The organism is Kordia sp., assembly GCF_022447245.1.
Taxonomy (GTDB): domain Bacteria; phylum Bacteroidota; class Bacteroidia; order Flavobacteriales; family Flavobacteriaceae; genus Kordia.
The window spans coordinates 1-57,671 of sequence record NZ_JAKVBC010000023.1; the positions used below are offsets into that span (position 1 = coordinate 1).

At 37.1% G+C, this 57,671-nt stretch carries 17 protein-coding genes (1 of these 17 running past the window's edge); all 17 read left to right on the top strand.

Annotation, left to right across the window (positions count from 1 at the left end):
• The coding region (locus tag MK119_RS15440; RefSeq protein WP_290680412.1) for a non-ribosomal peptide synthetase at positions 1-699 on the top strand (699 nt) is incomplete at its 5' end.
• A gap of 44 nt (positions 700-743) precedes the next feature.
• Positions 744-4,058: an amino acid adenylation domain-containing protein gene (locus MK119_RS15445; RefSeq protein WP_290680414.1), complete on the top strand. Its 3,315-nt coding sequence runs from the start codon at positions 744-746 to the stop codon at positions 4,056-4,058.
• Between the two features lie 135 nt (positions 4,059-4,193).
• The gene (locus tag MK119_RS15450) at positions 4,194-5,792 is read left to right on the top strand and encodes an MBL fold metallo-hydrolase (RefSeq protein ID WP_290680416.1); all 1,599 of its coding nucleotides are present in this window, start codon (positions 4,194-4,196) and stop codon (positions 5,790-5,792) included.
• 25 nt (positions 5,793-5,817) lie between these two features.
• Entirely contained in the window at positions 5,818-12,381 is a 6,564-nt protein-coding gene (locus MK119_RS15455; protein ID WP_290680418.1) for a non-ribosomal peptide synthetase, read from the top strand.
• 95 nt (positions 12,382-12,476) lie between these two features.
• The gene (locus MK119_RS15460) at positions 12,477-16,499 is read left to right on the top strand and encodes a type I polyketide synthase (RefSeq protein ID WP_290680420.1); all 4,023 of its coding nucleotides are present in this window, start codon (positions 12,477-12,479) and stop codon (positions 16,497-16,499) included.
• 4 nt (positions 16,500-16,503) lie between these two features.
• On the top strand, positions 16,504-24,393 hold the full coding sequence (locus MK119_RS15465) for a non-ribosomal peptide synthetase (protein WP_290680422.1): 7,890 nt from the start codon (positions 16,504-16,506) through the stop codon (positions 24,391-24,393).
• A complete protein-coding gene (locus tag MK119_RS15470; RefSeq protein ID WP_290680424.1) occupies positions 24,390-29,123 on the top strand; it encodes a non-ribosomal peptide synthetase in 4,734 nt (1,577 codons plus the stop codon). Before MK119_RS15465 ends, MK119_RS15470 begins: the two co-directional genes overlap by 4 nt.
• Positions 29,124-29,226: 103 nt before the next feature.
• Positions 29,227-30,585: an aspartate aminotransferase family protein gene (locus MK119_RS15475; protein WP_290680426.1), complete on the top strand. Its 1,359-nt coding sequence runs from the start codon at positions 29,227-29,229 to the stop codon at positions 30,583-30,585.
• 1 nt (position 30,586) lies between these two features.
• A complete protein-coding gene (locus MK119_RS15480; protein WP_290680428.1) occupies positions 30,587-34,546 on the top strand; it encodes an amino acid adenylation domain-containing protein in 3,960 nt (1,319 codons plus the stop codon).
• Entirely contained in the window at positions 34,543-35,535 is a 993-nt protein-coding gene (locus tag MK119_RS15485; protein ID WP_290680430.1) for a TauD/TfdA family dioxygenase, read from the top strand. The genes MK119_RS15480 and MK119_RS15485 overlap by 4 nt, the downstream gene beginning before the upstream one ends.
• Positions 35,483-38,674 (top strand): non-ribosomal peptide synthetase, encoded by a 3,192-nt coding sequence (locus MK119_RS15490; RefSeq protein WP_290680431.1) that lies wholly within the window; start codon positions 35,483-35,485, stop codon positions 38,672-38,674. The genes MK119_RS15485 and MK119_RS15490 overlap by 53 nt, the downstream gene beginning before the upstream one ends.
• A 16-nt stretch (positions 38,675-38,690) precedes the next feature.
• On the top strand, positions 38,691-44,789 hold the full coding sequence (locus MK119_RS15495) for a non-ribosomal peptide synthetase (RefSeq protein ID WP_290680432.1): 6,099 nt from the start codon (positions 38,691-38,693) through the stop codon (positions 44,787-44,789).
• Positions 44,782-49,785, top strand: coding sequence for a non-ribosomal peptide synthetase (locus MK119_RS15500; protein WP_290680499.1), 5,004 nt, complete (start codon positions 44,782-44,784; stop codon positions 49,783-49,785). Before MK119_RS15495 ends, MK119_RS15500 begins: the two co-directional genes overlap by 8 nt.
• Positions 49,786-49,834: 49 nt before the next feature.
• Positions 49,835-53,152, top strand: a complete 3,318-nt coding sequence (locus tag MK119_RS15505; protein ID WP_290680433.1) for an amino acid adenylation domain-containing protein — start codon at positions 49,835-49,837, stop codon at positions 53,150-53,152.
• Positions 53,153-53,156: 4 nt separating this feature from the next.
• Positions 53,157-54,440, top strand: a complete 1,284-nt coding sequence (locus tag MK119_RS15510; protein ID WP_290680435.1) for a condensation domain-containing protein — start codon at positions 53,157-53,159, stop codon at positions 54,438-54,440.
• Between the two features lie 74 nt (positions 54,441-54,514).
• Entirely contained in the window at positions 54,515-56,908 is a 2,394-nt protein-coding gene (locus tag MK119_RS15515) for a TonB-dependent receptor (protein WP_290680437.1), read from the top strand.
• Between the two features lie 24 nt (positions 56,909-56,932).
• Positions 56,933-57,671, top strand: the 5' portion of a protein-coding gene (locus MK119_RS15520; protein ID WP_290680439.1) for an alpha/beta fold hydrolase. It continues 5 nt past the right edge of the window; only the first 739 of its 744 coding nucleotides appear in the window; its start codon is at positions 56,933-56,935; its stop codon lies off the right edge, out of view.

Here is a 57,671-nt window from a genome sequence, read left to right on the forward strand (position 1 = left end):
GACACAGACGGAAAGCGCATGTATCGTTCAGGAGATATTGGACGCATGTTGCCAAACGGAGAAATAGAATTCTTAGAAAGAAAAGATACACAAGTAAAATTAAACGGATTACGAATTGAATTGGCAGAAATTGAATTCCAACTAGATAGAATTCCAACCATTGCAAAATCAGTTGTAGTATTAAAAGAACTTAATGGAAGTTTACACATTGCAGCATACATTCAGAAGGAAGCAGAAATTTCTAATGACGAAATCTACCAAATTCTAAAAGAGCACTTACCAGCATACATGATGCCATCAGTGTTTGTAAGTATGGACGAATTTCCGCGAACACGTACAGGAAAAATTGATAGAAAATCATTGCCAGCTTTAACTTCCATAGATGTGAAGAAAACAGAATATGTAGCACCAACAAGCGAAGTAGAAAAGCAATTGGTAGCATTCTGGTCAGAAACACTAAATATTGCAGCGAGCAGTATTGGTGTACAAGATAACTTCTTAGAACTCGGAGGAAACAGTCTGCAAGCAGTGATCTTAGTAAACAAAGTGAACAAATTCTTTGAGACATTCTTAACTATAGAATACTTATATGACACCTTGACAATAAGTGCTTTAGCTGAACTCATTGAATTCTCAATACAGCAAAAACACATTGACTTGATCAACGAAGATGTAGACCAAGACGAATTCATCCTGTAAAAGGAGAGCGAGGAAAATCTATAACTCATTAAAATTTTTAAGCCTTGGAAAAAACACTCTTACATACCTTGAATTTTCATAATGTTAAATTAAATGTGGTTAACGGTCAGTTAAAAGTCAATGCGCCAAAAGGTGCATTGAGCACTGACCTACTTAACAAGATTAAAAGTAACAAAGAATACTTAATCAAGTTACTCACATCTAATTCGAGCATTCCAAAAACAGTCGTACAAGAAAGCTATCCAGTAACACCAGCACAGCAGCGTTTATGGATTATGAGTAACTTTGATGGAGGAAATCAAGCTTACAATTTAACCAATGAATTGGAGCTTACAGGAGATTTCAATACAGAATTCTTCTCAAAAGCATTCCAGGCATTAGTTGCAAAATATGAAAGCTTGCGTACCTACTTCAAGCAAACAGAAGCTGGTGAATTACGACAATATATAGCTTCAATAGAAGAAATAAACATTTCTGTTGAAGTTCATGATGTTAGCGCGCAACCAGATCGCAAAGATGCATTGGTTGCTGCACACTATCAACATAGATTCGATTTATCAAAAGCACCATTATTCAAACTCCAAATTGTAAAAACAGGAGCAGAGAACTTTTTGGTACTATTCAACCTACATCACATTATTGGTGATGGTTGGTCTTTAGAATTAATTTCGAAAGAATTGGTTGCCATGTATAACATGTTGGTAGAAGGAAAAACAATTAATACCAACAATACAGCTATACAATACAAGGACTATGCGGTTTGGCTTCAAGAAGAAAAACAGCAACAACAATTAGTAGCTTCTAAAAATTATTGGTTAAATCGCTTTGAAACAATTCCAACCTTGGAAATTCCAACAGTAAAAAAGCGTCCTAGCATCAAAACCTATAATGGAGCAGCAGTAAGTCATCAGTTTTCTGGAGATTTATACTCCAAGATGCAATCATACTGCAAAGAGCAAAGCATCAGTATGTTTATGGCGTTAATGGCGGGAATCAATGGTGTATTTTACAGATATACAAACACTACTGATATTGTTTTGGGAACTACAGTAGCAGGAAGAGAACATCCAGATGTAGAAAATCAAATAGGATTGTTTATCAATTCCTTACCAATACGAACAACATTCAACGGAGCAGAAGGATTCAAAGCCTTAGTCAACGTACAAAAAGAAACCTTGGTTGACGCTTACAAACATCAATCGTATCCTTTTGATGAATTGGTAGCAGAATTGGATGTACAAAGAGAATTATCAAGATCAGCATTGTTTGATGTCATGGTGATTCTTCAAAATCAAAAATCTGTCATCAGCAACAAAACAGCAATGGCAGGAAACATTGAGCTCACACCTTACAAAAAAGAAAAAAAATACAGTCAATTCGACATCACATTCTCATTCATAGAAACGAGTGAAAATTTACAATTAACAGTAGACTATAATACAGACATCTATGCGGAAGAATTTATACAGAATTTAATACAACATTTGGATCAGTTTATACAAAACGGAATAGCAGATGATAAGGTACCGCTTTATGCGATTGATTATCTCACATTTGACGAAAAGCAAGAACTGACGAAAGGATTCAACAATACTTATACTGCGTACGACCAAACACAAACGCTGGTTTCACTCTTTCAAAATATGGTTAAAAATGAATCAAGTGGAATAGCGCTAGTAGCTGGAGACGAACGCTATACGTATAAAGAATTGGATGAAATTTCCGATCGTATGGCAACTTTTCTGCTCAACGAATACAATGTTACAACTGGTAATCGCATAGGGATTCAGTTAGAAAGAGATGAATGGTTACCAATATCATTACTCGCTATTTTAAAGACGGGAGCATCGTATGTTCCCGTTGATCCAAATTTTCCAGAAGATCGAAAAACATACATCTTATCAAATAGCAATTGCAATTTGATGATCGATGAAGCATTCATACAATCATTTAAAAATTATAAAAACGAACAAACAGTACAATTACCAACAGTACAACCATCAGATACGTGTTATGTAATCTACACTTCAGGCTCTACTGGAAAACCAAAAGGAGTGATGTTATCGCATCAAAATGTAACTTCTTTCTTGGCAAATACGGAAACAACCTTAGGATTTGGTGGAAGCAATAGAGTAGCCGCAACCACCAATGTAGTATTTGACATATCGGTATTAGAAATTTTTGGAGCGCTTTGTAGCGGAAGAACGCTCGTTCTCTTCTCTTATGACGAATTAATGTCTTCGGAATTGTTCGTAGAAAAAATAAAAACAGAAGCAATTGAAGTGTTGCAATTAACGCCTTCACGCTTTAGTTTAGTCGCTGATCAAATCAGTAAAAGAAACTTTCCAACGTTAAAAACTATTTTAATTGGAGGCGAGCCGTTCTCTAAAAGTATATTTGAAAATAAAAAGAAATACAAAGGAATTCAAGTCTTAAATGTATACGGACCTACAGAAACTACAATTTGGAGCACAGTAGCATCAATTCATGAAGCGGACTCATTGCACGTAGGGAAACCATTGGCAAATGAAGAAGTATTCATACTATCGGATCATTTAGCTTTACAACCAAAGTGGTTAACAGGTGAACTTTGCATTAGTGGAGATGGCGTAGCGCAAGGGTACTTAAATAGAGAAGAATTAACAGCAGAAAAATTCATTCCGCATCCATTTAAAGAAAATGAACGCTTATACAAAACAGGCGATGTTGCCCGTTGGATTGACAATGGAAATATTGAATTGTTAGGTAGAAAAGACGATCAAATTAAATGGAATGGTTACCGAATTGAATTAGGAGAAATTGAAAGCGCAATTCGTCGTTATACTTCTGTAGAACATGTAGCTGTATTATTAAATATAACAGGAACGCAGAAACAATTAATCGCGTATGTTGTTGCAACAGAAACAGTAATCGCTAGTGAGTTGAGAGACTTTTTACGCACAATATTACCACAATACATGTTGCCATCGCATTATGTACAATTGGAAACATTACCTCTCAATGCTAGTGGTAAAATAGATCGTAACGCTTTAAAACAAATTCAACCAGAAGAAGCTGCTGAAGAAACACCATACGAAGCACCAAGAAACGAATTGGAGCAAACACTTGCTAACATTTGGGAAGCTGCTTTCGAAAGAGATGGCATTGGAGTGTATCACAATTTCTTCGATTTAGGCGGACACAGCTTACTAGCAATTAAAATCATCTCAGAAATACAAAAACAACTCAATGTCCAAGTTGAGTTAACAGACTTATTCTTAGAGCCAACCATTGAAAAATTGGCAGAAGAAATAGAAGATAAATCTTGGCAGCGACAAGCCATACAAGAAGAATTGGTTTCGGACAGAATAACCATTTAGTACAACACCTCTAGCGCAGTAGCCATGCAAGTTACTGCGCACACCATACACTATTCACAAATCAAATTTTACAAAACAAACAATCGATGGTACATGCCATCGATTTATCATTAATTCTCATAAAGACGAAATCTTATGGAACAACAAAATTATTATTTAAAGTTAAATGTTGCTTTAGAAGCACTTATCGACAGATGGTACGCATGGTCTCACTTGGTTTCACCTGCAACGGCAGCGATGAATATTAAAGAACGCCATTTGAAAATTATGCAATCATATATCAAAAGTCCAAAAACACATGCTGCGGCTGTAAAAAGACCAGAAATGTTAGGAGGACCTTTTATTGATTACAATGGCGGAAGAGTAGAAGAAATCAAAGAATTATACGAAGACACACTCGATAAACGTCAGAATATGTTGGAATTATACGATTCCATTCACGAGCTTAACTCAATGCTTCAAAAGAATGCAATTGGGTATTCGTTGGATCCACTATATCGTGAAGTTCCAGAATCATTGCAAGGAATGGTTGAGTTGTATTACGACCTAAACAACCGACCAAATTTCCGCTTTTTTGAATCATTGTTATACAACAGTAAGTTTCACGACGATTCTAGACAATCCGTATCATTGCAACTAGTGGATGCAGATGATGCACGTTCGTTTGTACTAAGCACACCGCGTTTGGATGATGAAAACTTAAATCATTTAGACTTGCGTTTCAAAGATCAATTGATTGACGAATTGTTCAAAATGAAGCGAATTCCTGGAAGCTATGTGGACATGATGAAGAAACTCAACATCAAGCCAGAACAGGAAGAATTATTCAAATCATTCTTTACGACAGAAGCACCAAAGAAATACGAAAAATACACTGGCGAAGGTGTACGTACACGCTATTTCGGTCATGCATGCGTATTGGTTGAAACAAGCGAAACGTCTATTTTGGTAGATCCTGTAATTAGTTATGACGGATATGAAACAGATGTAAATCGTTACACAATCAACGACTTACCAGAAGAAATAGATTATGTATTAATCACACACAATCACCAAGATCACGTATTGCTTGAAACTTTAATGCAATTGCGTCACAGCATCAAAAACATTGTAGTGCCTTCTTCAGGAAAAGGAGACATTCAAGATCCATCATTAAAATTAATGTTTAACTCGATCGGTTTTGACAATGTAATCGAATTAGACGATATGGAAACGATCACTTTAGATCGTTGTACGATTACTGGATTGCCTTTTATCGGAGAGCATTCAGACATTGACATTCGTTCAAAACTATGCTATCACGTAGCACTTCACAACGAGTTCAAAGTATTATTTGCAGCAGATTCTTGCAACGTAGAACCAAAAGTATACCAGCGAATTCACCAAATGGTAGGAGACATTGATATTCTGTTTTTAGGAATGGAATGTGACGGTGCGCCACTCAGCTGGTTGTACGGACCATTAATGTTTGAAAAACTACCTAGAGAAATGGATCAGTCCAGAAGATTGGCGGGTTGTGATTACAAACAAGGAGAAGCTTTGGTAGACATTTTCAGCCCGAAAAATGTATTTGTATACGCGATGGGATTAGAGCCATGGCTTGTATTTATCAGTTCATTGAAATATACAGATGAATCAAAACCAATTGTAGAATCTAACAAATTGGTAGACCAATGTCGCGATCGCGGAATCGACGCAGAACGATTATTTGGAGAGAAAACAATCGAATATTAAAAAATACCACGCATCAGTAAACATCATGGAAAAAATAAAAGAAATCATACGAACGCTTAAAAAAGAGCAAGTAAAATTGGTGCTCAACGGAGACAATATTGAAGTTGTATCATACAACAACAAGTTAACTCCTGAGCAAATCAATCTAATAAAGACTAACAAGGAAGACATCATTTCGTACTTAAAAGGCATGGATACCAACGATGAGGTTGAACAAATTCCTGCTCTGGAAGAAGCGAACAACTATCGTTTATCTGATGCGCAAAAACGAATGTGGATTATCTGTCAGTTGGAATCATCGTCAGTGGCATACAACATGCCACTGCAAATGCCTTTAGATGGTGAATACGACATCGACACATTCAAAAGAGCTATTGATGCTACGATTGATCGTCACGAAATATTACGCACCGTTTTCAAAGAAGACGAAAATGGAGAAGTACGTCAGTGGATTCTAGATCGCGAAACTTTAGGATTTGAAGTAAATCAGTTCGAATTACAAAATGAAAGCAATCCAGAAGCTGTTGCAAAACAATTGATAGAAGACGATACGTATCAACCATTCGATTTATCGAACGGACCGTTACTTCGTGCAAGCATCTTTCAAATAGCAGCCAACAAATACATTTTTTACTACAACATGCATCACATTATCAGTGATGGTTGGTCGTTAAATGTATTGGCAAACGACGTAATGCACTATTACACAAGCTTTATGTCGAACTCAACACCAACCTTGCCTGAGCTTCGAGTACACTACAAAGATTACAGTGCTTGGCGAGCTTCAACACAAGAAAATGGCGGAGATGCAAAAGACAAAGCCTACTGGACAGAAAAGTTAGGTGGCGAATTAACCTTATTAGATTTACCAAGACAAAGTCAACGTCCGAAGTATAAAACCAACAACGGAAATAGTTTACAAACCTATCTTTCGGCTGACATTGCAGCAAAACTCAACGCTTACAATCAACAAGCGCAAGGAAGTCTTTTCATTGGAATTTTGTCTACCTTAAACGTATTATTACAAAAATATACCAACAAAAAAGACATCATCATTGGTTCGCCAATTGTGGGAAGAGATCATCCAGACTTACAAAACCAAATTGGGTTTTATGTAAACAGTTTGGTGTTGCGCAACCAGGTAGATACGGAAAAAACATTCACAAACTTCTACAATGAAGTACGTGAAAATGTGTTTGAAAGCTTCAAATACAAATCCTATCCGTTTGATCGTTTAGTAGAAGATTTAAACGTTCCGTACGACATGAGCAGAACGCCAATCTTTGATATCTCATTGACCTTACACGAAACTATTCGCGGATTGGATACCAATACCTGTTTGGATGAAATTACTGAAAGAACGGGAACGGTAAGTAAAAACGATATCGAATTCCACTTCCAGCAAATAGAAGATGTCATCCTATTCAAAATCAATTACAATTCAGATTTATATGATAGCAAAACGCTTCAATTGTTCATGAAACACTTCAAGCAGTTGATCACAAATATCTTAGAAAATCCGAACACACCAATTGATGAATTGCATTATCTAAATCAAGAAGAGCAACAACAACTCATCTACGATTTCAATGCGATTACTTTAGATTATGACCGCAATGCAACCTTATTAACGGAGTTTGATAAGCAAGTTGAAAGCAAACCAGACGTACCAGCGTTGGTATTCAATAACACGACGCTTACCTATAAAGAATTGGATGCATTGTCTAATAAATTAGCGCGTTGTTTGATAAAAGAATACGAGGTTAAAAAAGGTGATTTTGTGGGAATTCATCTAGATAGAAGCGAGATGGTACTCGTGTCTATGATGGCAATTCTAAAAGCAGGCGCGGCGTATGTGCCGATTGATCCTGCATATCCAGAAGACCGCAAGGAATACATGACAACCGATTCAAACATTTCATTGCTAATCAGCAGTACGAATTATATGTTTGATTTGGATTTCTTTGAAGGAATCGTGTTCTCAATTGACGTAGAATTTGAAGCAGATGAATTCAGCGCAGCAGCTTTAGATATTAATGTACAACCAACAGATGGCGCGTACATCATTTATACCTCAGGATCAACAGGAAAACCAAAAGGCGTATTAGTGCCGCACAAAGGAATTGTAAATACAGCATTAGCATGTATCAATACAATGTACTATGGCGAATGTAAAAAGAGCTTACAATTTGCTTCGTTCTCGTTTGATGCCTCTGCGTTTGAAACATTCAATGCGCTATTGGCAGGTTCAAGCTTATACATAGCAGATGAAAGAGAGCGTAAAACACCTGAGTTTTTAACAGCATTCATAGAAGAAAATGCGATAGAATCGGCTACGTTGCCACCGTCGTATTTCAAATTCATGGATACAGACAGACTAAATAGTTTGAAAGTACTCATCACGGCAGGAGAGCCGCCAGTACTAGAGCAAGTAAAAAAGTTCTTGGCAAACGGAGGCATCTTTTTTAACGCTTACGGACCAACTGAAACCAGTGTTTGTAGTTCCGCTTTCAAGATGACCTCTGAAAGTAATACAGACACAAACATTCCTATCGGATTTCCAATTCCGAATGCACAAATGTATGTATTGGACGAAAACAACAATCTCGTTGCGCCAGGTATCATCGGAGAAATCTGTATCGGTGGATTGGGCTTGGCAGATGGTTATCTAAACAGAGAACAATTAACAGCAGAAAAATTCATCAACAATCCTTTTAGAACAGGTGAGAGACTATATAAAACGGGCGATTTAGGAATTTTATTGCCAAATGGAACCATAGAGTTCCAAGGTCGTAAAGACGATCAAGTAAAAATTAGAGGACATCGTATAGAATTGGGCGAAATCAGCGCAAGACTAGAAGCAAAAGAAGATATAGAAGAAGTAGTATTATTAGTAAATGAAGAAGAAGATGAAAAATTATTGGCAGCTTACATCGTCGCGTCCAAAACGCAAAAAATCACAGAATTACGTCAGTACTTACTCCAAACCTTACCAGAATACATGGTGCCAAACCACTTCATCCAAGTCGGTGCGATTCCATTAACGGTAAACGGAAAAGTAGATAAGAAAACACTATTACGACTAGGAAGTAACAAAGTAACCGACGAAAAAGAATACGTTGCACCACGCAATGACATTGAAAAACGCATTTCTGAAATTTGGGCGAAAAGTCTAAATGTTGAGAAGGTAAGCGTGGAAGACGACTTCTTCTTGTTGGGAGGACAAAGTTTAAAAGCAACCGCTTTAATCAGCACCTACGAACGTGAATTCCAAGTGCGTATCAGCTTGAAGCAATTGTTTGAAAATACAACTTTAGAAGCACATTCAAAACTGATTGAAGACGGAAGAAAAGAAACATTTACCAACATTCCAACTGTATCGGAAGCAGAAAGTTACGCTATCTCAGACGCACAGCGTAGATTATGGGTGTTGAGTCGATTTGACGGCGCTTCAGTAGCGTACAACATTCCATTCTCAATGCGATTGAACATTGAAGATGTAGCTAGTTTCAGAAAAGCGATCTTTACAGCAATTGAGCGTCACGAGATGCTGAGAACTATCTTCAAAAAAGATGCTTCGGGAGAAGTAAGACAATGGGTTGTGCCAACGAACGAGTTGAACTTTACCATTCAAGAAGAAGATTTCAGATCACAAGACAATTCTGCGGAAGCGGTACAAAACTATATCACACAAGACGCATACAAACCATTCGATTTAGAAAACGGACCATTACTACGCGCAAGTCTTTTACAAGTAGCCGAAGCGGAATATGTATTCTACTGCAATATGCATCACATTATCAGCGATGGTTGGTCTATGGATGTATTGATGAAAGATGTAAATACCTATTACGAGACGTTACGCAACGGCGAAGAAGTAACGCAAGAAGCATTAAGCATTCAATACAAAGACTATGCAGCATGGCATTTAGATCAAATTGAAGGGGAAGCGTATGCAAAAGAAAGAAAATATTGGGCGAACAAATTACGCGGAACAATTCCAGCAATCAATTTACCGTCTCAAAGACAACGTCCACAAATCAAAACCTATAACGGTAGAACCTTAAAAACTAATATCAACGCGGAGACTACGGAAGCAATTAGAGACTTTATCGCTGAAAATGGCGGAAGTTTATTCACCTTTGCTTTGGCAGGATTCAACGCGATGATTCACAGATATACAGGCGAAAAAGATATCACGATTGGAACGCCAGTTGCAGGAAGAAATCATGCAGACTTGCAAAACCAAATCGGATTCTATGTAAATACGTTAGCACTCAGAAATTCGGTAACTTCAGAAGAAGATTTCGAAACATTCTACAACAGAGTGAAAGTAGATACAATCGCAGATTTAGACAACCAAATGTATCCGTTTGATCGTTTGGTAGAAGACTTAGAAAGTACAATTGATACTTCGAGAAACGCCATTTTTGACATCATGTTGATTGTTCAAAACATTGGCGACATCAAGCAAGAAGTTGAATCGGTTTCTACAGCAGCAATTCAGGATTTAGGTGTGACACGTGCAAAATTTGATTTGTCACTTACTTTAGAAGAACGCGTAGATACGATTGAAATGCACATTACATTCAATACGGATGTGTATGAGCAAAGCTTAGTAGAGCAATTTGTAATGCACTTTACAGAAATGCTTTCTGTAGTAACTACGGCTCCAAGCTTACCAATTGGAACATTTGACTTTTTACGTGAAGAAGATACTTTGCAATTAGCAGCATTCAATGAAACTGAAGTTGCATATTCAGAAGCAAACACTATTGTAGAATTATTTGCAGCGCAAGTACAAGCAACTCCAGATAAAACAGCATTAGTATTTGAAGGAGAATCGCTTACATACAGAGAATTGGATGAAAAATCGAATCAACTGGCAAATTACATCAGAACCTTGTCATTGGACAACAATCTGATTCCAATTTGTGTAGATCGTTCGTTGGAAATGTTGATCGGGATTTGGGCAGTTTTAAAATCAGGAAACGCGTATGTACCAATTGATCCAGCCTATCCACAAAGCAGAATCGATTACATTTTAAATGATATACAAGCAAACTACATCTTAACAAATGCAGCAAGCAATAACGTAACGCTTGAAAATGTAGAAAGAGTAGAACTAGACAACTTTACATACAATGTATACAGCAAAGATGCAGTAAACGTTAACATAGACGAAAATACCTTAGCATATTGTATTTACACATCAGGAACCACAGGAAATCCAAAAGGTGTATTAAATGCACACGCAGGATTGCGAAACCGTATTCTTTGGATGCGTGATGAACTCGCTGTCGATGACAACGCTGTACTTTTACAAAAAACACCGTATGTATTTGATGTATCTGTATGGGAATTAACCATGCCATTTATTACAGGAGCTACTTTAGTTGTAGCACTTCCTGGCGGACATATGGATCCAGAATATTTACAAAATACTATTCAGGAACAAAATGTTTCTTTAGTACATTTTGTACCATCAATGTTAAACATTTTTATAGATGTCGCAAAAGCAGAAAAATTAGCCAATCTCAATTACATTGTGTGTAGTGGAGAAGCATTATCATCCACAACCGTAGAAAAAACAAAAGCGTTGCTTCCAAACGTTCAGTTGTACAATTATTACGGACCAACGGAAGCTGCCATTGACGTTACATCTATCAACTTAACAGATATAAATACTGCTGAAGAAGGTGTAAGCATCGGAAGACCAGTAGCAAATACACAACTATACATTGTCAATGACATGATGAATTTACAACCTGTTGGTGTTGTGGGCGAATTGCTCATTGGAGGAATTCAAGTGGCGAAAGGCTATATGAACAAGACATTGCTTACGGCAGAAAAATTCATCGAAAATCCATTTGAGGCAGAAGGAAACGTATACAAAACGGGCGATTTAGTTCGCTGGTTGCCAAATGGAACGATTGAATTTATCGGAAGAAAAGACAATCAAGTTAAAATTAGAGGAAACCGCATAGAATTGGGTGCAGTTGAAAATCAATTGTTACGAAAAGACAGCATTCAAGAAGCAGTGGTTAATGTATACACTGATGCCAAAGAAGAAAAACAATTGGTCGCGTATGTTGTATCTACTATTGAAGAAAACATTACAGATGTACGAACACATTTAGCGGCAAGTCTTCCACTGTACATGTTGCCAGAAGCTTTTGTTCAATTGGATGCGATGCCATTAACGGTAAATGGAAAAGTAGACAGAAAAGCATTGCCAGATCCAGTTGGAAACAGCTTGCAAGTAACTACGGTTTACGAAGCACCAACCAACGAAATGCAATCCACTTTAGTCAGCTTAATTGCAAATGAACTAGGCAGAGAAGAAGATGCAATTGGAGTTGCGGACAACTTCTTTGATTTGGGAATCAACTCTATGAAACTCTTAAGAATCTTAGAATTCTTTAATACAAAATACAGTCTATCTGTAGCACCAGTGGCGATGTTTCAATATCCAAACATCAAAAGCTTTGTGAGCAGTTTAGACAATTCAAACGAAGCAACAAAAGTTGTTGCAAAAGAAGAAGAAAACTTATCGGAAGCAGTAGACGAATTGATCGATTTACTATAAGATCACACTACGCAAGTTACCTAAACAAAACTAAAACAATCCCAGTCATATTGATTGCAATATGATTGGGATTGTATTAAATCGTATGAACTCTTATGAAAAAAGAAATTAGAAAGAAAGATATCGCTATCGTAGGATTCGCAGGTAGATTTCACGGCTCTAAAGATGTTCGTGAATTCTGGGAAAACCTATTGCAAGGCAAGGAATTAGTTCAGTTTTTTGATGAAGACGAATTGCTAGCAAAAGGAGTTGATGCTACTACAATACAGCACCCAGACTATGTACCAGTTGAATCTATTGTGGACAAAGCAGAAAGTTTTGATTATGCATTCTTTGGATACACAAAAGAAGAAGCCAATGAAATGGATCCGCAAATAAGAATGATGCACGAACTTTCTTGGGCTGCCTTAGAAGATGCAGGTTGTAATCCAGACACATATTCAGGGAAAGTCGGTGCTTTTTTAGCTGCATCAGAGCATATGAATTGGTTGGCACATACTGCGTTGAAGAAATCGGAAATCATAAATCCTTTTTACCAATCTAGATTAAGAAACAAAGACTTTGTAAGCACTTTAGTATCGTATAGCTTAAACTTAAAAGGACCAAGTTACCATACTTCTACAGCATGCTCAAGCTCGTTAGTTTCCACACATATTGCGTGTAGAAGTTTGCTATTGAGAGAATGTTCTGTAGCATTGGCTGGAGGCGTTAGCTTAACGACAGATACAGCGACAGGTTATGTACATAAAGAAGGCGCGATTACTTCTAAAGATGGTCACAGTCGTAGTTTCGATCAAGAATCAACAGGTTGTGTAAAAGCAAATGGAGGTGCTATTGTAGTCTTAAAACGCATGGAAGATGCAATTAACGATAACGATCATATCTATGCAATTATTCGCGGAACCGCTACAAATAATGATGGAAAAGACAAAGCAGGCTATACAGCACCAAGTGTGGACGGACAAGCAAATTGTATCAAACTTGCACAAAAATTTGGCAACGTTCCACACGATTCTATTAGCTATGTTGAAGCGCACGGAACCGCAACGCATTTAGGTGATGCCATTGAAGTTTCTGCCTTAAACGAAGCATTCAATAACGATACGACACATTCCTGTGCTATCGGATCTTTAAAATCTAATTTAGGACATTTAGACGTAGTTGCTGGTGTTGCGGGTTTGATGAAAACAGCATTCGCATTAAAAAACAGAAAAATCCCTGCAACATTGCATTACAACACGCCAAATGCAATGATCAATTTTGAATCAGGTCCATTTTATGTAAATACTGAACTCACAGATTGGTCTCCAAAAGATGGAGAAGCTTTGCGCGCAGGTGTTAGCAGTTTTGGAGTTGGAGGAACCAATGCACACGTAATCTTAGAAGAGTTTGTTGCAGAAAACACTTCCCTTTCTAAAAGATCATTTCAAGTATATCCAATATCTGCAAAAACAGAGACAGCTTTAGAAAATTATACTATCACATTTAAAGACTTTTTGAAAAATTCAGATGCCAACGCAGCAGATATAGCGTATACATTGGCAACTGGAAGAAAGCATTTTGAGAAAAGAACTTTCTTACTCACGGATAACAACAATCAACTTGTACAAAATGAAGTGCAAGCTGTTCAAGTAAGTAATGAACTTGTATTTGTATTCTCAAGTACAGCGAATACTTCGTTAGCACCATTACTAGCCATCAGTGAAGAAGAAACATACATAAAAGAAATTGTAAATACTGCATTCCAAACATTGGAGCAACTTACAGGAAAGAAAGTTCAAGATATCATTGATGAAATTCAAAGCGAAGGAAATCAAACACCATATGCTGAACTTATTACATTTATAACAGAATATGCATTCGCAAAATATGCAAGGAATATTGGCATTGCCCCAACAAGTTTAATAGGAGATGGTATTGGTGAACTTACCGCTTTATGTGTTGCAGAAGCGTGTTCATTTGAAGATGGTTTACAAGTTTGTATCAATCGTGTAAATGCCTCTGAAAATATATCTTCTCTTACAGATGCATTAGCAACGATCAAAACACAAGAACCAAGTGTTCCTGTAATATCAGGAAAAGAAAATAGTAACAGAGCAAACGCTATTGAAGTGAATGTTGGTACAAGTGACTCACAAGTTTCTCAAACAACAGCAGCACTTTCAGTAAACCTAGTAAGTACGGCAGATACTTTACAAACATTAAGAACAGCAATTGGAACTTTATGGAGCTGCGGCGTTGCCATTGATTGGCAAATGTATTACAATGGAGAAACTCGTTGTAAAACTTCGGTGCCGACGTATCAATTTGATTACAATGCTTTGGACTTTAAAGTGAATCCTTTTGCAACGATGTTTGCTGGTTCACTTTCTGCGGACACCGTACAACCTATTGAAAATTGGTTCTATCACAAAAGCTGGAAGAAATCAATACTCACAAGTAATACAAAATTTGACACCAAAGATGGAGTGCTCATTTTCTCTGAGAAAAACTCCTTGTCAAGTGTATTAAAGAACAACTTGATCACTGAAAATCAGAATGTATTTGAAGTATTTAGAGGTGTACGATTTGAAAACTTTGAAAAATTACAATTTGGAATTTTACACGAAGAGGCATCAGATTATGTACAGTTGTTTAATGCATTAAACTTAGAAAATGTTAGCTGCGGTCATATCATATATAATTGGAGTTTAGAAGGAACTACAAAAGAAGAAATTACAACAGCATTTTTGCCATTATTCCATATTTGCAAAGCGCTTACAAGCTATAAGACTGATGTTAAAAAGAAATTGACCATCATTACCAACTTTGGGAATAATGTACTTGGCAATGAGACGCAAAACATTTTAGCGACAACTATTGCTACAATTGCAAGGATTTTAGCAGATGAACATCCAACTATATTTACACAAATCATTGATATTGATGTAGGAAAAACACATCCAGATAATTTACGTGTTATTTGTGATGAACTCAAATTCAATACTACCAACACAAGTGTCGCATACAGAAATAATCAACGTTGGGTAGACTGTAACGAGAACCTTACGCTAATTGAAAAACCTAACATTGCTATTGATGCTAAGAAAGTATACTTGATTACAGAAGGATTGAGCGCAGTAGGAAGTGCTATTGCGAAATATTTAATCAAAACATACAATGCGCAAGTAGTTCTAACGGGTAAAGAAGCCTTACCAGAAGAAGATACATGGAATACACACTTAGAAAATGATAGCGTATTAGCACGAAAGATAGACAGGCTTAAAAAACTGAAAAAAGAAAGTAAGACGCTCTTATATGTTGCATTAGACACGGCTGATATTGAAAGTTTTACAACTACAATTGCTAACATAGGAGCTGATGTAGGCACTATTTCTGGTGTCATTCATACCAAAGCAGATGCTGACAAACAAACAGCAGAAACCATTGCAGATATGAGCCTTGCAAGTGTTCAAATGCAATTAGACGCAAGCATACAGGAAATACAAAATCTAGCAGAAGCATTTGCGAATACTTCGTTAGACTTCGTATGGATACAATCGAGTGTAAGTACTATAATAGGAGGCGAAAATAAAACTATAGAAGCGGCTGCTAGTCAATATGTTGACGCTTTTATACAACCATACAGAAACTGGATTTCGGTACACCTAGATGAAGCTGTGAATGAAGCAGATCTTGCAACTGTTTTTGAACAAACGCTGCATTATAAATCTTTAAAACAATGTGTAGTTGCAACTAGAAATCCGAATGCACTTTTAAAAGCAAAAAATGCACTAAAAGAAGCAGAAGAAGTCATAGATCAACATGCCATTACAAGAAAGCAAAATTACATTCCGCCAGAAACAGAAACGGAGCAAAGCTTAGTAGGCATCTGGGAAGATTTTCTTGGATTTGATGACATAGGCGTCACCGAAAACTTTTTTGAATTAGGAGGCGATTCGCTCAAAGCAATGACACTCATTAAACGAATTCACAAGCACTACAACGTAGAGATAAGTCTACTTGACTTTTTCTCAAAACCAACCGTAAAAGAACTAGCTGTTGAGATAGACATCGCGCTAGAAGTACATAAATCAACAATTGAAAACGAAAAGAGAACCAACATAATTAAAATATAAAAAAATGTTACAGCTTATAAACAAACTCAAAGAAGCTAATATTGATGTATTAGTTAAAGGGAACGATCTTGAATTACACTTTGATCAAGCTGAAATTAGTCCTGAATTGTTACAAGAATTAAAAGAAAACAAGCAGGAGTTAATTCAATTCTTAAAAAAATACAAAGTTGATGCTGAAAATAATGCCATTAAAGCAATTGACGAAGCTGAAAACTATGAATTGTCTGATTCACAAAAAAGATTATGGATTGTGAGTCAAACAGTAGAAGGTTCTACAGCGTATAATATGCCAACGCATAAGCATGTAGCACGTATTGAAGATGTTGAAAGTTTCGAAAAAGCATTGACTACAGTCGTAGAAAGACATGAAATTTTACGTACGGTATTCAGAAAAGATACCAATGGTGAAATCAAACAATGGATTTTACCAACAGCGCAAGTATCATGCACAGTAACGCAAAAAGACTTTAGTAACGAAGCCGATGCACAAACTGCTGCACTTGCGTATGCAAAAGAAGATGCTTTCAAACCATTTGATTTAGAAAATGGACCTCTATTTAAGGTAAGCTTATTGAAAGTTTCAGACAATCATACTATTTTATATTATAATATGCATCACATCATTAGTGATGGTTGGTCAATGGATGTTTTAGGTAGAGAATTAATGGCAAGCTACCAAGCATTCAAAGCTGGAAAAACACCAGAATTACCTGAACTTCCAATTCAATACAAAGACTATGCTGCATGGCAATTGACACAGTTGGAAGGTGAGTCGTTACAAGAAGATAGAGCGTACTGGACCGATAAACTTTCGGGCCAATTACCAGTGCTAAACTTACCAAGTACACTCACAAGACCATTAGTAAAAACATTCAATGGGAACAGTTTAGGAACGTACATTAGTGAAAAAACAGTTCAAAAACTACGCAGCTACACCAAACAAGAAAATGGAAGTCTTTTCATGGGATTATTAGGTGTACTCAACGTTTTATTATACAAATACACAGGACAAAAAGACATCGTAATTGGTACAGCAACTGCAGGAAGAGAACACGCAGATTTAGAAAACCAAATAGGTTTTTACATCAATACTTTACCATTGCGAAGTCAAGTAAACGAGGATGCTTCATTTAGCTCATTCTTTACCGATGTAAAAGAAACAACGTTGACAGCGTACAAGCACCAATCATATCCGTTTGATCGTCTAGTAAAAGACCTTGACGTGATGCGTGATGCTTCAAGAAGTATGGTGTTCGACACGATGATTACCTATCAAAACATCGGAGATCGTTCCAAAAAAGCAATCAGCAGTGACGTAGATATTGATGCCATTACAGACTTAGGTAGCTGTATTGCTAAATTGGATATCTCAATTTTCTTTGAAGAATTAGGAGATATGTTATCTATGATGATTAGCTACAATGCGGATGTGTATGAAGCTTCTATGATTGAAAAATTCATGAGAAGTTTCAAAACATTATTAGATACTGTAGTTGAAAATCCAGAAGCACAAATTAACAAACTACAATACATTTCAGAAAGCGAAGTACAAACCTTAGTAACTGCATTTAATGATACTGACGTTGCGTACGATACGCCAGAAACGTTCGTAGCTAATTTCCAGGCACAAGTTGCACAAACACCAGACAGTGTAGCCTTGTCATTTAAAGGGAAAGAGTTTACGTTTAGCGAATTAGATGCAAAATCAAATCAACTAGCAAACTGCTTAATAGAAGAACTTTCTATTGCAAAAGGCGACATCATTGGTGTACAAATGGATCATGACGAATGGTTAATGATTTCTGTACTTGCCGTTCTAAAAGCAGGAGCGGTATATGTGCCGATCAATCCAGAACTGCCAGAAGCAAGCAAAGAACACATTGCTACTGATACGAGTATGAGACTATTAATGTCTACGGCATACTACGCATTTGAATTGGATTACTTTGATGGTGACACTTTCATCATCGACTTAGAATATACAGAAGACGAATTTGAAACTACTCCAGTTGCTGTTGAACTTACAAAAGACGACTTGGCATACATGATCTTTACATCAGGTTCTACAGGAAAGCCTAAAGGTGTAATGATTGCAAATGGTTCTTTTGTGAATTACCTAAATTGGGCAAAAGCAACCTATAAAACAAAAGAATTACAAAACTTTGACTTCGGATTCTTTACATCCATTTCGTTCGATTTGACAATTACAAGTATGTTTTTACCTCTTGTAAGCGGAAGTGCGGTACGTGTATTGGAAAAAGAAACCAACGTATTAGAAACATTACGAACCTATTTGGAAAGCAATATTTCTTGCATCAAACTAACGCCTGCACACATCAGTCTATTAAAAGACGCGACAGATCTAAATACAAGTGTACAAATGGCAATTGTTGGTGGAGAAGCAATGCAAAATCATCACGTAGAAATTTTACGTTCGTTGAATCCTGAAATGAGAATTTACAACGAATACGGTCCAACAGAAGCAACAGTTGGATGTGTAGTACGTGAAATTACAACTACAGACGAAAAAATACTCATTGGAACACCAATTGCCAATACGCAGATCTTCATCTTAGATGAGAATAAAAATCTTGTGACCTCTGGAGTAGAAGGCGAAATGTATATCGGAGGAAAAGGTCTAGCAAAAGGCTATCTAAACCGTCCTGAACTTACCGCAGAAAAATTTGTACAAAGTCCTTTTGATGCAAATGAAACACTATACAAAACAGGTGATATCGCTAGATGGGATGAGACTGGAAATATAGATTACATCGGAAGAGTTGACAATCAAGTAAAAATCAAAGGATACCGAATTGAATTAGGTGAAATTGAAGCGAAAATGTCATCTAAACAAAATATCAAGCAAGCAGTTGTAACGGTATTGGAATATAAGTTCGAGAAAGTAATCGCAGCTTACTATGCGACTTCAGATACAACTGAATCCGTTGACAAGTCTGAATTACGTGAAGCGTTGAGCAAGGAATTGCCATCGTACATGCTTCCAAATTACTTTATCGAATTGGATGAAATTCCATTAACGTCAAATGGTAAAGTTGCTGTATCTGAATTGCCAGGCATCACAGAAGACGATGTTATCAAAGAAACATACATCGCACCAAACACAGAAGAAGAAAGAATATTAGCTTCTGTTTGGGAAGAGATTTTAGGAAGAGATCAAATCAGTATCAAAGACAATTTCTACAATCTTGGAGGTGACTCTATTAAATCGATTCAAATTGGTTCTCGCTTGAATCAATTAGGATACAAATTAGGTGTAGAGCACATGCTGAAAAATCCAGTATTGGAAGATTTAGCAAAATACTTAGAAGTAAATCTAAGAGTTGCAGATCAGGCGACGGTTTCTGGAGAAGTTGCATTGACACCAATTCAGCACTTCTTCTTCAGCGAGCCATCCATTCCAGTAGTGGAACATTTCAATCAATCAGTACTATTAAAAAGTCCAGATGCAGTAGATACCGAAATAATTTCGAGATGCATTGCAGACTTAGTATCACATCACGATGCCTTACGTATGGTATGTGGTCAAGAAGATGGCGTATGGGTTCAAACAAACAAACCAATGTCCGACGATGCGTATGAAGTACTATTCTACGATCTTACTGATACAGAAGATGCGTTGGCAGAAATGAGACGTTTAGGCAATGAAATACAATCTACTATTGACTTAGCAAACGGACCATTATTAAGAGTTGGACATTTCAGACTTGCAGATGGAGATCGTTTCGCGTTTATCCTACATCACTTAGTAGTAGATGGTGTTTCTTGGCGAATCATTTTAGAAGACTTTACCACACTATTTGAAGCATATACGCAAGATGAAACAGCAGAATTGCCATTAAAAACAGATTCTTTCCAATTGTGGAGTTCAAAACTGCAAGTATATGCGACCAGCGAAAAAATGCAAAAAGAACGCAGCTATTGGGAAGCTGTGTGTGAAAACGAAATTGCACCAATTCCAGCTAATGAAGGTGTAGATACAAGTCTATTCAAATATGATGATACCGTATCATTCGAATTAAATACAGAAATTACAGAATTGCTCTTATCAAGAGTACACGGTGTATACAATACAGAAATCAACGATTTACTATTAGCTTCTTTAGGACTCGCCGTACAAAATACATTCGGACTTGACCAAGCCGTTGTAAAAATGGAAGGTCATGGTAGAGAAGATATCTTAGAAAATGTTGACATCAACAGAACGGTAGGTTGGTTTACATCAGTTTATCCTTTCGTAGTTGATGTTGCGAATTGTGAAGATAACAATGACGCTTTAATTCAAGTAAAAGAAGACTTACGCAAAATACCAAACAAAGGAGTTGGGTATGGCATCTTAAAATACTTAACTGAAGACTTTACAGCGAACATTCAGCCATCAATCGTATTCAACTATCTAGGAGATTTTGGAGCGACACAGGAAAAATTCGAAAACAAAAAACTACAACAAGCCAATGAAAGTATCGGAATTGGAATTTCCAAAGAAAATGGAAGCGATACCTTGTTAAGTGTTTTTGGAATGATTGGTTCTGGTCAACTGCAAATTTCAGTAGATTTCCAAAAAGGAAGCATTGACAAAGACAAAGTGCAAGCGTTGATGGATGCATATAAGTTGAACTTAACAAAATTCATTTACGAATTATCAAAAGAAGAAAAATCGTATCTAACAGCATCTGATGTAACCTATAAAAACTTATCAAAAGGAGTATTAGCAAAACTCAATGCAGAAAATACGCTTGAAGACATCTACGAACTATCTCCATTACAACAAGGTATGTATTACCACTGGAAAAGAGATACAAGTACTACACAATATTTTGAGCAAATAACCTACCGATTAAAAACCAACAAATTGCCTATCGATGCGGTACAAGAAGCCTTTAAGCAATTGGTGGCTAGACATACAATTTTACGTACGAGTTTCACAGATGAATTCGATGGAACCTTATTACAAATAGTTCATAAAACAGTTGCAGAAGCATTCGAATTTGAACAATTTGACGGTGAAGCAACGACACAAAATATTGAAGCATACGTAAAACGTGTAAAAGCAGAAGACAATCAAAGAGGTTTTGCCTTAAATGTGCCATCTCAAATGCGCTTAACACTATTACAACTCACAGAAGATTCATTTGAGTTTATCTGGAGTTTCCACCACATACTTATGGATGGTTGGTGTGTAAGCATGCTGATCAATGAGTTCTATCAAATACTCAATAGCATCATCAATGGACAATCGGTTGCACTATCAAAACCACTACCATATTCTGACTATATCAAGTGGTTAGACAATGTAGACAAAGAAACATCCTTAAGTTACTGGGATACTTATGTGTCTGGTTACAATGATATTGCAGAAGTTCCTTTCGAATTGCAAGAAGTAGATGAAACTGCCTTCAATAAAATTCACGAATTATTAATGTTTGAGGGCGAATCATACCAAAAAATCAAGGAATTATGTAGCACATTAGCAATCACGCAAAACACATTCATTCAAGGAGTTTGGGGATATCTTTTATCAAGATATAACAATGCAAAAGATGTGATCTATGGAACGATTGTTTCTGGTAGACCAACAGATTTACTAGGTGTAGAAAGCATGATAGGATTATTCATCAATACAATTCCTGTTCGTGTGCAATACGGAAGTGAAGACACACCTGAAAGCTTATTGAAAAAGCTTCAAATAACAGCGGCTGAAGGAAATTCGCATCACTATGTGGGACTTTCTGAAATTCTATCGCGTCAAACATCTATAGAAAACTTTATCAATCACATTCTCGTATTTGAAAACTATCCATTACAAGATACCATCAAAGAGGATTTGGAAAGCACAAAATCTGAAGCACTCGAATTAGAAGTAGAAGCAATGAATGTTTCGGAACGTAGTAACTACGACTTTGAAATCATTGCTGCTCCAGGAAAAGATTCGTTAGGAATTAAATTTGAGTACAACTCAAGTAGATATGATACCGAACTCATTAAAGAATTAGCAAAACACTTTGCTACTGTAGCAAATCAGTTCTGTGAGGCGGCTTCGCAACCGTTAGAAGATATCAATATCATTTCGGTAGAAGAAGAAGCGAAATTGTTATATGAATTCAACGATACCAAAGTAGCATATCCATCTACAACAATCGAAGATGTATTTACGAAACAAGCAACTGAAACACCAGATGCGGTAGCGGTTTCTTATAAAGATACACAAGTAAGTTACAGCGAATTAGAATCACGTTCTAATGAATTTGCCAACTTCTTACAATCACAATACGATGTAGAAAAAGGAGATGTAGTAGCTGTATTATTGGAAAGAAGTGACAATTTGCCAGCAGTGATCTTAGGAACACTCAAAGCAGGTGCCGCATACTTACCATTAGATCCAGCATATCCACAAGAGCGATTGGATTTTGTAAAACAAGATAGCAACTTTAAAGTAGCAATTACGGATGAGGTGTTAACTGCTTTCCTTTCGGAAGAATCGCGAAGCGAGGAGAGACAAATGGTAGCTACTTCTCCAGAAGATGTAGCGTACATCATGTACACGTCGGGAAGTACAGGAACACCGAAAGCAGTATTAGTTCCGCATAAAAGCGTGGTGCGCTTGGTAAAAGGAGCAAACTACTATGAATTCTCAACTTCAGACAAGTTAATCTCAACAGGAGCTTTCTCCTTTGATGCAACAACATTTGAATATTGGGGAATGTTACTCAATGGAGGTGAATTGATACTTTGCGATCAGGATACACTATTACAAAACAACGCTTTAGCAGAAGAAATCAAAACGCGAGGCGTCAATGTGATGTGGTTTACAGCAGGCTGGGGCAATCAGTTAATTGACGACAACATCGAAATCTTTGAAGGATTAAAAACGGTGTTGATGGGAGGTGAAAAACTATCTCCAAGTCATATGCAAAAACTAAGAAGTCAATATCCAACACTTCAAATAGTAAACGGATACGGTCCAACAGAGAATACAACATTCTCATTAACCTATGACATCAAAGAAGTTACGGATATCATTCCTATCGGAAAACCAATCAGCAACAGTACAGCATACATCTTAAACGATAAACAGCAATTACAACCTGTTGGAGTTATTGGAGAAATTTACTTAGGAGGTGACGGATTGGCAAAAGGGTATCTAAACGATGCTGAAAAAACTGCGAGTAAATTCATTGAAAACCCATACAGAGAAGGAGAAAAAATCTATAAATCAGGCGATCTTGGTATGTGGCTTCCAGACGGAAACATTCTCTACATGGGAAGAAATGACAATCAAATAAAAATTAGAGGTCATAGAATTGAGCTTGGAGAAATAGAACAAGTTTTACAAGCACAAGAAACAATTGCACAAGTTGCGGTAGCAGTGAAAACGCTTGACCAAGACAAAACAATTGTGGCGTACATACTTCCACAAAGTGAATCCATTGATAAGGAAACATTAAAAAGCGAAATGAAAGCAATGTTGCCAGACTATATGGTTCCAAATCATTTTGTTGAAGTAACAGAAATGCCTTTAAACGCAAATGGAAAAGTAGATTACAAAGCACTTCCTGAATTGCAAGAAGCAGACATGATTCGCACAGAATATGTGGAAGCTTCTACAGAAACAGAAAAGCAATTGGTAGATATCTGGAAAAACTTACTACAACTTGAAAAAGTAGGAATCAAAGACAACTTCTTCGATGTAGGTGGACACAGTATCAAAGCCATTAAAATGAGCCACGATATAAGTACTGTATTTGAACTAGAAGTAAGTATCAAAAACATATTCATATATCCAACAATTGAGCAGTTAGCTGCACAAATTGACATTGCTAAAAAACAGCAAGAAGCCATTACTTCAAACACAGAATTAAACGAAATAGAAATATGATAGATTTTATTAAAAATCTTTCGGATCAAGGTATATATCTACGCTTAAAGGACGGCAAATTAAAGCTGTCCTTTGAGGGTGATATGAACCCTGATATTTTACAATCTGTAAAAGCAAAGAAAGAAGAAATAATTTCGTACCTAGAAAATCATAGCTTAGAAGCTGTTGCTGAAAGTAATACAATTGAATCAGTACAAACTGAAGACAACAGCTACCCAATTTCTGACGCACAGCGTAGACTTTGGGTATTAAGTCAATATGATGGCGGATCGGTGGCGTACAACATCCCATCGAGCATTCCGATGCCAGGCGAATACGATATTGAAAGCTTACAAAAAGCAATCAATGCCGTAATAGATCGTCATGAAATTCTCCGTACCGTATTCAGAGAAGACGAAAATGGAGAAGTAAAACAATGGGTTTTAAACAGAGAAGACATTCACTTTAATATTGAATACAAAGATTTTAGAAATGAAACAGACAAGGCAATTGCAGTAGAGAACTATATCAGAGAAAATTCTTCTAAAGAATTTGACTTGGTCAATGGACCTTTACTACGTGTAGCATTAATTCAAACGCAAGACAAAGAATATGTATTCTATTACAACATGCATCACATCATCAGTGACGGATGGTCTATGGAAATCTTGCGAGAAAATATCATGGTATACTATGAAGCGTTTGTTTCTAATACAACACCAGCAATTGCTGACTTAAGTGTGCAATACAAAGACTATGCTTCGTGGCAATTAAAACAACTAGAAACAGAAACATTTCAAAAGCATAAATCGTATTGGCTCAACAGCTTATCAGGAAAACTTCCTGTATTAGATATGCCAAGCACGAAACTAAGACCAAAAATACAAACCTACAACGGATATGTATTAAACACATTTATAGACACTAAAACAAGTAACCTTTTAAGAGCATACTCCAAAGAAAATGGTGGAAGCTTATTTATCAGCTTACTAGCAGTATTTAAAGTCTTACTGTATAAATATACCAATCAGAAAGACATTATCATTGGGAGTCCAGTAGCAGGAAGAGAACATACCAACTTACAAGATCAAATAGGATTCTATGTAAATACACTAGCATTACGAAATCAAATAGATCCAACGGAAAGCTTCAACACATTTTACAAACGTATCAAACAAAATACCTTAGAAGCTTACAACCATCAAATGTATCCATTTGACAGATTGGTTGAAGATTTAAAAATAAAAAAAGATGTTACCAGAGGAACCATTTTTGACTTAATGTTGGTACTTCAAAACAATGGAGAAAATCGTGTAGAACTTGGCTTTTCAGAAGAACAACTCAATACAGTCATTGAATTAGGACACTCAAGAGCAAAATTTGATCTCAGCGCTACGTTTGAAGAAATGGGCGTAAATATTTCGTTTGATTTAGAATACAACACAGACATTTACGATAAAGAAATCATCGAGCGAATGATGCAGCATTACAAAAAGCTCATGCGCTCATTACTTACACAACCAAACGAAAGCATTTCTCAAATTGATTTTGTTTCAGAACAAGAAAAACAAATACTTACTTCAGTATTTAACAATACCGAAGCAGACTATCCAACCAATAATACCATTGTTGACGTATTCAAAGCACAAGTGCAAAAAACACCAAACAACATCGCACTTGTCTTTGAAAACTGTCAGCTGACCTACAAACAATTAGACGAAAAATCGAATCAACTTGCACGTTTCTTAGCAGCAAACTATGAAATCAATACGGAAGATTTTATTTCAATTCAGCTAGACAGAAGCGAATGGATGATTGTCGCAATACTAGCCGTACTAAAAACAGGAGCAGCGTATGTTCCGGTACAACCAGACTATCCGCAAGAGCGAATCGATTACATAGAAAAAGACACGCAATGCAAAGCGATTATCAATCAAGCCTTACTTGCTCAGTTTCAAGCAGGACAATATAGTTCAGCTCCTGTAGAAGTGACGGTACAGCCAGAAAATCTAGCGTATATCATCTATACGTCAGGGAGTACAGGCACACCAAAAGGTGTTATGCTTGAGCACAAAACAGTTGTCAACTTAGCATACGCACAAATCCAAGAATTTGGCATCACCGCAGAAGAAAACATCTTACAATCATCAAGCATTACGTTTGATGCTTCGGTAGAACAAATGTTCATCGCATTGCTAAGTGGCGCTAAATTAAGTGTTGCGAGTAAAGCATTGCTCTTAGACACAGAACGTTTAGCTGATTACATAGAAAACAATGCCATCACACACATTCACAGTGTGCCAAGTTTCTTAAAACTCATTCCGAGAAGAAACTACAGTGCACTCAAAAGAGTAATTTCTGGTGGAGATAATTGTTCGGTCGAATTGGCAAAATCGTGGGCACAAAACAACGTACGTTTTTACAATGAATACGGACCAACAGAAACAACAATCACAGCGATAGAATCATACTATACGGAAGATATGGTTGCCAGACGCGGTGATATGCCGATTGGAAAGCCATTATCAAACTATAGAGTCTATATCTTAGATGAATTCCTAAACATAGCACCTGTAGGTGTTATGGGAGAAATTTGTATCAGTGGCGATGTATTGGCAAGAGGATATTTAAACCTACCTGAAGTTACCGCAGAAAAATTTATAGACAATCCTTTTGAAAACGGGAAAAAGCTATACAAAACGGGCGATTTAGGAAAGTGGATGGACGATGGCAGTATTGAATTTATCGGTCGAAAAGACAATCAAGTCAAAGTTAGAGGATACCGAATAGAATTAGGCGAAATCGAAGATGCATTAACGCAAATACAAACCATCAAATCAACAGTTGTATTAGCTAAAGAAACGCTAGCTGGTGAAAAAGAATTGGTTGCTTACTTTACGTCAGATACTGAATTTACCTCAGAAGATTTGCGCGACGAATTAAACAAAAAGTTACCAAACTACATGATTCCTGCGTATTATGTACAACTAGAAGAGTTTCCATTAACTGCAACAGGAAAAATAGATCGTAAAAATCTACCAAATCCTAAAAATGCAAACCTTTCTAGCGGAGACGAATATGTTGCCCCTAGAAACGAAATGGAAACACAAATCGTTGACATATGGCAAGAAATATTACAGTTAGATAAAGTCGGCGTTGAAGAAGACTTCTTCCGACTAGGCGCTAGTAGTTTAAAGTCGATTCGACTGGTAAACATGTACAACAAAATATTTGGCGTAAAAGTATCCTTAAAAGATATCTTCAGTTATACAGATATTGAGTCACATGTACGTTTGATCAAATCGTCGAAGCAAGAAAAATACATTGAAATAGAAAAAGTAGCCGAGGCGAAAAACTATCCAATCTCATTTGAGCAAAAACGAATTTGGTTACTATCACAAGACGATAAAGTATCCATCGCATACAACATGCCAACAACGCTTGAGTTTGAAGGCGAAATGAATTTGGAATACTTTGAAAGAGCAGTTAGAAAAGTGCTGGAACGACACGAAGCTTTGCGAACCGTATTCAGAGAAGAGGAAGAAGGCGATGTAAAACAGTGGATTATTCCAATGGAAGAGTTCAAGTTTACAATAGACTATAAAAACTTACAAGAGGAAAAATACCAATTCGTAGATGTAGAAGCCTATCTAAAAGCAAAGTTTTATACACCTTTCGATTTACAAAACGGACCGTTAGTACGTGTCGGATTTTTTCAGATAGAAGCCAACAAATTCATCCTATACTATTGCATGCATCACTTAATCAACGATGGTGCATCTATGGAAATATTGGGCGATGAAGTTTCTAGATACTATCAGCTTATTGAAGATGGAAAATCAATTGAAGAAACTCCACTGCGTATTCAATACAAAGACTATGTGGCGTGGCAATTGAAAATGTTTGAAACGGACGCTGTCAATGATATCTCTGACTATTGGAAAGAAACCTTCCAAAACAAAGTCAACAAAGTGCATTTGCCATTTGAAAAGAAAAGACCAGAAAACTTTCAATCGAATGGAAACATTATCCAATTTGAGCTGACTAAAGAAATCAAAGATGGTTTGCAACAAATGGCAACGAATTTTGATGGAAGTATGTATATCTCGTCTATATTCTTAATAAACACCTTATTATATCAATATCTAGGCGATCAAAATATTATGGTTGGTTCTTCATTCTCAACTAGAACACACGAAGAACTCACTAGACAAATTGGTTTCTATGTAAATAATTTGCCAGTAGTGGCAAAAGCAGAAGCTTCATTGAGCTTGCAAGACTTTTACAATCAAATCAAAAATACGGTACTCACCATCAACTCAAACGCATGGTATCCGTTAGAAAAAGTGATTGAAGATGCAAACTATACCTATGATGCATCCTACTCAGGATTGTTCAATGTATTGGTAGAATATCATACAAAAAATGGAACTACTGAACTCACGGATGAAGAAGTATTTTACAATGAAACTCAATACACGTACAATGTACCATGTCAATTTGATATCTCGTTAGAATTCTTTGAAAACGATCAAAAAATATCGTGTGTGTTAACCTACAACAATACGCTTTATGACGAGTCTCAAATAGAATTACTAAAAGACAGACTCGAAAAAATCGCGGAAACACTCACACAAAGTATCGAAACATTGGATACACTCACACTTGGAAGCTTCCAATACGAAGAGACATTCGAGCCAGACATGGATTTTTCAGATGCACTATTTGCATCCCTAGAAGAAAATTTCTAATCAAAAAAACACATACAAATTGATGCGGTCATTTCACAAATGACAAGGGAAACCTTTCGCAAAACCGAAAGAAAATTTATTAACTACAAAAAAGCTATTCATTATGATTAAACCATTAATTCATTCAATGGCTGTGTGTCCTGATATGACTAGATCTTATCAAAAAATCACACATGGAAAAGGTGTCTACTTATACGACACCAACGGAAAAAGATATTTAGATGCCTCTTCAGGTTCTTCTTCAGTGTCTAATATTGGACATGGTAGAGAAGAAATGGTGGAAATCATGGCAGATCAAGTATCAAAAATTACAGTATTACCTACACATGCCTTCAACAGCGATGTTGTAGAAGGGTATTTGCAACGACTCACAGAGTTTGCACCAGAAGGCTTCACCAAAGCTTGGACCGTAATGAGCGGAACAGAAGCAGTGGAAAATGCTATCAAACTGGCGCTACAATACCATCAATTACGAGGCGATAATGCACGTTTCAAAATTATTTCACGCTGGAATACCTATCACGGAAATTCAGTCTTTACTTTAGATGTGGGTGGAATGAAAATGCGTCGCGGATTGTACGAACAATGGTTGCACAATTTCCCGCATATCTCTTCTGCGTATAGCTATCGAAAACCAGCAGACCTTTCGGAAGAAGAGTACACACAAACACTCTTAGAAGAGTTTGAAAACACGGTGATACGAACAGGGCCAGAAACAGTTGCAGCATTCATTGCCGAACCTGTAATTGCAGCCGCAATGGGCGCAGTACCACCACCGAAAAACTACTTCAAAGGTATCAAGTATATCTGTGAAAAATACGGAATCCTATACATCTCTGATGAAATCTTATCAGGATTTGGACGAACAGGTGAAAACTTCGGAATCAATAACTTCGGAATTGTTCCAGACATCATTGCAGCAGGAAAAGGAATCAGCGGAGGCTACTTCCCACTATCTGCAGTCATTGCTTCCGAAAAAGTAGTACAGCCATTAATTGATACCAAATCAGCATTCTTGGGCGGACACACCTTTGCATGTAATCCAATGGGAGCTAGAGTTGGAAATCAAGTACTAGACATCATGGAGCGCGAGCAATTAGTAGCACGATCAAAATACATGGGGAAACTATTCAAACAAAAACTAGAATCACTCTATGAATTTGACATCGTAGGCGATGTACGCGGAGTAGGACTCCAATGCGGAGTAGAATTGGTACAAGACAAAGTTACCAAAGCACCTTTCCCACCAGAAATGAAACTCTCCAAACAAATTGGTTACAAAGCCATTGAAAAAGGAGTGGTTTTATATCCTGGAAGTGGATCAGTAGACGGAAAAGCGGGCGATCACATCTTGATCACGCCGCCATTAACTATCAAAGAAGAACAATTAGACGAAATCGTAGATGTAATGAGAGACTGTTTAATAGAAGTAACAGTAGCATCTAAAAAATTAGCAATATAAAATGAACAGAGAGGGAATCTTACAGAAGGCAAAGACAGAAGAGTTTTGGGCAAAAAACATGCAAGAAATTGCACAGCTCAACGCATCTTCTTTCTTTGGAGGAGTTCAACTAAAAGGAGAAAAGGGCAAAACTAGTTTTAAGGTAAACCTAAATGCTTCTGATGTTGCGGCAGTAAAAAAACTGTGTAATAACTCAGAGGTGTTGATTTATAATTACTTTTTAAATGTCATAAGTAAATTATTAATTGATTACAAAGAAGTCCCTTTTTTCCTTTCACCAGTTCAGCAATTCCAACAATTTAAGAACAGCGAAAAAATCTTTTTTGTCCAGCCAAAGATCAATTCAGATGAAAACTTCAAACAACTGTTTTCAACTCAAAAAAATGTACTGGTACAGCAATTACGCTATGTACTTTCTTGGGAAGAAATCACAGCACTAGTCGAAGACAAAAATACACTGAATACCCTCTCACAATTTGGTTTTGTGGTTAACACCAAAGAAATAGCGACAGAACTTGAGGCGAATGTTCAAACACTCTTTCAATTTGTAGTAGACGGGGAACGTCCATATTTGAGGATACAACTAAAAGGAGAAATGTTTGCGCCGAAAGTTCTGGAGTTATTTGGAGAAAACTTCAACACCTTACTCAGCGATGTACTTGCCAATACGTACGAACCAATTAAAAACTTACGTAGAAGCAGCGAAGCAGAGCAAGCTATTTTAGAAGACATCAATACACCGAGATCGTACTTTTCATTAGAAAAAAACACACTCGAATTGTTTGATGAGCAAGCAAACGCAAACAGTACAAAAATTGCCTTCAAACACAACGATCAAACCATTTCATATGGTGCATTAGCAGCAAGCTCCAATCAAATGGCGGCGTTTTTGCTAGATCAATACAATGCGCAAAAAGACATGCTCTTTGGAGTGATGTTATCACGTTCCATCCCAATGGTAGAAGCCATTCTTGGAATTTGGAAAGCAGGAAGCGCATATGTGCCAGTTGGAACGACTTTGCCAGATGAAAATGTAGTACAAATCATTGAAAACTCTCAGTTTCAAGCGATTATTACAGATGATGAAGCAGTCGTAGCGCAGTTAGAAAGACTAAATACAGGCGTTGCCGTTATCCACTTAAAAAAGGAGGCAGCAACAATCGCAAGTTATTCTACAGAAGCTGTACAAGTTCAAATTAACGACAACGATTTGGCATACGTAATCTACACCAGTGGATCTACAGGAAAACCAAAAGGAGTGATGATTGAACACATCGGAATGTTGAATCACATGGGCGCAAAAATCACAGAAATGGGCATCACTTGTGATAGTATTATTTCTCAAAATGCACCACATACCTTTGACATCTCTGTGTGGCAATTATTTGCACCAATCGTAATTGGAGCGACTGGTGTGATTTACGACAATGAAACGATCATTGATATCAAAGAATTTGTATCACGATTAGAAGCAGATCAAATCACAATTTTAGAATTAGTGCCATCGTATCTGTTGGAAATGTTGTATCACATCGAGCAGCAAGAAGCAGATATTCAATTAGCGTTTACCATTTTAATTCTCAACGCAGAAACCTTAACAAAATCAATGGTGGCGCGTTGGTTGGCATTATATCCACAAATTCCAATTGTAAATACCTACGGAGCAACAGAAGTATCAGACGACACGTCGCACTACATCATGAACGAAGTGCCAACAAGTTACTCAGTTCCGGTAATGGACAAGCCAATTCAGCACTTTGAAGTACACATTGTGGATGAAAATTTCCGCAAAGTACCAATTGGAGTACAAGGCGAAATCTTACTAGCAGGTCCATGTGTGGGACGCGGATACTTTAACGATCCGGAGCGTACAGCAAAAGCGTATTTGCAAGGACCGATTGAAGGTGTAACCAACTGCGAAAGAGTCTACAAAACGGGCGATTTAGGACGTTATATGCCAGATGGAACGATGGAATTTGTCGGACGTAACGACAATCAGGTAAAAATCTCAGGGCACAGAATAGAATTAGACGCTATCGAAAACATTACGGCGGGAATTGACGGCATCAAAAACGCAAAAGCCGTAGCGCATACCGATAAACAATTTATCGCTTTATATTATTTGGCCGACACTGCCGTAGAAAAGTCTCTGATAGAAGAAACGATTCTGCAAAAGTTACCAAAATACATGTTGCCAGCGGCAATTATTCACATGGTTAACTTCCCATTGACAACCAATGGAAAGATTGACAAAAAAGCATTGCCGGAACCAACACAGTATTTACAAAGCGAAGGAACGGAATACGTAGCGCCAGAAACGGAATTACAAGAAAAAATAGCAGCAATTTGGTCAGCAGTACTCAATGTAGACAACGTAGGATTAAACGATCATTTCTTTGAATTAGGCGGACACAGCTTAAAGCTTATGCGTTTAAAGAACGAATATCACAAAGAATTCTCGGTAAACGTTAAAATTAAAGAATTCTTTGAAAACGCTACGCTAAAAGCACATGCCAATATCATAGAAGCAGCGGAAAACGATGTATATGTGGCAATTGAAAAAGTGCCAGAAGCAACAAGTTACGAAGTATCTAACGGACAAAAACGTTTGTGGATCGTTAGTCAAATACCAAATGCTTCTTCCGCATACAACATGCCGTACAGAGTTTATTTAGACGGAAGTTACAACATAAACAATCTAGAAAAAGCTATACATGCAACCATTGCAAGACACGAAACGTTGCGAACAGTTTTCAGAGTAGATGAAAGTGGCGAACTAAGACAAGTCATTCAATCACCAGAAAAACTCAACTTCAACATCACACAATTAGATTTTAGACAAATCTACGATGTGCAAGGCGCAGTAGAAGAATACATTTCGCATGACACACACCAAATGTTCGACATGGAAAACGGACCTTTGTTTAGAGCAACGTTCATCAGAACAACTGATGAAAACTATGTGTTCTATTACAACATCCATCACATTATCGGCGATGGTTGGTCTTCCAAAGTATTGGTAGAAGATGTAATGCGTTACTATGAAGCATATCAAAGCGGAAGCGAAGCGGAAATGCCAGCATTAAACATTCAATACAAAGACTATGTACACTGGGAAAATCAGCAAGTAGCTTCTGGAAAATACCAAAGACATCAAACCTACTGGACGAAACAATTCTCAGGAAGAATTCCACAAATAGAATTTCCTGAACAGAAAAAACGTCCAATGACACGCTCGTATGCAGGCTATGCACTTGGGATGTATCTATCAGAAGAAAACAGCAACAAGTTAAAAGATTTCTGCAACGAAAACGAAGGAAGCTTATTTATGGGAATGCTTTCCGTTTGGAATGTATTGCTACATAAATACACCAAAGAAACAGACATCATCATCGGCTCGCCAGTTGTGGGAAGAGAACACGACGATTTAAAAAATCAAATTGGATTCTACATGAACACGCTAGCATTGCGAAATAACATCAATCCAAATGATGACTTTAACACGGTATTCCAAAAAGTAAAACGCAATACACTCGAAAGTTACGATCATCAAATGTATCCGTTTGATGCCATCATCGAAGACATAGGCTTACAAACAGAACGCAATCGAAATCCACTCTACGATATTATGTTTTCTTATCACAATATCGAAGAACGCGACTCAGTTCAGGCATTTTCAAATGAGGTGATTGACTTAGGATTTGTAAAAGCAAAAATCGATTTGCTCATCAACGGAATGGAAGTCGGCAATCAACTCTATCTAGAAATCAATTACGATAGCGATCTTTTTGACATGAGCCTAATGAAACGCATGCTGCGTAATTACGAACAATTACTCGCTGAATTGCTTTCCAATACCAACGAAAGCATTCAAAATGTAACATACGAGACAAAAGCAATCAAACAATTCAAAAAGAACAACCTTTTAAAACTTAAAAGCATTAAAGCCAACACAATATGAAAAATCAATTATTAAAATTAAGAAATATGGGCGCTGTGCAGACCATGAGCGCAGATGTAGTAAAGACTTCATTTCTAGATAATGGATTGAATTTTCCATTAGTGTTAGAATCTGCCATGAGCGATGTCATCCTTGAAAAATGGATGGTAGATAACAGAACAGATTTCGAAGAAAAATTACGCAAACACGGCGGAATTTTATGTAGAGGTTTTGGAATTGATACGGTAGAAAAATTCCAAAGTTTGATGGACAAATTTCCAAACGAACTTTTAGACTATGCATTTCGTTCCTCACCGCGATTTGAAATCACAAACAATGTATACGTTTCTACAACCTATCCGCCAGATGAAATCATCAATATGCACAGTGAAAGTTCGTATGCGCCAACACATCCAAGTCGCATCGTGTTTTGCTGCATCATTGCTGCAGAAGAAAGAGGAGAAACACCAATTGCAGACAACCGATTGATTCTACAACACATGAGCGATGAATTGAAACAAAAGTTCATGGAAAAAGGCGTGCAGTACAGAAGATATCTCAACAGCTTTATGGGACTTGGTTGGGAAGAAGTATTCCAAACAGAAGACAAAGCTGTAGTAGAAGCAGAGTGCAAAAAGAACGGAATGGACTTTACCTGGGTAAGTGACAAAGAATTGGTGCTTACTTGGACGAAAAAAGCCATTTGGGAACATCCAGTAACTGGTGAATTGGCATGGTTCAATCACAGTTTATTCTTCAACAAGTACATGTTGCCAGACTCTATTTTGAACGCTGTAGAAAACGACGATCAATTACCAAACAATACATTCTTTGGAGACGGAACACCAATATCCAAAGAAGAAATCGAAGAAATAAAAACCGCTTACAAAAAGTCAACTGTAATGTTTCCTTGGGAAGAAGGAGACGTATTATTCTTAGACAATATGTTCGCGTCGCATGGAAGAAACTCATACAAAGGAGAGCGCAAAATCATTGTGTCCATGTCATAAAAAAGTAAGTAGTAATAAGCAATCACACAAAACCAAAAAATATAAAAACATTATGGCTTCAAATGTCACAGATAACATAAATGGATATGAGTTCTCTGATAATCAGAAACGCTTGTGGAATGTAGCAAAAGAACAGTTTTCTACATTCTTCAACCAAATGGTAGTTTCGTTGCAAGGAAACCAGACTTCAGCAGATGTGTTACAAGCAATTCGCTCTGTATTCAACGCGCATGAAGTATTCACGTTCAGAGCGCATAAAAACGATCAATATTACTATCCAATTCAATTTCAATACAATCAAGATACTATTGATTACAAAGAAGTAGATGGAAATTCAGCTACAGCTGAAAGCGATATCGAAAACTATTTAGCTGCCCCTTTTCAACCTACTGAAAATGCAGCAGTACGTTTTTGTTTCTCCATGCAAAACGACTTTGTACAAACAATTCACATCCGATTGTTTAGTCTTTGGGGCGATACGTATAGCTTATTGTCTTTGGCAGAACGAATGACTGCACTTTTAAATACTACTGAAAACGCTGCTGCAGATGCAGATGCCATTCCATACATCAACTATGCAGCTTGGCAAAATGATCTCATCAAAAATCCAGAAGATGATGCGGCTTCATTTTGGAGAACCTATGCAGATGAAAAAGGAAAAACAATCATTCCTTTTGGAAATGCTACGACAAGAACATTTACTCCAGAAAGAAGACAAATTGCAGTGATTGAAGGAGATGCGAAAAGACAATTAGAAGCGGTATGTACTGATAAAAACGGAACATTGTCAGACGGATTGTTATTCCAGTATCTTTCATTTTTAGGAACCTTTACCAAAGAAAACATAACGCTTGGTTATGTACAAAACGATCGTACCTATGATGAGCTTAAAAATACATTGGGATGTGTAAACAAAACACTTCCTTTGGTACTAAATACTACTTCCATACTTGAAAATACGGCACTCAATACCATTCAAAGTCAAGTAGCGCAAATCACGAATTGGTCAGACTATTACACAATCAAAAAGGACGAATCGCAATGCTTCAACTACTCGTTTGAATGTATTACAGCAGGCGATTCTGCAAGTATTTCGGATGTGTATTCTGTGCAAAACAGATTCAGATTAAAAATAAGCTGCGTAGTATTTACTGATAAAATTGTAGTAGATGCTTACTTTGATACAAGCTACTACACAGTAAGCGATATCGCTGTTATGGAAGCGCAACTAAAAAAGAACTTTACAAGTACAATAAAAGTAAATGCTTCACGTGAATTAAGCGAGATTGAAAGAAACATTATTGAAGCAGCAAACAATACTTCACAAGGTTTTGAAAGCTACAATGCCATCACAGATTTGATTGATGCACAAGCAGCGAAAAATCCAGAAGCGATTGCGCTTGCTTATGATGTTGTTCAATACAGCTATGGCGAATTACAAGAAAAAGTAAACAAACTAGCCAATTACTTAGTAAACGAATACAATGTTTCCAAAGGAGACGCAGTTTGCCTCTTATTAGAAAGATCAGAAACCTTTGTGGTAAGCTTACTAAGTGTCTTAAAAATTGGTGCGTACTATGTGCCAATCAGCAGAGAATATCCATTAGAAAGAATCCGATTCATCTTAGAAGATACAGCTTGCAACCTATTATTGACAGACGTTGATGTAAAAATGAGCGATGAAGCAATGCAAGTAGCGATCTTCAATCCGACTTTGGAAGAAACCTACAAAGGCGAATCGGCGACTTTTGAAACCAACATACAAAATACAGACACAGCATATTGTATTTACACGAGCGGATCAACCGGAAACCCAAAAGGTTGTTTGATCTCACATAAAAATCTACTGAACTATGTTTCTTGGGCAAATCAATACTATTTTGAAAATGAAGCTTATGGAAATTGGGGATTCTTTACAGCAGTCTCGTTTGATTTAAGTGTCACATCTATCTTCACGAGTTTGACTAGAGGAAAGCGATTGACTATTGAAAAAGAAGGCGCGCATATTGCTGAATTGTTAAAGAAAAACTTCGAAGATTCTACAGTAGATACATTAAAACTAACACCAGCACACTTATCGTTATTGGCAGAATTAGACATCCAAAACACAGCGATCAGAGTGCTTATCTGCGGAGGCGAACAATTGACTCCACAACAAGTAAACATCGTAAAAGGCATTAGCTCTGAGATTACCATATTCAACGAGTATGGTCCAACAGAAGCTACGGTAGGTTGTATTACAAAAATAGTGGAAGCGGACGAAAAGATTCGCATTGGAACACCAATCGCAAACATGTCAGTTGCTATTGTAAACGATCAAAATGAAGCTTGTGAAATTGGCGCTACTGGTGAATTAATCCTTTCGGGAGAAAGCATCAGTAAAGGCTATCTCAATAGAGAAGAAAAAACTAGAGAGAAATTCCAAGACGAACTGTTAGGTGAATCTGGTCGTTACTACAGAACAGGCGATTTAGCACGCTGGACAGCAGATGGCGAAGTTGAATTCTTAGGTAGAATTGACGATCAAGTCAAAATAAGAGGCTATCGCATTGAATTGGCTGAAATAGAAGACTGTCTCTCACAATCTGAATTAATTGATGAAGCAGTAGTCATCATTCGCGAAAACGAAGCACAAGAAAAAGAAATTGTAGCCTATGTTCGTGCCAAAGAAGCACTCAACGCAGGAACCATTCAAGAATTCTTAGGAACACGAATTCCAGAGTACATGTTGCCAGCGCATTATGTACAATTAGTAAGCTTCCCATTAACCATCAATGGAAAAGTAGATAGAAAAGCATTGCCTGAACCATATGGAATGAGTTTAGGAACAGGTGCTGAATACAGAGAGGCTTCTACCGAAACAGAACGCACACTCGTAGGACTTTGGGAAGACATCTTAAAAAGAGAACAAATTGGAGTGGATGACAATTTCTTCCTTATCGGAGGAAACAGCTTAAGAGCGATGACAGTCATCAATCACATTCAAAAAACATTCGAGGTAAAATTACAGCTCAAAGACTTCTTTGAATCTGCAACCATTGCAGAAGTAGCAGAACAACTAGATGCATTGATCTCTCTACAATCTCTCAAAGAAGAAATGAATTCTGAAAAAGAATTTGAAAGCGAAATTATATTATAAAAATACAACCACCACCATGTACAAATTAGTTAAAACATTAGTAGCAAATAACATTCACCTTTCCGTAGAAAGCGGAAACTTGAAAGTAAAATTTGATGGGAAACAACTACCACAAGACTTGCTTTCACAAATCAAAGCGAATAAAGAAGCATTGATCGCGTATCTTTCTCAAGAAGATGGCGCGGCAGATGATCGTATTGAAAAAGCAGCAACAAGTGTTTCCTATCCGTTGTCTTCTGCACAAAAAAGATTGTGGATTCTACACCAAGTCGATCCAGGTGCCGTTGCGTACAATATGGCGGGACAAACAACGCTTGACGGCTCTTACAATCTTAAAAACTTCGAACGTGCCATCAATGCTACAATTGCACACCACGAGATTTTAAGAACGGTATTTCGCGTGGATGAAAATGACGAAGCAAGACAGTGGATTTTAGCTGCAGAAGACATAAACTTCACAATCTCACACAAAGATTTCAGAGGTTTAGATGCAGCAACACAGCAAGAAAAAGTAAGCAACTACATCCAAGAAGATTCGGTAAAACCATTCGATTTCGAAAATGGTCCGTTATTGCGTGCGTCCATGCTGCAGGTGGCAGATGATCAATTTGTGTTCTACTACAATATGCATCACATCATCAGCGACGGTGTATCTATGGACAATTTAGCCAAAAACATTATGATGGCGTACACGGCCATTCAAAGTGGAGAAGAAGTAGTATTGCCAGAATTGCGCATTCAGTACAAAGACTACGCAGTATGGCAATTAGCGCAATTGGAAAGTGAAGCGTCAAAAGCAGACAAAACATTCTGGTTAGATCAATTAGCGGGAGAATTACCAACACTAAATCTTCCATCTACCAAAAAGCGCCCAACTGTACAAACCACCAACGGGCAAAACTTAGCAACGTATATCGACAAAGAAATTGCACAAAAATTTACTGCGTTTTGTCAGCAAGAAAACGGAAGTCTTTTCATGGGATTGGTGGCTGTGTTAAACGTATTATTCTACAGATATACCAATCAAAAAGACTTCATCGTAGGAACGCCGATTGCAGGAAGAGACAACGTCGATTTGGAAGATCAAATCGGGTTTTATGTAAATACCCTAGCATTGCGCAATCAACTTACATCAGCGCAGTCTTTTGCAGATATTTTTGCCAATGTTCGTAAAAATACCTTAGAGGCGTATGCACACCAAAACTATCCATTCAACCAACTGATTCAGGATTTGGACATCAAAAGAGACGTGAGTAGAAATGCCATTTTTGATGTGATGGTAACGATGCACAACTTTGATAACAGTACGGTAAATCTTCAAGTTAATGAAGACGAAGTAGATGTAATCATGGAATACGGTTCAGCACAAAGTAAGTTTGACTTGGAATTAAACTTCAAAGAAGTAGATGGTTATATCTACCTAGCTGTAATCTACAATGCAGATGTGTACGAAGGTGAGATGATGAAAAACTTCTTGCAACACTTCAAAAGCATTATGCAAGCAGTAACGGAAGTTCCAACTGAAAAAATTGGAAGGTTGAATATGTTACAACCGGCTGAAGTAGCTGTTTTAGAAGCATTCAACGATACAGATGTCGTATATGACGAAGCAAAAACGGTGTTAGAATTATTTGCACAGCGCGTTGCTGAAAATCCAAACCAAATAGCGTTGCGTTTTGAAGATGAGTGTTTGACTTATAAAGAATTAGATGAAAAATCGAATCAATTAGCCAATTATATCGCTTCCAAAAATATAAGCAATACGCTAATTCCAATCTGTGTAGATCGTTCTTTTGAAATGATGATCGGAATCTGGGGAATCATAAAATCTGGAAATGCGTATGTACCTGTAGATCCAGCCTATCCGCAAGAGAGAATGGATTATATTTTAGAAGATACCAACGCAACTTATGTAGTATCTACTTTGGAGTACGCTGAATTTTTCGAAAATGCGAAGGTAATTAATTTAGAAGGATCTGACTATGAAACCTATCCGACAACTGCACCAAATGTAACTGTAACCGAAGCAGAGTTGGCATATTGTATTTACACTTCAGGAACCACAGGAAAACCAAAAGGTGTAATGATTGCGCATGCTTCATTTGCAAATTATGTTCACTGGGCGAAAGCGACCTACAATACAGAGAACTTACAAAACTTTGATTTTGGACTCTTTACGTCAATTTCTTTTGACTTAACGATCACAAGTATGTTTTTGCCGCTTGTAAGTGGAGACACGTTACATATTATGAAAAAAGAGCAAAGCGTACTCGAAACCTTATTAAAATACTTTGAAAGTGGTATTTCATGTATCAAACTAACACCTGCACACATCAGTCTTTTAAAAGGTACAGAAGGATTACAAACAACCGTGCAAATGGCAGTGGTTGGTGGAGAAGCCATGCAAAACCAACATGTAGAAATTTTACGTTCGTTAAATCCTGAAATGAAAATCTACAACGAATATGGACCAACAGAAGCAACTGTTGGTTGTGTGGTACGCGAAATCGAAACTGTAGATGAAAACATCGTGATTGGAACGCCAATTGCGAATACTCAAATCTACATTTTAGATGCAGACAAAAACTTAGTCGCACAAGGTGTAGAAGGCGAAATGTATATTGGAGGAAAAGGATTGGCAAGAGGATATGTCAACAAACCAGAATTGACTGCTGAGAAGTTCATACAAAATCCTTTCAATGCAGACGAACTTATATACAAAACAGGAGATGTCGCAAAATGGGATGCTAGCGGAAATATTGATTATGTTGGCAGAATTGACAATCAAGTAAAAATCAATGGATATCGTATTGAATTGGGAGAAGTGATCAATGCACTTGAGCAACTTGAAACTGTGCAACAAGCAGTAATGGTAGTTGATAAATCATTAGATAACAAACGTCTTGTAGGATATATAGTTTCAGAAAAACCAATTGAAAAACAAGCCATCAAGCAGCAATTAAAAGCAAGTTTGCCAGCATACATGATTCCTGTTGACTTCTTACAGTTAGAAAGCATTCCACTAACAATCAATGGAAAAGTAAATTACAAAGCATTACCCGCGTTAGATGCTACTGCAATCGGTACAAACTATGTAGCACCTCGTAATGCAAAAGAAGAAGCGCTTGTTTCAATTTGGCAAGATGTTTTGGGTGTAGAAAAAGTAGGAATCTATGATAACTTCTTTTCTTTAGGTGGTGATTCTATCATTGCGATTCAATTCATAAGTAAAGCAAAAAGACAAGGAATTACACTAAAAGTAAAAGATGTATTTGAGTTTCAAACAATTGATGAATTAGCAACCAAAGTAAATCATAATATTGAAATCATTAACGAGCAAGGAATCTTAGAAGGAAACTTCGGCTTGTTGCCAATTCAAACAGCATTCTTTGAAAAAGGATACAGCAAGCAAAACCAATACAATCAATCTTTATTATTGACCTTGCCAAAAAGCATTACCAAAGCACAACTCAATGAGGCAGTAGCAGGAATATACAAAAAGCACGATATCCTTCGCACTCGATATGAGCGTGTGGAAGATCAGTTTGTTGGTGTATACGAAACAGCAATTCCTGAAGTAGCAGTAGAAACGATCACTGAAACAGCAACTGTAGGAGCCGCGGTAACAGAAATCTGTGCTGCTTACCAAGAAAAATTAAACATTTACGATGGCGTAATTGCAAAATTTTTGCTCATCAACACGCCAGAAAGCGAAGCAGCAAATCGTGTATTCATTGTAGCGCATCACTTAGTAATTGATGGTGTTTCTTGGAGAATTATTGCAGATGATCTAACTGCAAACTTGCAAAAAGTAACAAAAGGAGAAGCAGTTTCTATTGGAGAAAAAACAACTTCATTCAGACAATGGCAAGAACATTTAGTGGACTATGCAAATAGCGATCGTCTTCAAGAAGAATTCGCGTATTGGAAAGCAATCACAGAAAAAATTGAAGCTTTACCTCAAGACACTGCGTTTGACGGAAAAACAACCTATCAAGAAGTAGGCGCTTACAGTGTACAATTGTCTCAAGAACTCACAACAAGTTTACTGAGAGAAAGCAATCAAGCATTTTCTACAGAAATCAACGATCTATTGTTGGCAGCATTGGCAATGTCTTTTGCAAAATGGACAAACCGGGACAACTTAGTTATCGGTTTGGAAGGTCATGGAAGAGAAGAATTGTTTGAGGATGTAGACATCACAGAAACAGTAGGATGGTTTACATCACTCTATCCGGTATTGCTTGAAAATTTTCAAGATGATATAGAAGCTACTATTGTACAGGCAAAAGAAAACTTAAAAGCCATTCCAAACAAAGGAATCGGATATGGCGCTTTACGCTATTTAGCTGCTGACGAAAGCAAAAGAGAAAGCTTACAGGCAAATATCGAACAAGTAGTATTCAATTACTTAGGGCAAGCAGGTCAGGGAAATTCGGAAACGGCGACACTATTCAACTTCACCAATGAAGGAAAAGGAGAAGACATTCATCCTCAAAATGAATATGATGGAAGAATTACCATCAACAGTGTCATCTCTAACGGCAGTTTGAGCTTACGCTGGAATTATGATACCAATCGCTTTGCCGAAGAAAGCATTGCAACAGTTGCAGAAAACTATATCAATGCCTTAGAAACAATCATAAACTACTGCAAATCCATCACAAAAACAGTAGCCACACCAGCGGATTATGGACTAAACGGATTGTTACCTTACGAAGATTTAAGAGCATTCAAAGCAACAAAGCAAGCAGAAAACATTGAAGATATCTACAGATTAAGTCCAATGCAGGAAGGAATCCTGTTTTACAGCTTACTCAACAAAAACTCAAACGCATACATCAACCAAATCTGTTTCGATATTACAGGCGAATTAGATATAGAAAACTTTAAAGAAGCATGGAAAAAAGTCATTCAAAAACACGGCATTTTAAGGACGTCTTTTCACTTGGAAGGCCTTACTATCCCTGTGCAATGTGTACAAAAAAGTGTGCCGCTGCCAATAACTGTCCTCGATTATACCCAGAAAGATGACATTGAAGAAGCGGTACAAGCATACAAACATACAGATGCAAATACGGCATTTGATTTGGACAAAGCGCCATCATTCAGAATTACACTGATCAAACAATCAGCTAACTGTACCAAATTGATCTTTGCAATACATCACATCATTTCGGATGGTTGGTCAACGCCATTAATCTTCGGAGAATACCTAGAAAATTACCAAACATTAATCGCGGGCAAAACCATTACCATCGGTGAAATTGACAATTACAAAGACTACATCACACACATTTCTGCCAAAAATGATGCAGAAGTTGTTCGTTACTGGAAAAATCAACTCAGCACGCTTACATCACCTAGTATTTTACCATTTGCAGATACTGCTAAAAATCTGAACAAAACCTTCGGAAATACAAAATCAGTATTGTCAAAAGGAAAAGAATCTGTAATGGCATTAGAAGTCTTTGCGAAGCGAAATCGCATAACGATCAACACCGTAATTCAAGGAATATGGGCATACTTATTGTCACAATATACCAACAATGAAACGGTTGTATTTGGTACAGTAATCTCTGGAAGACCTACCGAAATAAAAGATATTGAAAAACGATTGGGAATCTATATCAATACCATTCCGTTATGTGCTTCCGTACAGCCAGAAACTAACATCGTATCTTGGTTGACCGACATTCAAAGCAACTACGCAATTTCGAGAGAAGAATACGGATACTCGTCACTCGTTGAAATTCAAAAGCAAAGCAATATTGGAAGGGAATTGTTTGACAGTTTATTAGTGTTTGAAAACTATCCGTTAGATGCTATTGAAGAAGCAGAATCTGATGTATTGATCAACAATCTAGAAACCAAACAGCAAAACAATTATGTATTAACCATTTCAATTCGTCACGTCGCAGAAACCTTAATGTATATTGAGTACGAATACAACTCTGAAATTCTATCAAATGAAATCATCGCAATGATGAAAGGACATTTAGATACATTGTTAGAAGCGGTAGTTAAAAGCGAAACGATAGGCGATTTAGAATACCTAACAAAAGAAGAACACGGCAGTACTTTTAGATACAGTCAACAATGCAACTATCTCTAAAGATGAAACATTACTATTAGATCGTTTCAAAGCACAAGTCGCAAAAACACCTGAGCAAGTAGCCGTTTCGTTTAACGGAGAAACGTTGACGTACGCACAACTAGAAGCAGCATCCAATCAATTGGCAAACTGTTTGGTAAACGAGCATGGCATTCAAAATGGCGATGTTGTCGGAATCAAATTAGACAGAAGCAATTGGGTACTCATTTCAATCTTAGCCATCCTAAAAACAGGAGCTGCGTATGTGCCAATTGATCCAGCGTATGGTTCTTCTCGTGAGGAGCATATCCTAAGCGATGCGAATTTAAGTTTGTTAATTACAGAGTCAAATTACATGTTTGATATGTTCGATTTTGACGGAAACATGCTTACGGTAGACATTGACTTTGAAGCAGAAGCATTCGCAACAACGTTTGAAGCAACTGGAATCACAGAAGATACTTTGGCGTATATGATTTATACTTCAGGATCTACAGGAAAACCAAAAGGTGTTATGATTCAGCACGGTGCGTTGGCAAACTATTTAGATTGGGGAACAAAGCAATATCTAACCGAAAACAACTTAGAAAATGTTGACTTCGGATTGTACACATCATTGTCATTCGACCTAACGGTAACAAGCTTATTCTTACCAATTTTAAACGGTGGAACGCTTCACATTTACAATCAAGGAGATATTTCGCAGACATTAAAAAATTACTTGAACAGTGGAATTTCTTGTATCAAATTAACACCTGCACACATTGCATTATTGAAAGAATTAGATATTCAAGAAAGTAAAGTTGCTGTTGCGGTTGTAGGTGGAGATGCTTTATTGCCACATCATGTGGAAACGCTGAGAAGCATCAATCCAAACATGAAAATCTATAACGAATACGGTCCAACAGAAGCGACTGTCGGTTGTATGGTTTTTGAAGTGGATTCAAAAGATAACATTACAATCGGAAAAGCGATTCAGAACACAGAAATATTTGTTTTAAACCGTAACAATCAACTCGTACCAAACGGAGTTTCAGGAGAAATTTGTGTAGGTGGCGAAGGATTGGCAAAAGGCTACTTAAATCGCGAGGAATTAACCGCAGAAAAATTCATTCCACATCCATTCATAAAAGGACAACGTTTATACAAAACAGGCGATGTGGGAACGTGGTTAGCGGATGGAAACCTAGCATATTTAGGTAGAAAAGACGATCAAGTAAAAATACGAGGTTACCGAATTGAGTTAGGAGAAATTGAACAACAATTACTCAACAAAGAAAGCATTCAGGAAACAGTTGTATTAACACATACAATGGAAAACGGCGAAAAGCAATTGATTGCGTATGTCGTATTTGAAGAAAAAGAAGAAACAGCTATCAACATTCGTAAATTCTTAGGTGAAAGTTTACCAGCATACATGATTCCTGCACACTTTGTGCCTGTAGATCGTATGCCATTAACGGTAAACGGAAAAGTGGATAAAGATGCATTACTTAGCCTAAAAGACATTCAACTTGAAACAGGTTCAGAATACATCGCGCCACAAAATGAAATCGAAGAGAAAGTTGCTGAAATCTGGCAAAAAGACTTAGATCTTGATGCGGTAAGTATTCGCGATGATTACTTCCATATTGGAGGAGATTCTATCCGAATGATTCGTTGCATCAGTGCCATCAACAAAGAATTTGGAATTGAAATTCCAGTAGCGACATTCTACGAAAATCCAACCATTGAAGGTGTATCGACATTCATTGCAGAAATAGAAAGTACAGGACAAGCAACCAATACTGAAAAAGCAGCCGTTGAAGCGGAAATTGAAGCAATTGCAGCTGCAGTATTGGCAAAACATCCAACACCTGAAAATGTAGAAAATGTATATCCAATCAGTGATGTGCAAATGGGAATGGTCTTAACAAGCCAACTCAGAAATGACAAAGGAGAATTTGGTGTATACCACGATCAGTTCTTATTCCAATTAGGAGCGATTGATATGCCAACCTTGACACGTACCATGGAATTGATGGTGCAAAAGCATGAAACCTTGCGAACATCGTATCACTTATACGAATACGATCACCAAGTACAAATCATTCACAAAAATGTACCTGTAAATATCGGATACGAAGATATCAGTGCGTTAGGCAAAGAAGCGAAAGAAGCTTATATTGAAAACTTCATGGTGACGGAACGTAAGGAGCATCCTTTTGATACGTCAAAAGCGCCAATATGGAGAATCAATATCTTCCAAATTGGAGCGTCAGACATCATATTCGTATTGCAATTCCACCATGCGATGATTGATGGTTGGGGACAAAATAACTTTAAAGTAGAATTATTTGAAACTTACGATCAGGTAAGCAAAGATAGCACGTATGTGCCAGCAGCATTAACATGTAGTATCAAAGACAGCGTAGTGTCAGACATGATCGAATTGCGAAGAGAAGAAAACAGCATCTTCTGGCAACAGAAAATGGAAGACTACAAGCGTTTAGAAGTATTAAGCGAAGCATACTTTGATGCGAAATATGAAAAAATATATCCAGAAGCATATACGTCAAGAATCATTGAAAAATGTGAACAAGATCAAATCACGCCAAAGGCATTGTTCTTAAGTGCGTATCTATATGCCTTATCTGCATTGTCTGGGAACGCTGATACAACCATCGGATTGGTGGCGCACAGGCGTCCAATTGTAGAAGATGGAGACAAATTATTAGGTTGTTTCTTAAACTCAATTCCGTTCCGATTTGACTTTATGAATACACAAGGAAAATCGTGGTTGCAATACATACAAGATATTGAAAACGAATTGAATATATTAAAAGGGAAAGATCGTTTTCCTCTCAATGAAATCGCAGATTTAGTTGGAGAAAATTCGCAAGGAAATCCATTCTTCGACATTCTATTCAACTATATCAATTTCCATGTACTGGACGAATTACACAACAATGAAGAATTCAAAACACAGCAAGCACAACGTGAAGTAACAGACTTTGTTTTTGGTGATTTTGAAAGAACAAATACATACCTAGATTTCACACTGGAGCGATTTACCAAAAATATAGCGATCTCATTGACACAAAGTCGTGCTTTCAAATCAGGTCATAGCATTGAAGACATTGCAGCGTATTTTGAAAACTTCTTGGCGAATTACTTAGAAAACGATCAAGAAGCAGTCAATACAGAACGTATTTTCTCTGAAGATGAACGTGCAAGGCTACTTGCATTTGCAGAAGGCGAAGTACAAGAAATACCAAGCAATCCAACATTTACAAGTCTCTTTGAAGCACAAGTACAAAAAACGCCAAACGTGGAGGCAGTCGTATTTGAAGAAAGATCACTTACATATGCGCAGTTGGACAAGCTATCAAATGCATTGGCACACTTCTTAATTCATGAATATGGAGCCACTAGAAACGATGTCATCGGAGTTCAATTGGATCGTAGCGAATGGGTTGTCGTAGCAATCTTAGCAACCTTAAAATCAGGTGCAACCTATGTTCCGATTGATATTGAATATCCTGAATCGAGAATCGCATACATTCAAGAAGATAGCAACTGTAAACTTATGATTACGGAAGAAGTTCTTGAAGAATTCGTTGCAAATAGAGAAATAAACAATACAGCAGCTGTTGCACATCAAAGAGTTCCAGAAGATACCATGTATATCATTTATACATCAGGATCTACAGGAAAGCCAAAAGGAGTGATGATTCAAGATCGTGCTATTTTAAACACGATTCTTACTGAAATCAAGACACTTGGAATGGATGAAGGACAAAATATGTTACAATTTGCATCCTTCTCTTTTGATGCTTCTATTTGGGAAAGCTTTACATCATTGCTTTCTGGATCGACATTATTTGTAATCCAAGATGCATTGCGAAAAAATCCAGAAGCATTAGCAACATACATCGAAGAACAACAAATTGACATTACGCTATTACCACCAGCATATCTAAACTTAATGGACATCTCAAAACTAAGAGGTCTAAAAACATTATTTACAGGTGGAGAAGCACCAATTATTGAAGATGTCAAAGCATTTTTAGAGTTGCGAAGCGGAAAGTATTACAATGCGTATGGACCTACAGAAGCCAGTGTATATGCGACAACGCATTATATTGAAAGCATTGACGATTTCTCATCAGAAAACATTACCTCTGGAATGCCAATCGCCAACGCGTCTATTTATCTTTTAAATGATGTCAATCAATTACAACCAATGGGAACTGTTGGAGAAATATGTATCGGTGGTGCAGGATTGGCAAAAGGATATTTAAATCGTCCAGAATTGACAAAAGAACGTTTCATACCACATCCATTCAAAGAAGATCAGTTGTTATACAAAACTGGGGATTTAGGAAAATGGTTGTCAAACGGACAATTAGAATTCCACGGACGTAAAGACGATCAAGTAAAAATAAGAGGTCACAGAATAGAATTAGGAGAAGTAGAGCATCGATTACTAGAAAGAGAAACCATCAACGAAGCTACCGCTATGGTAGTTGAAGATGCTGATGGAGGCAAAAAACTAGTGGTGTATTTCACTTCTACCCAAGAAGAAACGCTTTCTGAATTACGACAAGAATTACAGCAAAAGCTACCAGCATATATGATTCCAGATGGCTATGTGCAACTAGAAGCAATGCCATTGACTATTAATGGAAAAATTGACAAAAAACAGCTATTACAACTCGAAGGTACGCAGCTACTCTCAGTAGAATATGTTGCGCCAAGAGACGAAATGGAAGAAAGACTCGCTGCCTTATGGAGTGAAATCCTCAAAAGAGAACGCATCGGAATCAAAGATTCGTTCTTCGAAATTGGCGGTAACAGTTTAAAAGCCATTCAGTTAATTGGGCGTATTCAGAAAGAATATAATGTACACTTTGAAATTACAGGACTGTACGAAACGCCAACCATTGAAGCCATTAAAGAAAAACTGGAAAATGTGCTTTGGCTTACCAATGAACTTGTAGAAGATGAAGAAAATATTGAAAGTTTTTCATTCTAATACCAGTAATTTCAAGTTATAAATGGTATAAATCAACAATTACCTTATCATGATTGAAACAATATTACATACACTCAAAATGCGCAATGTGAAAATTGACGTAGTGGATGAGCGCTTAGACGTAAAGGCTCCGAAAGGAGCTCTTACGGCTACGTTGATTGAGGATATTAAATCCAACAAACAAGCGTTGATCGATTTTATCAAAGAACACAAAAAGGATACAACGGCTGCGTATGAACTCATACCAAATGTGCCAACACAAGCACACTATCCGTTATCTTCTGCGCAAAGACGTTTGTGGATTCTATGTCAATTTGAAAAAGAATCTGTTGCGTACAATATGCCACAACACCGCGTATTTTCAGAAGATGTAGATATTGAAAATTTTGAAAAAGCAATTTTTCAAACGATAGAAAGACACGAAATCTTACGCACTGTTTTTAGAGAAGCTGACAATGGAGACGTACGTCAGTTTGTCCTTTCGTTAGATGAACTCAATTTTAAAGTTGAGCGAAAAGACGTTTCTACGGCGAAAAACCCACAGCAAGCAGCTGTACAGTTTATCAATTCGGATGCCATCATACCATTCGATTTGTCTAACGGGCCGTTATTGCGTGCAGCTATTATCAAAGTAGCGCAAAATGAAAGTGTTTTCTACTTCAACATACATCATATTATCAGTGATGGCTGGTCTATGAATGTATTGACGAACGACGTAATGCACTTCTACCAAACCTTGCAAATGGGAACAGCGCCAATGCTTGATCCATTAGAGATTCAGTACAAAGATTTTGCAAACTGGCAACAAGAAAACTTACAGAGTGCCGCACAAAAAGCAGCAGCAAATCACTGGAAGCAACAATTTTCTGGTGAAATTCCAGTATTGGAATTGCCATCGCAAAAAAAGCGTCCGTTGCTTAAAACGACAAGTGGAAGAACCTTGTTAACCTATATTGACGCAGCGACTACGACAGCGTTAAAAGATTTTGCAAATCAGCATGAAGGAAGTTTATTTATGGCATTAATTACCGTAATGAACTCTTTATTTTACCGTTACACATCGCAAGATGATTTTATCATTGGAAGTCCGTCTGCGGGAAGAGATCATGTGCAGTTAGAAAACCAAATTGGGTTTTATTTAAACACGATCGCGTTGCGAACTCAGGTGGCTGCGGAGGATTCGTTTAGCTCATTATTTACAAAAGTACGTAAGACCACCTTTGATGCGTATAAGCATCAACAGTATCCTTTTGATCAATTGGTGGAAGAACTTAAATTGAAAAGAGACAACAGTCGCAACCCAATTTTTGATGTGATGTTGTTATTGCAAAATTTCAACGAAAGTACTGCAGACATCGTGATTGAAAATACAGAAGAAATTAGTGTACAAGGCGAAGGTTTCTGTAAATATGACTTCCTGTTCACGTTTCAAGAAATAGGCGAGTACTTGTCTATGGAAGTAAACTTCAATACGGACATATATGAAGATGCTTTTGTGGAAGATTTCATAAAGCACTTCAAAAATGTATTAGCAGCCGCATTACAAGCACCTGAAACGGCGATTGGAAAATTACCGTTTATCGCTCAGGAAGAAAAAGTAATCTTGTTAGAAACGTTCAACAATACAAAAACTAGCGATGTTGCAGCAATGCAAACGTTGGTAGAATCGTTTGAAGCGCAAGTGGAAAAAACGCCAAACAACATTGCGATTGAATTTGAAAACATACGTTACACATACAAACAACTCAATGAACTCAGCAATCAGTTTGCGAGATTCATTCAAAAAAATTACAATAGTAAAGTAGGTGATATTGTTGGAATTCGTTTAGAACGCTCAGGTGATTACTTAATTTATTTATTGGGAATCTTAAAAACAAGAGCGTGTTGTTCGCCAATCAATATCAACATTCCGTTAGAAAAACTAGCACACATCACTAAAAACACTGATTTCGTCATTAAGGAAGAAGAAATTGAAGTGTTTGCTGTTGAAAAATCAAACTACAGTTCAGAAAATCTAGCGGAAGCATATTGCATAGAAGACTTAGCATACATCGTATACACATCAGGATCTACTGGTGTACCAAAAGGGTGTATGTTGCAACACAAAGGAATTGTAAATCACATTTACAGTAAAATTGAATTACTCGATTTAGATGAAAGCGACACCATTTGTCACACGTCTAAAATGTATTTTGTAGGTGGGATTTGGCAATTGTGGACACCATTATTCTTGGGAGGAAAAGTGTTATTGACAACCATGTCAGAACTCCAAAACATTCCTTCACTTATTGATAAAGCCTTAGCAAACAAGGTTGAAGTATTAGAAGTAATTCCATCACAGTTAAATGCTTTATTTGCGATTCAGGAAGAAGCAAAACTAAAAGGATTTAGAAAAATCATTCTAACAGGTGAGAAGTTGACAGTAAGTTATGTCAATAAGTTCTTTGACATTCACTCAACTATTGAATTGGTGAATACGTATGGACAATCAGAATGTTCGGATGTGACGACATTCTTCCAAATGAATTCAAAAATTGAAGATGGTAAAATCTTAATCGGAAAACCGATCAGAAATACACGCATGTTTGTATTGGATGCCAACAAGGAATTATGTCCAATTGGCGTAGTAGGAGAGTTATGTACTTCTGGTTTGGGCGTAAGTCCTGGTTATTTAAATCAACCAGAATTAACAGCAAAAAGCTTTGTTCAAAATCCAGTAAACACAAAAGAACGTTTATATAAAACAGGCGATTTAGGAAGATGGCTACCTGATGGAAATCTTGAAATTCTTGGTAGAAAAGATCATCAAATCAGTATTCGTGGCTATCGAATTGAGATGGGCGAAATTGAAAGTACCTTACAAAAATATGCCAATGTTCGTAGAGCTGTAGTACAAGCAAAAGAACTCAAAGAAGGAGAAACACTATTAATAGCGTATTTAGAAACCAACGAAGCATTCAGTTTGCCTGAATTGCGTTCGTATTTAAAAACACGCTTACAAGAATATATGATGCCTTCGTATTTCATCATTTTGGATGAATTGCCACTGACACCAAACGGAAAGATTGACAAGAAAGCCTTGCCACATCCAAACACAGTAGAATTACAAACAGGAAACACCTTTGTAGCACCAAGCACAGAAACGGAACTACAGCTAGTTGAGATCATCAAAAACATCTTAGACGTTTCCAAAGTAAGTATCAAAGACAGCTTTTATGATTTGGGCGGCGATTCCATCAAGCTTATTCAGTTATTACACGAGCTTAAAAAAGTAGGATACAACATTCGTCCTGAGCAAGTGTTAAAAGCAACTGATATTGAAGCGATTGCAGCGGAATTAGCAGTAAGGTATTTCAGAAGCTTCTGACGATGTGGATGAATTTTGCACGGTAACGGCTTTTAATTTTAATAAAGAAACACTCGTTGAAATTTCAGAAAATCAAAAGCACATGATGAACTTCCCTGAATCTCAGGCAGTCATTGGTCCATTTGTATTACCACAAGATGTGGATGAAATTTTAGGACAAGAAGTACAGCAGTTTTTAAGTTACTTTCCAGAGTTACACATAGAATTCATCGAGAAAGACGGAAAAATATACCAAAAGAAAAGTACGGATAATACCATACAAATTGAAACAATATATAAGGAAGCAAACATCACCAATGAAGTATTAGAAACTTGGCAAGAAGAAATTGCATTACAAAAATTTGATATTATCAACGGAGTTTCCACACGTTTACAAATCTTAAAAGATAGCATTAGCGATCGTACTTGGTTTTGTTTGGCAATGAGTCACGTTTTAATAGACTTGCACTCAGCTCAAATCTTACACGATGTACTGCGAGATTATATTTTCAAGCGTACACTAACCAAACAGGAAACGATGTATTCAAGTTTGCACTTTGCAACTTGGCAACAGCATTTCTTGGAAAGCGAAACAGGGAAAGCATCGAGAGCATTTTGGAAATCGTTCTTAGTAGAAAACTTGCAGCACAATACACTCACTGAAAAGCTGAAGCAAACGAGTTATATCGCAGAAACATACACAATTATAGGTGATGAGTTTACAACATTACAAAACTATGCGAATCACATCAAAGTATCGCTTTCGGTAGTATGTATGGCATATCATGAATATGTAATGGAGCAGTTAAAAGACGAAGCCATTTCCATACAACTCATGCTTGTCAACGGCCGCGAACGCAGCTCAGAAAGTTTTGACGCTTCCAATGTCATTGGAGTTATCAACAATATGCTGCCATTACCGATCACACAAAAAGAAACAATTTCTTTTGAAGAACGATGTACGGCATTACAACTCAAATACATTCAAGCAAGACAACATCAAAATATTCCTTTCGAAACCATTCGAAAAGATTTTATACAAGAAAGTGCAGTAGACATTGCGTCTGTACGACAAGGAACTGTAAACTTTCAACCCTTAGGTGGAGAATTTGATATACAACCCAATCCCAACACTGTAGCAAAGAACATTAATATTAACAGAAAAATTTATTTAGACATGACATGTAGGCAACGCACCAACGGAATTCAAATCGAATTTATTAGCACTCCTGAACTATCAGAAAAATTAGGAAAAGCTAATTTAAGTCCAAAAAACATACTAAAATTTTTACCAATAAACAAGGGTTAGTTGGGAGGTGAAGTAGGAAAATAAGTCTTATTTTCGGCGTCAACTTTCAAACCAATACACAAATTAGAATTATTATGAAAAAAGTATTTTATGACACAAAAGCAAGCCTGATATGGTTGTTCATCATGTTGCCATGTTTAGTATTCGCACAAGTAGAACTAAGCGGTAGCGTAAAAGATGAAACAGGTCCACTTCCTTTTGCCAATGTTGTATTAAAAGATGCAGCAGGAACGGTAGTAACAGGAACAATATCAGATGAAAACGGAGCTTTCAAAATAACTTTAGATAAAGGAACCTACACTGTGGTTGTCAGCTTTATAGGGAGTAAAGACTGGACCAAACAAATAACACTTAACGAAAATATGTCTCTTGGAGAAATATCACTGGAAGCCGATAGATTGGCAACCGTCGTGGTTACTGCAAGAAAGAAACTCATTGAATACAAACCTGATCGTTTGGTATTGAATGTGGAAAACAATATTTCGGCAGCGGGAGGAAACGCTATCAATGCGTTGAGCGTGGCACCAGGAATCATTATTCAAAATGGAAGCATTAGCATGTTAGGGAAAGGCGCTTCTAGAGTAATGGTAGACGATCGCTTGATTGAATTGTCAGGAGCGGAATTGGTGAACTACTTAAACTCAATTTCTGCGGAAGACATCAAAAGTATTGAAGTAATTACCAATCCACCAGCAAAATATGATGCTGCCGGAGAAGGCGGATTGATCAATATCGTTATGAAGAAAGGTAAACGAAACTCTTGGAGAAATTCAACTACCTTAAGTTTGGATCAAAACACGTTCAACTTTTATACCTTACGAAACAACTTCTTCTATAACAAAAACAAGTTCAGATTCACCTTAAGCGCAAGCGGTGTTACAGGAGATATCCGAAACAAAGCAGATTTGGATATTTTCTTTCAAGACGGACCTTGGAAATTAGATGGAGATGAAAAACAAAAGCGAGACGATTTAAGCGGAAGATTTACTGTCGATTACGATCTTACAGATAAAGTCACGATCGGAGTGCAATATCAAGGAAACAAAAGCAATCCTGACAGACGCTATCGAAACGCAACGACTATCTTTGACAACAATAACAATGCAGATGCATTTATCATCAACAATGGAGCGGCAGATTTAGACAGAACAAGTCACTCGTTAAACGCACACTTAGAATCTACTTTAGATACCTTGGGAAGACGTTTATTTTTTGATATAGATTACTTTAATTACAATGCAGCCACTGACAACCAGTTTACTGCAGATATCTTTGACGCAAACGGAGCTTTTGTTGCACTTGATCAAGCAGCGAGAAACATTTCGGATCAAGAAATCAACAACGTAAGTGTTCGTGCTGATATGGAGCATCCAACAAAATTTGCAAACATTTCGTATGGAGCAAAATATAGTGTCATTAGAACCGACAGTGATATTGAGTTTTTTGATGAAAGCTCAGGAGCGCCTGTATTTGATCCAAATCAGTCAAACGTATTTGAATACGAGGAAAACAATCAAGCGGTTTATGTAAGTGCTTCCAAAAACTTAAACGAGCATTGGAGCATGCAATTAGGATTACGATTTGAAGCAACGCAAACTACTGGTTTTTCACAAACCTTGAATCAAACAAATGACAACGATTATTCAAAACTATTTCCAACATTCTATGTGAGTTATGCGAAAGAAAACAACTCGTTTTATTTCAACTACGGAAAACGAATCAATCGTCCAAGCTTTGCAGATTTAAATCCTTTTAGAACCTATATCAACAGTACAAGTTTCTCTGAAGGAAACCCGTTCTTACAGCCATCATTCACTGATAACTTTGAATTGAGTTATACCTACAAAAGAAAATGGAGAACTTATGCATTTGCCAACATCTTAAGCGATGGTTATGGTTTGGTATTTAGAGCGAACGAAGCTTCAAACAATCAGGTAATTACAAGAGAGAATTACTATGACGAATTTTTCTACGGAATTGGACAAAGTTATTCAACTGACATTACCAAATGGTGGCAATCGCAAAACTCAGTATACTTACTAGGATCTACCAGTGATTTTGACAATACACTAGCTGCGCGACCACAAAACGGCGTTCGTTTTTATGCAACCTCAAACAATACACTTTCGTTAGGAGAAAACACTAAAATGCAGGTGGATTATGTATACAGTTCAAATTACAAAAGAGGATTGTATGAATTTGGACAAACTTCTGGATTAAACATTTCTTTTAGACAAAGTTTCTTAGACAACAAACTAAACGCTTCTGTTCTTTTCAATGATGTATTCAACTCCAATTTCTTAAGAGATTATACTTCGGTAGTGAATAACATCCAACAAATATACAACGAGAACAACAGTAGCCGATTCGTACGTTTCTCATTGACGTATAACTTCGGAAACAACGAAATCAATGTGAGAAAACCAGGCTTCGGTAACAACGAAGAGCAAAACAGAAGTAAGCAATAAGTTAACCAATAAAATATACGTATAATGAACAAACGCAAAGTACAATTATTTCTATTACACTTTGCGGGAGGAAGCAGATACTCTTTTGACTTTTTAAAAGAGTATCTGTCTAACTCAGTGGAATGTATTCCGCTAGAACTTCCCGGCAGAGGAAAACGATACGGAGAAACACTGATCAGAGATAAAGAAGCAGCCATACACGATTATTGTCAACAAATAAGAGCATTGCGCAACAAGCAACCTTTTGTCATTTATGGACACAGTATGGGCGCAACCTTAGGAGTCTCAGTAGCAAACTTTATGCAAAAAATAGGCGATCCGCCATCAGCATTGATTGTCACAGGGAATTCAGGTCCAGGAACGCTTCTTATCGATAATGAAGGAAACGAAATGCCACAGAAAACGCGCTATCTTATGAACGCGATCGACTTTAAAAACGAATTGATCGAATTGGGCGGCGCACCAGATGAAGTACTCAACAATGACGAAATATATAACTTTTTTGATCCGATATTAAGAGCTGATTTTGAAGTATTAGAAAAAGAATCAACCTATACAGAAGAAGGCATCTTATTACATGTTCCTATCATCGCCTTGATGGGCACGGAAGAAAAAACATCGCATCAAATTGACAACTGGCAACGATTTACCACAGAAAAGCTCGAATCTAATATCTTAGACGGAAATCACTTTTTTATTCACAATCATACGAGAGCAATCGCCAACGTCATTCGCAACGCTTCAAGCGTAGTATACGCAGCAC

Bases quoted from the DNA above. Each gene is read 5' to 3' on its own strand.
- MK119_RS15450 (WP_290680416.1), top strand. From the start codon at position 4,194: ATGGAACAACAAAATTATTATTTAAAGTTAAATGTTGCTTTAGAAGCA.
- MK119_RS15455 (WP_290680418.1), top strand. From the start codon at position 5,818: ATGGAAAAAATAAAAGAAATCATACGAACGCTTAAAAAAGAGCAAGTA.
- MK119_RS15460 (WP_290680420.1), top strand. From the start codon at position 12,477: ATGAAAAAAGAAATTAGAAAGAAAGATATCGCTATCGTAGGATTCGCA.
- MK119_RS15465 (WP_290680422.1), top strand. From the start codon at position 16,504: ATGTTACAGCTTATAAACAAACTCAAAGAAGCTAATATTGATGTATTA.
- MK119_RS15470 (WP_290680424.1), top strand. From the start codon at position 24,390: ATGATAGATTTTATTAAAAATCTTTCGGATCAAGGTATATATCTACGC.
- MK119_RS15475 (WP_290680426.1), top strand. From the start codon at position 29,227: ATGATTAAACCATTAATTCATTCAATGGCTGTGTGTCCTGATATGACT.
- MK119_RS15480 (WP_290680428.1), top strand. From the start codon at position 30,587: ATGAACAGAGAGGGAATCTTACAGAAGGCAAAGACAGAAGAGTTTTGG.
- MK119_RS15485 (WP_290680430.1), top strand. From the start codon at position 34,543: ATGAAAAATCAATTATTAAAATTAAGAAATATGGGCGCTGTGCAGACC.
- MK119_RS15490 (WP_290680431.1), top strand. From the start codon at position 35,483: ATGGAAGAAACTCATACAAAGGAGAGCGCAAAATCATTGTGTCCATGT.
- MK119_RS15495 (WP_290680432.1), top strand. From the start codon at position 38,691: ATGTACAAATTAGTTAAAACATTAGTAGCAAATAACATTCACCTTTCC.
- MK119_RS15505 (WP_290680433.1), top strand. From the start codon at position 49,835: ATGATTGAAACAATATTACATACACTCAAAATGCGCAATGTGAAAATT.
- MK119_RS15515 (WP_290680437.1), top strand. From the start codon at position 54,515: ATGAAAAAAGTATTTTATGACACAAAAGCAAGCCTGATATGGTTGTTC.